The sequence below is a fragment of the Sphingobacterium sp. UDSM-2020 genome (assembly GCF_016132525.1).
In the GTDB taxonomy this organism is placed as follows: domain Bacteria; phylum Bacteroidota; class Bacteroidia; order Sphingobacteriales; family Sphingobacteriaceae; genus Sphingobacterium; species Sphingobacterium anhuiense.
In genome coordinates, this window is record NZ_CP066166.1 from 5,252,525 (window position 1) to 5,310,195 (window position 57,671).

49 protein-coding genes and 2 tRNA genes (2 of these 51 running past the window's edge) are annotated in these 57,671 nt (G+C 36.4%); 34 read left to right on the plus strand and 17 right to left on the minus strand.

All coding sequences use genetic code 11. The features are described from left to right. A protein-coding gene (locus tag JAZ75_RS22155) for an acyl-CoA carboxylase subunit beta (protein ID WP_208698602.1) crosses the window boundary here: on the plus strand, window positions 1-654 show its end. 954 nt of this gene lie to the left of the window's left edge; 654 of the gene's 1,608 nt are visible here — the last part of the coding sequence; its start codon lies beyond the left edge, outside the window; the stop codon is at window positions 652-654. Between the two features lie 105 nt (window positions 655-759). On the opposite strand, the gene JAZ75_RS22160 is transcribed toward JAZ75_RS22155, so the two are convergent. Beyond that, window positions 760-2,679, minus strand: a complete 1,920-nt coding sequence (locus tag JAZ75_RS22160; RefSeq protein ID WP_208698604.1) for an acetoacetate--CoA ligase — start codon at window positions 2,677-2,679, stop codon at window positions 760-762. Window positions 2,680-3,192: 513 nt separating this feature from the next. Then, window positions 3,193-4,239, minus strand: coding sequence for a ferredoxin--NADP reductase (locus JAZ75_RS22165; RefSeq protein ID WP_208698606.1), 1,047 nt, complete (start codon window positions 4,237-4,239; stop codon window positions 3,193-3,195). Window positions 4,240-4,514: 275 nt separating this feature from the next. Here JAZ75_RS22165 and JAZ75_RS22170 point away from each other — a divergent pair, with 275 nt between their 5' ends. Then, window positions 4,515-5,474: a helix-turn-helix transcriptional regulator gene (locus JAZ75_RS22170; RefSeq protein WP_021189896.1), complete on the plus strand. Its 960-nt coding sequence runs from the start codon at window positions 4,515-4,517 to the stop codon at window positions 5,472-5,474. 7 nt (window positions 5,475-5,481) lie between these two features. On the opposite strand, the gene JAZ75_RS22175 is transcribed toward JAZ75_RS22170, so the two are convergent. The 3 genes from JAZ75_RS22175 to JAZ75_RS22185 are packed head-to-tail and all read right to left on the minus strand — an operon-like array spanning window position 5,482 to window position 9,209. After that, a complete protein-coding gene (locus tag JAZ75_RS22175; protein ID WP_208698608.1) occupies window positions 5,482-7,311 on the minus strand; it encodes a heme ABC transporter ATP-binding protein in 1,830 nt (609 codons plus the stop codon). Between the two features lie 3 nt (window positions 7,312-7,314). Then, the gene (locus tag JAZ75_RS22180) at window positions 7,315-8,349 is read right to left on the minus strand and encodes a FecCD family ABC transporter permease (RefSeq protein WP_208698610.1); all 1,035 of its coding nucleotides are present in this window, start codon (window positions 8,347-8,349) and stop codon (window positions 7,315-7,317) included. 8 nt (window positions 8,350-8,357) lie between these two features. Next, window positions 8,358-9,209: a hemin ABC transporter substrate-binding protein gene (locus JAZ75_RS22185; protein WP_208698612.1), complete on the minus strand. Its 852-nt coding sequence runs from the start codon at window positions 9,207-9,209 to the stop codon at window positions 8,358-8,360. Window positions 9,210-9,499: 290 nt separating this feature from the next. Here JAZ75_RS22185 and JAZ75_RS22190 point away from each other — a divergent pair, with 290 nt between their 5' ends. From JAZ75_RS22190 to JAZ75_RS22215, 6 genes are all read left to right on the plus strand, one after another. Continuing rightward, window positions 9,500-11,869: a TonB-dependent receptor gene (locus JAZ75_RS22190; RefSeq protein ID WP_232789298.1), complete on the plus strand. Its 2,370-nt coding sequence runs from the start codon at window positions 9,500-9,502 to the stop codon at window positions 11,867-11,869. Between the two features lie 4 nt (window positions 11,870-11,873). After that, entirely contained in the window at window positions 11,874-12,593 is a 720-nt protein-coding gene (locus tag JAZ75_RS22195; protein ID WP_208698614.1) for an HmuY family protein, read from the plus strand. An 18-nt stretch (window positions 12,594-12,611) separates the two neighbouring features. Continuing rightward, window positions 12,612-13,172 carry a biliverdin-producing heme oxygenase gene (locus tag JAZ75_RS22200; RefSeq protein WP_132842269.1) on the plus strand — a complete coding sequence of 187 codons (561 nt, stop codon included), beginning with the start codon at window positions 12,612-12,614 and terminating at the stop codon, window positions 13,170-13,172. A gap of 18 nt (window positions 13,173-13,190) precedes the next feature. Next, complete coding sequence (locus tag JAZ75_RS22205) at window positions 13,191-14,282, plus strand: hypothetical protein (protein ID WP_208698616.1); 1,092 nt, start codon at window positions 13,191-13,193, stop codon at window positions 14,280-14,282. A gap of 422 nt (window positions 14,283-14,704) precedes the next feature. Further along, the gene (gene brnQ / locus JAZ75_RS22210) at window positions 14,705-15,997 is read left to right on the plus strand and encodes a branched-chain amino acid transport system II carrier protein (protein ID WP_208698618.1); all 1,293 of its coding nucleotides are present in this window, start codon (window positions 14,705-14,707) and stop codon (window positions 15,995-15,997) included. A 446-nt stretch (window positions 15,998-16,443) separates the two neighbouring features. Beyond that, window positions 16,444-17,160: a superoxide dismutase gene (locus JAZ75_RS22215; RefSeq protein WP_132842264.1), complete on the plus strand. Its 717-nt coding sequence runs from the start codon at window positions 16,444-16,446 to the stop codon at window positions 17,158-17,160. Between the two features lie 79 nt (window positions 17,161-17,239). Here JAZ75_RS22215 and JAZ75_RS22220 read toward each other — a convergent pair whose 3' ends face one another. Together JAZ75_RS22220 and pyrE are read right to left on the minus strand one after the other, a co-directional pair. Further along, complete coding sequence (locus tag JAZ75_RS22220; RefSeq protein WP_208698620.1) at window positions 17,240-17,638, minus strand: SRPBCC family protein; 399 nt, start codon at window positions 17,636-17,638, stop codon at window positions 17,240-17,242. A 19-nt stretch (window positions 17,639-17,657) separates the two neighbouring features. Continuing rightward, the gene (pyrE, locus tag JAZ75_RS22225) at window positions 17,658-18,305 is read right to left on the minus strand and encodes an orotate phosphoribosyltransferase (RefSeq protein WP_021190349.1); all 648 of its coding nucleotides are present in this window, start codon (window positions 18,303-18,305) and stop codon (window positions 17,658-17,660) included. On the opposite strand from pyrE, the gene JAZ75_RS22230 reads away from it, so the two are divergent. The 7 genes from JAZ75_RS22230 (at window position 18,304) to gap (ending at window position 24,217) form a co-directional block, all read left to right on the plus strand. After that, window positions 18,304-18,915 (plus strand): NUDIX domain-containing protein, encoded by a 612-nt coding sequence (locus JAZ75_RS22230; protein ID WP_021190350.1) that lies wholly within the window; start codon window positions 18,304-18,306, stop codon window positions 18,913-18,915. The genes pyrE and JAZ75_RS22230 overlap by 2 nt on opposite strands. 51 nt (window positions 18,916-18,966) lie before the next feature. After that, window positions 18,967-19,683 carry a 3-ketoacyl-ACP reductase gene (locus JAZ75_RS22235; protein ID WP_208698622.1) on the plus strand — a complete coding sequence of 239 codons (717 nt, stop codon included), beginning with the start codon at window positions 18,967-18,969 and terminating at the stop codon, window positions 19,681-19,683. A 54-nt stretch (window positions 19,684-19,737) separates the two neighbouring features. After that, on the plus strand, window positions 19,738-20,802 hold the full coding sequence (locus JAZ75_RS22240; protein ID WP_208698624.1) for an NADH:flavin oxidoreductase/NADH oxidase: 1,065 nt from the start codon (window positions 19,738-19,740) through the stop codon (window positions 20,800-20,802). A gap of 6 nt (window positions 20,803-20,808) precedes the next feature. Further along, on the plus strand, window positions 20,809-21,201 hold the full coding sequence (locus tag JAZ75_RS22245; protein ID WP_208698626.1) for a VOC family protein: 393 nt from the start codon (window positions 20,809-20,811) through the stop codon (window positions 21,199-21,201). 215 nt (window positions 21,202-21,416) lie between these two features. Further along, the gene (locus JAZ75_RS22250; protein WP_132773075.1) at window positions 21,417-22,502 is read left to right on the plus strand and encodes an AI-2E family transporter; all 1,086 of its coding nucleotides are present in this window, start codon (window positions 21,417-21,419) and stop codon (window positions 22,500-22,502) included. Between the two features lie 98 nt (window positions 22,503-22,600). After that, on the plus strand, window positions 22,601-23,209 hold the full coding sequence (locus JAZ75_RS22255; protein WP_132842258.1) for a TlpA family protein disulfide reductase: 609 nt from the start codon (window positions 22,601-22,603) through the stop codon (window positions 23,207-23,209). Window positions 23,210-23,218: 9 nt separating this feature from the next. Then, window positions 23,219-24,217 (plus strand): type I glyceraldehyde-3-phosphate dehydrogenase, encoded by a 999-nt coding sequence (gene gap / locus JAZ75_RS22260; protein WP_021190354.1) that lies wholly within the window; start codon window positions 23,219-23,221, stop codon window positions 24,215-24,217. An 82-nt stretch (window positions 24,218-24,299) separates the two neighbouring features. Here gap and JAZ75_RS22265 read toward each other — a convergent pair whose 3' ends face one another. Then, entirely contained in the window at window positions 24,300-26,828 is a 2,529-nt protein-coding gene (locus tag JAZ75_RS22265) for a TonB-dependent receptor (RefSeq protein WP_208698628.1), read from the minus strand. Window positions 26,829-27,153: 325 nt separating this feature from the next. On the opposite strand from JAZ75_RS22265, the gene JAZ75_RS22270 reads away from it, so the two are divergent. Then, window positions 27,154-28,296, plus strand: coding sequence for a serine hydrolase domain-containing protein (locus tag JAZ75_RS22270; RefSeq protein ID WP_208698630.1), 1,143 nt, complete (start codon window positions 27,154-27,156; stop codon window positions 28,294-28,296). 82 nt (window positions 28,297-28,378) lie between these two features. Next, entirely contained in the window at window positions 28,379-29,215 is an 837-nt protein-coding gene (locus JAZ75_RS22275) for an MBL fold metallo-hydrolase (protein WP_132773083.1), read from the plus strand. A 42-nt stretch (window positions 29,216-29,257) separates the two neighbouring features. On the opposite strand, the gene JAZ75_RS22280 is transcribed toward JAZ75_RS22275, so the two are convergent. The 4 genes from JAZ75_RS22280 to rpe all read right to left on the minus strand — a co-directional run bounded on the left by JAZ75_RS22280 (window position 29,258) and on the right by rpe (window position 36,434). After that, window positions 29,258-30,148: a hypothetical protein gene (locus JAZ75_RS22280; protein WP_208698632.1), complete on the minus strand. Its 891-nt coding sequence runs from the start codon at window positions 30,146-30,148 to the stop codon at window positions 29,258-29,260. 61 nt (window positions 30,149-30,209) lie between these two features. Then, window positions 30,210-32,477 (minus strand): aconitate hydratase, encoded by a 2,268-nt coding sequence (locus JAZ75_RS22285; protein ID WP_208698634.1) that lies wholly within the window; start codon window positions 32,475-32,477, stop codon window positions 30,210-30,212. Between the two features lie 59 nt (window positions 32,478-32,536). Then, window positions 32,537-35,299 carry a bifunctional aconitate hydratase 2/2-methylisocitrate dehydratase gene (locus JAZ75_RS22290; protein ID WP_132842248.1) on the minus strand — a complete coding sequence of 921 codons (2,763 nt, stop codon included), beginning with the start codon at window positions 35,297-35,299 and terminating at the stop codon, window positions 32,537-32,539. A 454-nt stretch (window positions 35,300-35,753) separates the two neighbouring features. Beyond that, window positions 35,754-36,434, minus strand: coding sequence for a ribulose-phosphate 3-epimerase (gene rpe / locus JAZ75_RS22295; RefSeq protein ID WP_208698636.1), 681 nt, complete (start codon window positions 36,432-36,434; stop codon window positions 35,754-35,756). Between the two features lie 170 nt (window positions 36,435-36,604). Here rpe and JAZ75_RS22300 point away from each other — a divergent pair, with 170 nt between their 5' ends. The 12 genes from JAZ75_RS22300 to JAZ75_RS22355 all read left to right on the plus strand — a co-directional run bounded on the left by JAZ75_RS22300 (window position 36,605) and on the right by JAZ75_RS22355 (window position 47,760). After that, window positions 36,605-38,719, plus strand: coding sequence for an HD family phosphohydrolase (locus JAZ75_RS22300; protein ID WP_208698638.1), 2,115 nt, complete (start codon window positions 36,605-36,607; stop codon window positions 38,717-38,719). A 132-nt stretch (window positions 38,720-38,851) separates the two neighbouring features. Beyond that, window positions 38,852-38,938: transfer RNA gene (locus JAZ75_RS22305), tRNA-Ser, on the plus strand. A 483-nt stretch (window positions 38,939-39,421) separates the two neighbouring features. Beyond that, window positions 39,422-39,511: transfer RNA gene (locus tag JAZ75_RS22310), tRNA-Ser, on the plus strand. A 594-nt stretch (window positions 39,512-40,105) separates the two neighbouring features. Next, entirely contained in the window at window positions 40,106-40,237 is a 132-nt protein-coding gene (locus JAZ75_RS22315; RefSeq protein WP_132842246.1) for an Arm DNA-binding domain-containing protein, read from the plus strand. A 152-nt stretch (window positions 40,238-40,389) separates the two neighbouring features. After that, on the plus strand, window positions 40,390-41,073 hold the full coding sequence (locus tag JAZ75_RS22320) for an ankyrin repeat domain-containing protein (protein WP_208698640.1): 684 nt from the start codon (window positions 40,390-40,392) through the stop codon (window positions 41,071-41,073). Window positions 41,074-41,294: 221 nt separating this feature from the next. Continuing rightward, a complete protein-coding gene (locus tag JAZ75_RS22325) occupies window positions 41,295-41,849 on the plus strand; it encodes an RNA 2'-phosphotransferase (protein WP_208698642.1) in 555 nt (184 codons plus the stop codon). A gap of 454 nt (window positions 41,850-42,303) precedes the next feature. Next, complete coding sequence (locus tag JAZ75_RS22330) at window positions 42,304-42,828, plus strand: hypothetical protein (protein ID WP_168126985.1); 525 nt, start codon at window positions 42,304-42,306, stop codon at window positions 42,826-42,828. Between the two features lie 171 nt (window positions 42,829-42,999). Next, window positions 43,000-44,109: a hypothetical protein gene (locus tag JAZ75_RS22335; RefSeq protein ID WP_208698644.1), complete on the plus strand. Its 1,110-nt coding sequence runs from the start codon at window positions 43,000-43,002 to the stop codon at window positions 44,107-44,109. 474 nt (window positions 44,110-44,583) lie between these two features. After that, window positions 44,584-45,225, plus strand: a complete 642-nt coding sequence (locus JAZ75_RS22340) for a DNA alkylation repair protein (RefSeq protein WP_183912090.1) — start codon at window positions 44,584-44,586, stop codon at window positions 45,223-45,225. 270 nt (window positions 45,226-45,495) lie between these two features. After that, window positions 45,496-45,828 (plus strand): PadR family transcriptional regulator, encoded by a 333-nt coding sequence (locus JAZ75_RS22345; RefSeq protein ID WP_021187958.1) that lies wholly within the window; start codon window positions 45,496-45,498, stop codon window positions 45,826-45,828. A 1-nt stretch (window position 45,829) separates the two neighbouring features. After that, the gene (locus JAZ75_RS26055; RefSeq protein WP_232789299.1) at window positions 45,830-46,054 is read left to right on the plus strand and encodes an HAAS signaling domain-containing protein; all 225 of its coding nucleotides are present in this window, start codon (window positions 45,830-45,832) and stop codon (window positions 46,052-46,054) included. 383 nt (window positions 46,055-46,437) lie between these two features. Beyond that, on the plus strand, window positions 46,438-47,760 hold the full coding sequence (locus JAZ75_RS22355; RefSeq protein WP_208698646.1) for a serine hydrolase domain-containing protein: 1,323 nt from the start codon (window positions 46,438-46,440) through the stop codon (window positions 47,758-47,760). Window positions 47,761-47,822: 62 nt separating this feature from the next. On the opposite strand, the gene JAZ75_RS22360 is transcribed toward JAZ75_RS22355, so the two are convergent. Then, window positions 47,823-48,044, minus strand: a complete 222-nt coding sequence (locus tag JAZ75_RS22360; protein WP_021187960.1) for a hypothetical protein — start codon at window positions 48,042-48,044, stop codon at window positions 47,823-47,825. 275 nt (window positions 48,045-48,319) lie between these two features. On the opposite strand from JAZ75_RS22360, the gene JAZ75_RS22365 reads away from it, so the two are divergent. Then, window positions 48,320-49,501 (plus strand): NAD(P)/FAD-dependent oxidoreductase, encoded by a 1,182-nt coding sequence (locus tag JAZ75_RS22365; protein WP_208698648.1) that lies wholly within the window; start codon window positions 48,320-48,322, stop codon window positions 49,499-49,501. Between the two features lie 188 nt (window positions 49,502-49,689). Here the strand turns inward: JAZ75_RS22365 and JAZ75_RS22370 are convergent, their stop codons facing one another. The 3 genes from JAZ75_RS22370 to recQ form a co-directional block, all read right to left on the minus strand. Beyond that, entirely contained in the window at window positions 49,690-50,781 is a 1,092-nt protein-coding gene (locus JAZ75_RS22370; protein WP_208698650.1) for an SGNH/GDSL hydrolase family protein, read from the minus strand. Window positions 50,782-50,956: 175 nt separating this feature from the next. Beyond that, window positions 50,957-51,772: a 3-deoxy-8-phosphooctulonate synthase gene (kdsA, locus tag JAZ75_RS22375; protein ID WP_132773126.1), complete on the minus strand. Its 816-nt coding sequence runs from the start codon at window positions 51,770-51,772 to the stop codon at window positions 50,957-50,959. A 15-nt stretch (window positions 51,773-51,787) separates the two neighbouring features. Further along, window positions 51,788-53,977 carry a DNA helicase RecQ gene (gene recQ / locus JAZ75_RS22380; RefSeq protein WP_132773128.1) on the minus strand — a complete coding sequence of 730 codons (2,190 nt, stop codon included), beginning with the start codon at window positions 53,975-53,977 and terminating at the stop codon, window positions 51,788-51,790. Between the two features lie 99 nt (window positions 53,978-54,076). Here recQ and JAZ75_RS22385 point away from each other — a divergent pair, with 99 nt between their 5' ends. From JAZ75_RS22385 to JAZ75_RS22400, 4 genes are all read left to right on the plus strand, one after another. Next, on the plus strand, window positions 54,077-55,042 hold the full coding sequence (locus tag JAZ75_RS22385) for an SIS domain-containing protein (RefSeq protein WP_208698652.1): 966 nt from the start codon (window positions 54,077-54,079) through the stop codon (window positions 55,040-55,042). A 126-nt stretch (window positions 55,043-55,168) separates the two neighbouring features. Then, entirely contained in the window at window positions 55,169-55,543 is a 375-nt protein-coding gene (locus JAZ75_RS22390) for a DUF1573 domain-containing protein (protein ID WP_021191797.1), read from the plus strand. Window positions 55,544-55,639: 96 nt separating this feature from the next. Then, the gene (locus JAZ75_RS22395; protein WP_183912084.1) at window positions 55,640-56,839 is read left to right on the plus strand and encodes a pyridoxal phosphate-dependent aminotransferase; all 1,200 of its coding nucleotides are present in this window, start codon (window positions 55,640-55,642) and stop codon (window positions 56,837-56,839) included. 116 nt (window positions 56,840-56,955) lie between these two features. Continuing rightward, window positions 56,956-57,249, plus strand: coding sequence for a hypothetical protein (locus JAZ75_RS22400; protein WP_021191795.1), 294 nt, complete (start codon window positions 56,956-56,958; stop codon window positions 57,247-57,249). 14 nt (window positions 57,250-57,263) lie between these two features. On the opposite strand, the gene cmk is transcribed toward JAZ75_RS22400, so the two are convergent. After that, window positions 57,264-57,671 carry the 3' portion of a (d)CMP kinase gene (gene cmk / locus JAZ75_RS22405; protein WP_132842228.1) on the minus strand. It continues 279 nt past the right edge of the window, so 408 of the gene's 687 nt are visible here — the last part of the coding sequence; its start codon lies off the right edge, out of view; the stop codon is at window positions 57,264-57,266.

A 57,671-nucleotide genomic window follows, 5' to 3' on the forward strand; every position in this document is an offset into this window, starting at 1 on the left:
GCAGTAGGAATCGTTGCAAACCAACGTGAAATTGTTAAAGCAAAGAAACCAGCTGGTGCTGTTGAAATGCAGATGGGTGGCGTAATATACAGTGATTCTGCAGATAAGGCTGCACGCTTTATCATGAACTGTAATCAACAATTAATTCCACTGGTATTTCTACAAGATGTAACAGGTTTCATGGTCGGTAGTCGCTCCGAACAGGGCGGAATCATCAAAGATGGAGCTAAGATGGTCAATGCGATGGCAAATTCAGTTGTGCCCAAGTTTACCTTTATCATCGGCAACAGTTACGGAGCTGGAAATTATGCGATGTGCGGTAAGGCATACGATCCTAGACTCATATATGCTTGGCCTACGGCGCAGATGGCTGTTATGAGCGGTGCTGCCGCCGGCAACACCCTCTTACAGATTCAAGAATCTGCTTTAAAAGCGAAAGGCATAGATATATCTGAAGAAGAAAAGAACACACTGCTAGATGATATCAAGAAACGTTACTTGGAACAGCTAAGCCCTTACTATGCTGCTGCCCGCATCTGGGTCGATGGCGTAATCAGACCCGATGAGACAAGAACTGTTATTAGCCTTGGTATAGAAGCTGCAAATCATAACCCAATTACAGAACGTTACAATGTCGGTGTGATCCAAACCTGATCCCCTACATCACATTTTGCAAAAGTAAAATAGCATAAATAATGCCCCGATTTTTGACCGGGGCATTATTTATTTACATACAGTAATTATTTACATTAATAATAACTACTTACTATCTAATAGTAATTTAACCCAAAAATCAAGAGAATTAGGATCTCTTAATACAGCGACGCTGACTACCTTCTCTAACGGAGTTCCCATCATAATTTTTTTCACAGGAATCTCCAGTTTCTTACCACTAAGCGTGTAAGGAATGATTGGTACTGCTACAATAGTATCGGGTACATGACGTGGACTATAGCTTTTTCTTAGCTTTAATTTGATGGCCGCTTTCAGCTCATCGGTCAAAGAGACTCCGTCCTCCATCTGCACATACAGGGGCATGGTAGACGTCCCGTCCGCATGATCAAGACAAATAATTAAACTATCGGCAACTTCCGGAAAAGTATTTAATATGTTATAAATTTCAGCAGTCCCGATACGTACCCCACCCCGATTCAAAGTAGCATCAGAACGACCGTAAACGATAATACCCTGATGTTCCGTAAATTTGATCCAGTCGCCATGACACCACACTCCTGGGTATTTTTCAAAATAGCTCTCCTGATACTTTTCATTATGAAGATCATTCCAAAAATATATGGGCATTGATGGCATAGGGAGCGTTATAACCAGTTCACCTACTTCATTTTTCACTGATTCTCCACTTTCATTATAGGCTTCAATCTTTGACCCTAAGGTTAAACACTGTATTTCACCGGCATAGACAGGTAATAAAGGATTTCCGGATAAAAATGCGCTACAGACATCTGTACCGCCACTCAGTGAAACAATCTGCGCTTGGGGAAATTGCTTTTGTAACCAGGAAAAGGTCTGCGGAGGCAATGGAGAGCCTGTTGAACCAATCGTTTTGGGTTGAAAACGAGGTTGCGTCAATTCAATATGCTGATTGGCGATATAATAGGCGGCGCCAGCCCCCACATGGTCAATCTCGTGCTGTCCAATAAAATTCCAAAAAGATAACTTTTCAGGATAGGCCAATGAACCCTCATAAATACAAAGGGTAGCCCCCAGTAATAAGGAAGAAAGCGCATAGTTCCACATCATCCACCCGGTGGTTGCATACCAGATAAATCGCTCCCCCTCTTGCACATTCTGGTGTAAAGCCAATGCTTTTAAATGCTCCAATAAAATACCACCACAGCTGTGCGTAATTGCCTTAGGCTTACCTGTCGTACCAGAAGAGTATAAAATCCAAATTGGATGGTCAAAAGGTACCGCTGTAAAACGCAACGGCACTCCTGTCTCTTGTGATACCGCATCTTTCCAGACCTGTTCATCCACAAAAACGACATCGTGTACCAGACTTTCCAGATTTGAAGATAGATCAATCATTGAAGCTTTAAGATCAAATAATTTGCCGTTATAGCTGTATGCAGCATCTGCGAACAAAAGCTTAGGTGTGACCTGAGAAAATCGTTCTACGATACTTGAAGCTCCAAAATCTGGCGAACAGCATGACCAGATAGCGCCAATACTGTTTGTCGCTAAAAAAAGAGCGATAGAAGCCGGACTGTTTCTCAACACACCCACAACACGATCTCCCTGCTCTATACCCTGCCCTATCAAGAACCGCTGCAATGAACTAACCATTCCTTCCAGTCCGTCCCAAGAAATGCTCTGAAGGGGCTTATTCTCTTCCTGGAACAAAATAGCCGGCCGTTCTGCAGTAGATTTTCGGAAAATATGTTCCGCATAATTTAAAGTGGCACCTTCAAACCATTTAGAACCAATAAATCCTTGTGGAGAAGCTTGAAAAATTTCTTGGTGAGGAGTATGAAAAATTACGTCAAAAAACGCGGCGATATCTTCCCAGAATTCCTCCAGATTTGAAACTGACCAATCCCAAAGTATAGGATAAGAATCCATCTTAAATTGTCGTTTCTGTTCTACAAATTGCTTAAACTTGTATAAAGAAGATTCCTGTTGATAAGCAACAGAAGGCTTCCAAAGTAAATTACTCATTATTCTGATTCATTTGGTTTGAATCAAATCTAACGAAAATAATGTAAAATAAATCAGCTCAAGAAATTGATTTGTAAACAATAGATGTATTGCTATAATCAGGTATTTAATCTAATAAAAATGCTAATCAGGGTTGTAGCCATTACGAGAAACATCAATAAATCTAAAAGATTCAAACATAGACATCAGCTTTTATACCCCGTTAAATTCGTGAAGAGAACTCTTTTAAAGTCCGTACAAGTCCATGAAAGTCCATACTCTATTCGACAACGGCTCTGCATTGATAGGTATTTACTAGGATACATGTTCGGTACTGGCTCGACTGCGCCTCGACTCCTATTCGACTGTGCTTCGACAAAAAGGCAAACAAATGCCAAACAACTACCGAACATGACCCGAACCAGTCTCCTAGCAGGTCCAAACCATTTTCGAACCACAACCAATGGATACCCGAACAAATGAAATTAAAATGCTGCTTTTTTAGATAAGCCCAGAATGGGGAAAGAGTTTAGATTAATACACATCGATGACCGTGTCGTCTTCAACAGGATGTCCAGTACACAGCAGTATCCGGCCATTTTCCACCTCCCGATCTGTCAGCACTTCGTTATAACTCATACGCACTTTTCCATGGGAGCAATTTGATATACATGTACTGCACATACCCGACTTGCAGGAATATGGAAGCTTAATCTTGTTTTCCAAACCCACATCTAGAATAGATTTATTATAAGGAATATCCAGATGATAGCTTTGACCTTGAAAGTTCAAGCGAATGGAGTACGTTGTTTTATCCACTTCTTTTTCCGTTTCATCATCATCGTCTTCTTCATTTTCAGGAAGCAAAAAGGTCTCCCGTTTGATTTGAGATTCATCAAACCCCATCCCCAACAAAGTGAAACGACACAAGTCCATATAGATCACTGGACCACAGGTGTAAAACAGAACATCCTGATGTGCAGTTGGCAAATGATTTTTCAAAATGGAAAGGATATAATCTCTATTCAATCGTGCTGTCATCAGATTTTTACTATTTGAATAAATCCAAATGATCTGAAGACGATCCGGATATTTTTTTGCCCATTGCTGTAATTCTTCTTTAAAAGGAGTTACCTCTGGAGAGCTATTGCTATAAGCCAGCACAATCTTCGACTTATTTTCCCGAACCAACGCAGTCTTCAAGATGGAGAATAAAGGAGTGATACCAATACCTGCGGCGAATAAAAATACGGTACGTTCGCTATCTTCAATAGGTTCATAAATAAACAGACCTTGTGGATCTAATGCATCCACAATATCTCCCTCCTGAACTTTATGATGTAAAAAACGGGAAATCTCACCGTTCTCAACCCGCTTAACCGTAATACTTAAGGGTTCATCGACATCTGGTGAACTACTAAAAGAATACGATCTCCTCAACTCCCGATTAGCAAATTCAAAAGATAAAGTCAAAAATTGACCAGCTTTATAAGTTGGAAACTCCCCTGATACTGGTTCGAAATTAATGGTTACATTGTGATTTTCACGCGGAATGATGTTCGTAATTCTGAGCTTGTGCATAACCAAAGATAGTATTCACATCGAGTTTTATCAAATCATTAATTGCAATAGGCTATAGGTTAAAAATATAATCTTACTAGCGCGGAAATAAGTAAAAAATAATTCATGCACATCTAACAAACTTTACAATAAAAAATTATTACTGTATTCATAAACATCTGTTTGCATTTCAATCAACCTGTTTTTTAAAATGGAATAATTGCTCGTCATTTAAAGGTCTCATTTCAATAAATTAATTTAGATCTATTACAAATAATGTATATTTGTAATAAGGTATGATTATAAAAGCAAAGATAAAACAACATAATGAATGGCTATTTTGGGAAGAGCTTCCTGAGATCAGCTCGATCAATACCATTTTATCCGAAAAGCATATTGCAATCAATAAAAGCCCGATAAATATCAGTACCTATCAGATCCTAAGCAGAGGATTGTTTGTGCTCTGCGCGGATATGCGTGTTTCAGCTCCCGTAGATATTATCTCGGAGATAGAAGGCGAAGCTGTCGTGAGCCAATTTATCCTCAGTAAATCAGAATCTGCGCATGGATTTACGTTCAGTAAACATAACATACGTTACATTCCTTCTCTTTACGAAGAGCATCCGATTCAGAGCAATCAGGACTTCCTGTATTTTATGGTCATCATGACACCTGAACTCTATCAGAATATGATCAGCATACATACGCCACTTCATTTGGAATTCAAAGAGAAGATGAAGGAAAAGAAAGTGATCTCCATTGTCGAAGAAGATCTTTTTGTTACCACAGAAATGAAGGGGATCATTGATAGTATTCGTACCACGACAAATAAAAATGAATTGAAGCAGATATTTGTCAATGCGCGCATTCTCGAACTCATCATGCTTCAGTTTGAACAGTTCAGTTTCATCAGCGATAAACTTACGGATCTTTTAAAGATCGAAGATGTTCAAAAACTGGAAGAGGCACAGCGGATTCTTCGCAATAATTTTGTCAATCCGCCAACACACAAACAATTATCGAAATTAGTACTATTAAATGAGTTTAAACTTCGTAATGGCTTTAAACAACATTTTGGTACTACCATTTACAACTACATCACACGTATCCGAATGGAGGAGGCAAAACGTCTGATTTTAAATGAAAACAAAAACATGTATGAGGTGAGTACGATCGTAGGTTTTAAACATCAGGCTAGCTTTACACATGCATTTAAAAAATATTACGGCTTACTCCCTTCAGAAATAAGCCGTTAATTTACTTTTATACCTTTTGACCTTGCAATAGCGAACGCCATGATTCTAATTCAGGAATACCCGGTTTTCGTTTCCCAAAAAGTTGAACAATTAGATTTCCCTGCTTGTCGTAAACTTCCAATGCGTTTACATCACCATCTGTAGAAGGTTTTCTAACCTGCCATATTTGGTCAATCGCATCCATATTAAGATGCAGATTAAACTGTGGATCTAGTACATTAAACCAATTTTCCATAGTTACAAGTTTCGTGATCAATCCCGAATGTATCTGTATACAGCCTTTATTGCTAACAAAAACCATGACAGGAACGTCCTGTTCTGAAGCCTGGTTTAAGATTTCTGTAAATCGCTCTAATGGCAATTGTTCTGCGAAACCAGAAGGTGCCAGACGCAATGCCTGTGTCCGCTGTAAGCTATATTTACGTAAAATACCAAAGAATTCATGGCTATCCTTCATATTGAGCCAATCTGACTGAAAACTATCGACAGCAATTTCCGTATCTGGAATGGAAATATCACTTAAAACTGCGGGAACATTGATTGTAAAATACGTCTGGTCTGCAGCACGATAAGAATTTACAAGTTCTTCATAAACAGCAATCGGATTAGAGTCTTTGGTCAAATAAACTTTATGAACAGCTAATCCCGCTGTATCAAAGAACTGGATACTCAAAAGATCTTTAACTTTTACAGCAAATGCATAGGCCCAATTCTGAATAAAAACGCGTAGGTCAATATCATCATTATGAAATAGTACGACATGCCCCTCATTGGAAGGTGTGGGATACGTTCCTTTTCTTTCATGAACACATGCATCATTACGTGTCAAAGCCATAACATGCCCTAAGCGTGGTAATTCCTGCAAAATAGCCCAAATATCATCCTTAAGTAACACCACATCATCTGACAATTGTGTCAATAGAAGCTGTGCTTCACTTACCTTAAGTGCTTTTGCACAGTCGTAAATCCTTGCCTTAGGATTATCTTTTTTATAATTTTCGTACTTTTCTTTTAATTCCATCGCCAGTTCATGTTTATAATTTGAATTAAATTTTGCTGCTGAATAATGTACTGTACAGGTTTGTACAGACGGTGTCAGCGTAGCCATATCAGTACTCACTTTTGTTTGTACACCAAATATAGCATATATATTTTCAGGCTTGAGCACTTCAATAGGAGCTCCCTCCCACCATTTCCTACCCGATTTGAGCATCAATACACGATCGGCATACTGTGCAACAAGATTCAGTTCATGTAATATGGCGACAACACTAAACCCAACAGCAGTCAAAGCTTTCGCAATGGCTAGTGTTTGATGTTGAAATTGGATATCCATACTCGCTACAGGCTCATCTAATAATAACAAAACGTCTTTCTGGTCCCACACCTGTGCCAATACCCTTGCAAAATGAACACGTTGCTGCTCTCCACCCGACAGTTGCTGTATTTTTCTATCGCCCACATGTTCGACTTCACAGATGCGCATACACTCTGCTATAGCCACGTTGTGTTGCTCCTGAGATGCTTTCAAATGATAGCGTCCCATACGGACGACCTCCTCGACAGTAAACGCCATAGCCATACTATTGGACTGGTGTAGGAAAGCTCTCGCATAAGCAAGTTCTTTCAATGAGTAAGAACGAAGTGGTTTGCCTTTAAACAATATTTCTCCCTTTGCAGGTTTCAGATCGGAAGCCAACATACGTAACAAAGATGTTTTTCCGGCTCCATTTGCTCCTACAATTGCGTAAAATTCGCCTTTTTGAATAGAGATATCAATATCCCTTAAAATGGGACGCCCTTTGATTTCGTATGATAGTGATTGTACTTGTAGCATAAACTAGATTTTATTCTTGTCTCTGATCAGGATAAATAAGAAAACTGGAGTACCCAATAATGCTGTAATAACCCCAATAGGAAGTTCCAATGGCTGAATAATTAAGCGCGAAAGCAGATCAGCAAGTGTGAGGACCAATGCTCCGGCAATACTTGATGCCACGAGCACGTAACGATTATCAACACCACCAATCAATCGGATTGCATGCGGCACTAATAAACCCACGAAGCTGATAACTCCGGAAAATGCAACAGCTGCTCCTACTGCCAATGTTGAAAACAAAATAACTACAATTTTCAACCGGCTTGTATTGACGCCCATCATTTCAGCTTGAGATTCTCCTAAAGCAAAAACATTCAATTGTTTCGCAAAAAGAGGTAGAATAACTAAAGAAATAAAGACACAGGGATACAATACTTTAATATTTTCCCATGATGCTCCCGCTAAACTGCCCAATGACCAAAAGGTGATGGAACGTAATTGTTGTTCAGTTGCTAAATAACTCAATAATCCCGTTAAGGCTCCTGCAAATGCATTCATAGCAACACCTGCTAAAAGCATGGTTGCAATATGAGATTTCCCATTGTTCATGGATATACGATAAACAATAAGCACTGTCAATGTTGCTCCTAAAAACGCGGCAAATGCCAGAACGTAATAACCCAGGCTTGCAGAAATCATGGGAAGTAACAAGCCTTCGAAAGAGATAACGAGTGCGGCAAAGAAAGAAGCGCCTGAAGAAATTCCCATTAAGCCAGGTTCCGCTAATGGATTTCGAAATATACCTTGGATAGCTGCTCCACTGATTCCTAAAGCTGCACCAACTGCAATTCCCATTAGAATTCTAGGTAATCGTATTTGCTCCAAAACATTCACAGTCAGCTCATCAATACCTGATGAAGCTTTAAGACCTATCTTATGTAACAGTATAGAGCAAACATCCCAAAAGGAAACCGAAATCGATCCCATCCCTAATGAAAATATGACTACGATAATAAGTAATATGCTGAGTAGCGTGTAAATTAAGGTATTTTTCATTACAGCAACTATTTTCCAAATAATTTTTCGTGCAACTGCTGTATCGCCTGTGGTAAACGCATACTGAAACCATTTAACAAGGATGCATCCATAGCAATTACTCTTTTATTTTTACCTGCTGTAGTTAAGTTAACACCTGGTAACTTCAAAATAGCTTCTTTTCCTCCTAAACTGGACATCCCAAAATCAAATAACAAAATAACTTCCGGATTGGCCTGAACTAAAGCTTCTGTATTATATGTTTTGTATCCTGTAAAACCTTTCATCACATTTTGAGCACCGGCTAACTTGATTACCGCATCAACGGCAGTTCCTGAACCAGATACACTCATTGCTCCTGCCCCACGTGCATATACAAACATCATTTTAGTTGCTTTACTCGATTTTCCCTTCGCAATTGCCGACTTTAGATCTTTCGATAATTGATCTGCAACCTGATTTCCCTTTGTAGTAACATTTAAAGATTGTCCTACTTTGCGAACCAATCCTATTAATCCTGCCTCAGAAAATTCCTGTTTAAACAAAACACATGAAATATTCAAGGTCTTAAATTGCGCCAATACAGCCGCACTGACCTCTCCTTCAAAACCTAGTACGATATCTGGACGAAATGAAGCAATTCCTTCAGCCGTAATTGATCTGTTTTTGCTCACTTTAGGAATCTCTTTCACATAACTTGGATAATCGCTTGTCACATCAACAGCCACTAGATTAGCACCTAGCCCTAATGCATCAACAATTTCCGTCAAACTTCCACTTAAGGAAACAATTCTTTTTGGCGTGTTGCCCTGTGCTATAGCTACTGTATAGCTAGACCATAAAATGATGATAAGCGCAAAATTATTTAATATTTTCTTCATATAATTTGTTCATTTATGAAGAACAAAAATGGGCTTATTTAAACTAATTACAAATAAAGAGTTCTGTTTGCAATACGCTTATACTAATACACAAGAATAGATATAAATAACATAAATACCCTGAATAACAATAAATTAACTAAACAAGAGGGATCATTATGTCATTTAAATAATATCATATTGCACAAAAATTAATACACTTTGCACAAATCAAAATACACAATGCATAAATAAACTTTGGCATTTTATGGAGATACTTGCATTATTATTTAGAATTATTACAAATAACTTTGAAGACAACACACTATCTATGCCTGCTATTTAATTTTCTTTTTCTGATCGGGAAAAGCAATTCAGTGCTTGCACAACAGAATGCGCAATTTCAGGGGCTTATTGTGGATGAATTACAAAGACCGTTGGCAGATGTTAGTATTTTAATCGAACCAGACCGATCTACGACAAAAACAGATAATCGGGGAAATTTCATAGTCAAAAAATTATATGCCGGAACATATACTTATACTTTAAGTGCAATTGGATATGAAACCTTAACTGGCTCTATTGAGTTGATCGCAAAAGACAAGCAGCTACATCGCTTCCAGCTTCATAAATCGAATCAAGTTTTAGATGAAGCATTGGTTACGCAAGAGATTCAAAACCGTCCAACATTAATTGATCCTAAGAACTCTGCTATGCCGGTTACTATTATCGACAGGAAGGCAATTGAACTTATGGGGAGTAGACGTTTGGACGAGGTCTTAAAAGAACAGACAGGTATTGCTATTGTTAACAATACTGCTGGCGGTAACCGTTCTGTAGGTGTGCAGCTGCAGGGATTCTCTAGTGAATACGTCATGATCCTTATTGACGGACAGCCGATGCTCGGCAGAAGTTCCGGTAACTTTGACTTATCACGTATTTCGGTAACAAATATAGAACGTATAGAGATTATCAAAGGGGCTTCTTCTTGTCTTTATGGGAGTGATGCACTGGGAGGAGCGATCAATATCATCACCCGTTTAGGAAAAGTAACTCCTCAAATGCATGCAAATATTAACTATGGAAGCTTCAACGTATTGGATGCAACTTTAGAAGGTGAGACTTCCTTTAATAAAAATAGAGGAACAGCTTTACTATCTACGAATTACTACCGTACGGATGGTTTTAATACAAACAAAAAATTTCAGTCAAGCGGAACCACAGTCCCACCCTACCAAACTTTTTCCATCCAGGGAAAAGTAAGACATCAATTGAAAGATAATCAGCATTTCATTGGCGCTTCAGGGCGTTATAACTATCGGCAATCCGATATGCAACGTGGTTACGGACAAGATTTCAGCACGCTAGATCAACAAAAAGAGACTGACATCAATGCTTCATTGTTCTACGATAGTCGTTGGAATGAACGCTGGAAATCGCTTTCTACCTATTACGTATCGCATTATCAATCCGATAATAAAGTAACAGCACAGCAAAACAATGCCAATTTAGCTTCAGACAATTTCACACAGATGGTCCATCGTCTGGAACAACAATTTGCTTATCAGTCAGAAGGCCTAAATGTGACTATGGGACTAGGTGGAGCTATAGAAGCTATGGATCTTGCTGAAAATTTTGACAACAAAAATCAGAAGAACTTCTTTTTATATTCCCAAGCGAATAAAACAATCGGAGAAAAAACCACTGTTGTTGCAGGATTGCGCTATGACCAGACAGACAATTACGGAGGGCGATTAAACCCAAGTTTAGGTGTGACCTATCAATTACTGCCTCAGCTTGCTTTGAAAACAGGTATAGGAACTGGATTTAAAGCTCCTGACTTCAAGACCCGTTATCAGGTGTTTTACAACCCTGCTGCCAATTACTACGTTATCGGCAATGAAGTTTTAAACAGTACTTTGGATGAAATGGATGCCGCAGGACAAATTTCTGAACGTCGCAATTACATCATCAATCAACTTGATGGTAACTTAAAAGCCGAGCACAACACCTCAATCAATGCAGGTTTGACCTGGAAGCCGTTAACAAATACAACAGTAGAAGTCAATGTATTTCGTCATCAGCTTAAAAATCAAATCAATAGTATACAGGTTGCTACAGGTATGCAAAACATGGCGATTTATTCGTATCAAAATTTACCAAAGTCAGTCAATAAAGGATTTGACATATCTTTTTCTACTCGGGTATTAGAAAAAATCACAATCAATGCAGGCTATCAATACCTGATTGCGAAAGATATGAGTGTTGTTGATAGTATAAAACAAGGGAATTGGCCATTTAATACCTTAAGAGATCCAAAGACCGGAGAGACATTTACGCCAACATCAAAAGACTACTGGGGCTTAGAAAACAGATCAAGACATCAATTCAACATAGGTGCAATTTATCAAGCTCCTTGGAATCTGACAATAAATGCACGTGCTAACTACAGAGGGAAGTATGCATTTTCAGATGCAAATGGCAATCATTTTATTGATCGTTTTGACACATTTGTCAATCAGCATATTCTCTATAATGCAACTATTGAAAAAAAGTTTGACAAACTTCCTTTAACTGTCCGGGTGACTGGAGAAAACCTCGGAAACTATATTAATTATTTAATTCCAGGCCAAATTGGTCGAAGTGTATCCTTTGGCCTATCCTACAGATTAATAAAGTAAAAAGATGAAATTATCCATAAAAATACTCTTTTATAGTTGCATAGCAACAGTGTTTACTTCATGTTTTAAACCCAACATTGAGCCAGACATCTTAGCCGACGGAAAAAGTACAATCATAAAAGATCTTGCTGGTGATGTAAATGCTTATGTCGGAGCTGGTGTCGGTGGCGGAAACCCCAAAGAAACAAGAGACTTTTATACTTTCCTATTTCGGTTTTCAGATCAAAACCAGACTTGGTTAAAAAATCATACCGATTCTGTAACGAACTTTGCAAAAACAGATTGGGATCTTGCCTTTACAGGACAATACAATGGAACACTTTTTATTAATGATGGAACGATGGAAAATAATCCCGCTTACGGAAATCCATCAAGACACCGCGTTGTACTGATTAAAAAGCCATATGACCAAGTCGATTCAGCTCCTGAGGATATTGAATTTGAAAACTCAAAAATAAATGCATTCGGTATTATTATGGATGCCGAGTCATCAGGCTGGTATGATTATAATATACAGCGTCATCTGGTACAGGCCATGCCTGACCGCACCTATGTCATCCGTTTAAGTAATGGAAAATATGTCAAGCTACAAATGATCAGTGTATATCAGGGTATTCACAATTTTACGCCTATTACTGACCTTTACTGGCCTGCCCCCTACTTTACTTTCCGATATTTCATACAAGAAGATGGAACAAAAAATTTAAAAACGAGTAATTTATAAAATTAATAAGCAAATATCATGTTAAACTTAAAAATCAAAGAAGCCACAAAAAATGGCCATCAAGAGTTAGAAAAAAATGTTATTTTTAAATTGAAGGCTATTGAAAATAACTTAGATTATGCAGACGTATTGAAATATTTCTATGCTTATTTTAATGCTGCAGAAGGAAACATTGAAGCGGCATTACCAGCAAGCTTAGCGTCTTACTATGCCACACGCAGAAATGCATCACATGTTGCCAAAGATATCATTGAACTAGGTGGTAGTTTAGAAAACTTACCTGAAGTTGTGTTACCGACGATCAGCACAAAAAACCAAGCTATCGGTGCTCTTTATGTACTAGAGGGATCTATCATGGGCGGACCACATATTGTCAAAATGCTTCAACATAGAGGTATCAATTCGGGATTTAACTTTTTTAATGGTTATGGTGACCAATCAATGGAAAAATGGGCGGAGTTTACTGCAATAATCAATGCAGAAGTTGCCGAAAATGACGAGCAAGAAGCTATCGATGCTGCATTAGCGACATTTGAAGCATTTACCAATACATTTAATTCAAAAGCAGTTATCTCGTAATTTTAAATCCGTGTAATCATGAAATCATCACACAAATTAAAAAGTATCCTGTGTGTTAGTGCTATTGCACTGACCTCTTTTCAATTTACAGCTTGTAAAAAAGATAAAGTTGAAGATCCAAAAGAAGAAGAAGTTTTCAAAACTGAAGGACTTAATGTTGCTGTACCAAGTGGTAAAACCATATTTTACGACTTAAAGAAACAAGAAGATGCGACAGAAAGCTCTTATACTTTTAAACTTTCAGGCATGTACGGGTCTCGTTTAGATTTGGGAAACCAAGGCTATCAAATGGGATATTTTGACTTGAAAAATACGAGTATCAAAGATATTAAGTTGACCAATACAGCAGACTTTAACCAATTGGATGTTAAAGAAACTAATTTTTTAACCATTGATGCATCCACTGCAGGAGAACCGGCAAACGGTCCAACTTGGATTATTTATGACTATAAAAATAATCATGCTGTATACCCGACTGCAGATCGTTATATTGTATTCTACAAAAAAGCAGACATCACAAGTGGTGCACAAACTGAAGTCATCATTATGCAAGCAGATAAAGTAACAGCCAAGGATGGAAATGCACGATACCAATTAAAATCGGAATCGCATAATATCAATATCCTCAAAGAAAAAGAGGTAAAAACAGGTACTGTTGCTGTTCCTTCTGGTAAAACAGCATTTTATGATGTGTTAAATGATAAAATTACAGAAACTGTCGAAACAAGTCTTGTTAATTTTTCTGGGTTGTCGGGTACTACGCTTAAGCCAAGTACAACAGCTTATAAATTTGGATATTTCGATTTAAAAGGAAAAAGCATTGAAGATATCAAAATCGCGAACTTAAAAGAACTTGATTTCAAAGAAGCAACATCATTAGGATTAGATGCGACTAGCATGGGGCAGCCGGTGACAGGCCCAATATGGGTGGTATACGCAGGTGCTCCTACACATGCTCTACATCCTACTGCTGATCGGTTTGTAGTATTATACAAAGGAACATCCTTATCTGAAAATCCAAATGAAGTCATCATCTTCAAAATAGATGAACTCGTTACTGCAGGGCGAGATGCAACCTTCAAATTGAAAATAAAACAGTTCATAAAATAGACCTAAAAGTCAATTTTATAATAGCATGAAGCATCTTGATTTGTATCAAGATGCTTTCTTATTTTTAGTACGATGTATGATATCTCCATGGTATTCGTTCTCTTTTTTGAGATCAACTGATTTCAGTATAACTTAGGGAAGATAAAAAAATCTTAGATCTGATCATTTTACGCGGCAATACAGACATTCAAACTACTGCAATCATATTGCTTATACTTCATTTTATTTCCGAACCCTAGTCAACAATATAAATAAGCTATTTAAAAACAGCGTTACTTATTTCTTGTTTAATTGGAAAGTCCTATTATATTTGCCGTTCGATAATACTATTTACATCTCAAAGATCTACAACGTGCAGCCTATGAACACTCTTGTGTTGATAAAAAGCTCAGACCTGTTTGAAAGAACATAATTAACTATTGATGAAAAAAATCAAAGATATTACGACACTAGGATTCGCCTTATTTGCTATGTTTTTTGGAGCTGGGAACTTACTGCTTCCTCCTTTTATTGGATTAAATGCGGCAGATCAATGGGACTGGGCAATAATAGGTTTTGGGCTTACAGGTATTTTACTTCCTCTGTTAGGCGTTTTATCGATCATCAATTCAGGTGAATCATTCAAAGATCTAGGCAATCGAACTCATCCTTATATAGCCACCATCCTGGGTATCATCATCATGCTGGGTATAGGGCCTCTAATTGCCATTCCGAGAACAGCCGCGACTACTTTTGAAGTAGGTTTATTGCCTGCATTTCCGAACTTATCTCCCATCTGGGGTTCAATACTATTTTTTGCGGTTACTTTTATCCTTTCTATCCGCCCTTCCAAAGTCGTGAATGTAATTGGAAATTTTCTGACACCGTTACTTTTGATCTTATTGATCGGTATGATCATCATGGGAATTTTGTTTCCTTTATCACCGAATATCGCACATCAGATGGAATCCATGCAAGCCTTTAAGCTTGGTTTCATAGAAGGGTATCAAACATTGGATGTGTTGGCTTCTGTCATTTTTAGCAGTATTATTATCGCTGCAGCAAAAGCCAAAGGATATGAAAAACTTAAAGATAAAAATAGAATCGTCACGAGTGCAGGTTGCCTAGCAACATTTTGTTTATTATTGATCTACGGTGGTTTAGTTTTTTTAGGGGCAAAATCTGGATATCCTTTATCTCCAGATGTAAAACGGGCAGAGTTACTCCTGTTTATTTCGCATAAAATCTTTGGAAGCTATGGGGTGCTTGCCATTTCAGTCAGTATTGCATTAGCGTGCCTAACTACTGCAATCGCCTTAACTTGTGCTGTAGGTACATTTTTTAGTCAGCTGTTTAATAATCGAATTACCTACGAGTGGATTGTCATTATTTGCTGTCTCTTTTCGGCAGTACTTGCCATAACCGGAGTGGAGTATATTATTCAAATTGCTTATCCATTTTTAGCATTCATTTATCCAATTGTAATTACCCTCGTACTCTATGTACTTATCTTTGGTCGTTTGAATAAATCTAGACTACCCTACATTGGAGCTTTAGCAGGAACAACACTTGTTTCTACAATTTATCTCTTAGCAGGATTTGATATACATATTAAAGGAGCTGAAAATATATTAGCATCAATTCCTTTGGCGACATATGAACTGTGGTGGGTTATTCCTTCAATTGTTGGATTTTTATTGTTTTTGCTCTTGGATAAGTTAAAAGTAAGTCGCTAGATATAATATCCTAAAATGGGTTGTTGTCATAGAGTATGATAACAACCTTTTCATAACCGCTATATACAAAACCAGATGTCCCGTCAGACCTATTGATGATGCAAGATAAATGTGGCTATCCTCATATATTTACAGCACAACAAGCAATTATAATTTCAAAAGAAGATCTTCGGCACACCGCGGTATTTCGACTAGAAGTTTAAATCCTGTCCTAAAAACGTTGAGCCACGAAGTCAACATTAAGAGTTAATACTTCGCCACTTTTTATACTTAATTTTAACTTTATTGAATTTAAAAGAAAATTTCAGCTACAACAGCATCTTAAAAAAATAGCAAAAGTCATGGTTTAGTAACATTCTCGTTCTATTCTAAAATTTCCCGTGTTAAAGAATAATAAAACAAAAAAAACGCGTTATATTACTACCATTAACTTAATAAATAAAAGAATGCAAACACGTAGAAACTTCCTTCACAACACCGCTAAAGCAACCTTGGCTGTCGCAGTATCGGGCAGTGTTTTAACTAATTTAGCCCAAGCTGAACCTGCACGTAATCAAGCCGCTCCTCTTTCTTTTAGTCAAATCAAACTTCCTTATACTTATTCCGACCTCGAACCCAATATTGATGCCTTAACAATGGAAATCCATTACACGAAGCATCATACTGCATATATTAAAGCGATCAATGAGGCGATAGTTGCAGAAAATATTACTGAAACTTCTGAAGAGCAGTTGTTGGCAAATATTTCTAAATATTCTGCTAAAGCACGCAATAACGCTGGCGGGGCTTGGAATCATAATTTTTTCTGGGAAAACCTATCTGGAAAACAAACGGGTCCTTCTGAAAAAGTGATGCAATTGATCATCTCATCTTTTGGATCAATGGACAAATTTAAAGAACAGTTTGCGGCTGCGGCGACTTCAAGATTTGGTTCAGGCTGGGCCTGGTTAATCTTGGACGATTCAGGTAAGCTAAAAATAACATCAACCGCTAATCAAGACAATCCATTAATGGATGTGGTCGATCAAAGAGGTATTCCTGTTTTAGCATTAGATGTATGGGAACATGCCTACTATTTACATTATCAAAATAAGAGGGCAGATTACATCAAAAACTGGTGGAATGTAGTGAATTGGAATAAAGTACACGAAAGACTTGCATAATATATAAAATGAAAATGTCTTCCAAATTGGAAGACATTTCTTTATAGACTGAAAATTTATAGGATAAAATAGGGATAGATTATCCTAAAATCTCTTTCAATTTATTCAGTTGAAAATCAGCTAATTTTTGAAGAGGTCCTGAAGCGATCATTTTCATCATCATATTCAAGTCAGCTTCAATCGTAAATGTTGCCACTGTTACGTTAGCCGAAACTGTTGACAAAGTCCATTTTAATGTAACATCAAAAGGAGCCTTTTCAGATGGAACTAGTTTTATTTCTTGATCTTCTATCCTTTCGTCTACTTTCAGGGCCAACTTAGCCATATTCTGAATTGTAAAACGTGCCTCATCGGCAGTTGACGACCAATTATAAATATTCTCAGGCATCAATTGCTCATGATTATTTAAGTCTTTCAAAAAAGCATAAACCTCCTGAACCGACTTTTCAATTGTTACATTGTTCTGAATAGTTGTCATAAAAATTCCTTTTTATAAATTAGACAATTGGTGACCAGGTTGAAGGATTTTTTCTCCAATCTTTTAATAACTCAACATCTTCTTCAAAAATAAAACCATTTTCTGCAGCCACTTGAATGAGTGAATTGTAATCACAAAGACTATGTAAAGTACATTTTGCATCAGCAAAATTCTTTGTTGCTTCATCCAGACCATATGTGAAAATAGACACTAGACCTACCACATTACATCCTGCCTCACGTAAAGCTTTTACCGCAATTAAACTACTTTTACCCGTTGAAACTAAATCTTCAACAACAACAACACGTTGACCGCTAACAATCTCACCTTCAATCATATTTTGACGACCGTGATCTTTAGCACTGCTTCTCACATAAGAAAATGGTAAGCCCAAATCTTGAGCAACTAGTACACCTTGTGGAATACCTGCAGTAGCTACACCAGAAATCATATCCACTGATCCAAATTCTTCTTGAATCAACTTTGAAAGCTTCTGACGAATATACGTACGGATTGCTGGATACGATAAAGTAATACGATTATCACAATAAATTGGAGACTTCCAACCCGATGCCCAAGTAAAAGGGTTTTTAGGTTGCAATTTTATTGCTTTAATTTGCAATAAGGATTCGGCAACTTTTTGTTCAACCTCATTTAAATTATTCATGTCGCAAATTTATAAAATTTATATGAACCAATCTGTGCTAATTTTGGCAGATTTTGTTCCCACGGGTATTAAAAACCCTCAAACTATTGATGTTCAAGATATTGAACTTGAAAAACTTTTTAAATTATCTGAACAAAATGACATTCCTAAATCATTTTTATATATTCATAAAGACTGTGAATTGATTTTCCATAAATTAAAGGAAAAGAATAAAATCATAAAAGCGGCCGGAGGCTTAGTGAAAAATGGCGATGGCGACTATTTATTCATCTTTAGATTAGGCAAATGGGACCTTCCGAAAGGGAAAGTAGAAAGTCATGAAAAGATGAAAGAAGCTGCTGTACGGGAAGTGGAAGAGGAATGTGGCATAAAAATAGATTACCTCGGAAAGAAAATACAGACATCATACCATACTTATTATTTGAGAAATGGTGATTTTATCCTGAAACAAACCAATTGGTATGAAATGGGTGTTAATAAAATCCCTAAACTCATACCTCAAACTGAAGAGGATATTACCAAAGCGGAATGGTTAGATAAACATAGTCTGAAGCAGGTAAAACAAAATACCTATCCGATCATCGCAAATATTTTAGAGGAAAACTTGTAATTATTAAATTTGATTGACATTAAACTGGACTTGAATCAGTAATTTTAAAACATGGAAAATATAGCTGGGAAAAAAGCACTCGTCACTGGTGGTGCTCGTGGATTAGGAAAAGCAACTGCTATCGCACTAGCGAAAGAAGGTGTTCATGTCGCTATCACAGGTCGTAACGAAGAACTTCTGAAAACTACGGTAAAGGAATTACAGGATATAGGCGTACAAGCTACTTATGAAGTTTTTGATGTTTCAGATTTAGCAGCTGTGCAGGAAGCAATAGCAAAATTGAATGCTTCATTTGGTCAGTTTGACATTATCATCAACAATGCAGGAATTGCAGCCTTTGGATCTTTATTGGATATGGATGCCGAAACTTGGACAAATATTATTAACACAAACGTATTGGGTAGTTACCACGTAACAAAAGCAGTACTTCCACAGTTGATTGAAAAAAATGAAGGTGACATTATTTTTGTTTCTTCTACCGCAGGGCTGAATGGAGCCGCAACGACTTCTGCTTATAGTGCATCTAAATTTGCCGTAATCGGTATGGCCGATTCGTTAATGCGCGAGGTCCGTAAATATAATATTCGCGTTTGCACGCTAATGCCAAGCACAATTGCTTCGGATATGTCCAAAGATCTCGGATTAACAGATGGAAATCCAGAATCAGTATTGCAACCTGAGGATTTTGCAGAATTGATTATTGCAAACTTAAAATTACCAAGAAGAGCGATGTTAAAATCTGCTTCGCTTTGGTCAACAAATCCATAATATAATTTAAAAGGAGCATCATGCTCCTTTTTTATTTCATTTAAATCATTTTATATGAGCATTCTATTTTCAAGCCTTAGCCTAAAAAACATAAGTTTAAAAAACAGACTAGTCGTTTCTCCGATGTGCCAATATTCGGCTGTAGATGGTTTTGCCAATAACTGGCACCTTGTTCATTTGGGACAGTTTGCAATGGGAGGCGCCGCCGCCATTATTCAGGAAGCAACAGCTGTTTCGCCCGAAGGAAGAATCAGTGCCGGAGATCTAGGGATTTGGAAAGATGAACAAATCGAAAAATTAAAAGAAATAACGACATTCATAAAAGAACAAAATTCAATACCTGGCATACAGTTAGCACATGCTGGACGCAAAGCAAGTTCAGGCAAACCTTGGGAAAATCATTATCAAATTGCACCGGATGCTGAAAATGGATGGCAAACAGTTGCACCTTCTGCTCTGGCATTCAGACCCGAGAAGGACATAGCCCCTCATGCCATGACCTTAGATGATATCAAAAAAACAATTACTGATTTTCAGCTAGCTACGAAAAGAGCTGTCACCGCTGGCTATGATATTATTGAAATTCATGCCGCTCACGGATATCTAATCCATCAGTTTCTATCTCCCCTATCGAATGACAGAACTGATCAATATGGTGGTTCTCTAGACAACAGAATGCGATTTTTAAAAGAAATCATTGAGACCGTTCAGCATGAACTTACAACACAATCGTTATGGGTCCGTATTTCTGCGACAGACTGGGCTACTGATGGCTGGGATCTGGAACAGTCTATTACTCTTGCCCAAGAATTGAAACAATTAGGTGTTGAAGTAATTGATGTTTCTACTGGTGGAACAGTTGCACATCAAAAAATTAGTCCTGCAAAAGATTACCAACTGCCTTTTGCTGCGGCAATAAAGAAAGAAACAGATCTTATCACAGCAACTGTTGGGCTTATCAAAGAAGCGTCGCACGCTGAACAAATCTTACAAGATAAAAAGGCAGACATCATCATGATAGCGCGTGCTTTTCTAAAAAATCCACATCTTCCACTCTATTTTGCAGAAACTTTAGGTGATCACATCGAATGGACCAATCAATACGCCCGTGCTAAATAATCTGGTATGAAATTAAATTTACAACAAGTACATCATATTGCTATTATTTGTAGCGATTATGAAAAATCCAAAAAGTTTTACACCGAGTTACTCGGATTTACCATTATACAGGAAGTGTATCGTGAAAACAGAAACTCGTACAAATTAGATTTAGCCTTAAATGGCAATTATATCATTGAGCTATTTTCATTTCCAAATCCTCCCAAACGACCTTCAAGACCTGAGGCCGTAGGGCTGAGACATCTTGCTTTTGCGGTACAGGACATCTCCAAAGAAGTCCAACTATTACAGCAGTCTGATATTTCAGTAGAGCCCATCCGGGTTGATGAACTTACAAATAAAAAATTTACATTTTTTGAAGATCCCGATGGATTACCCATTGAGCTTTATGAAATTTGATTTCAATAGCGCTAGCTGTACTTTAGTCCAACATTTTTTTATTTCATTCCGGAACTTGCTTAGTCCTATTTAATCAATTTCAAGTATAAAATAATTCTTGAAGGTAGCGCAGATATCGATAAATTTGTTTTATATTATGATACAATTAAATAAAACAAATTTATCTTAGTTTAGCTAAAAAATGCTTAGTATTTATTTATTCTGAGGATCCAGCCATGAAGTACAAACAAATAAACAATAACTCCATTAACCAAATCATGTTGATTACGATCATACTTTTGATCTGTATATTAATATTTACAAATTTATCATACTATCTACCGGGCTTTTTAGGAGCAATAACACTTTATATATTATTTAGAAATATTTACCATACCCTCACTGAAAAGAAAAAGTGGGGTAAATCTATTTCAAGTATATTCCTGATCAGTCTTTCTGTGATCTTTATTGTGTTTCCATTATGGGGATTGATTAACTACCTAATTCCCCAGTTAGAACAGCTTATTGTTAATCAAAAAGACCTATTGTCTAAATTTGATTCTGTAAAAGACTATATGCACAATAAGCCTGTATTAAAAAACATAGATTTATCCGATGCCGCAATTCTTAATTCTCTTCAAAAATTAGCAAAATACATACCCAATGTTTTAAATTCTGTTGCGGAAACTGTCGTCAATATCATCGTCGCTTTATTTGTACTTTATTTTATGCAATATTATAGCAAAGAGATGGAATCTACGATTCAGCATGCTATTCCTTTTTCGCAACAAAGTAAAAAGGAACTCTGGAACGAAATAAGCATGATGGTACGTTCAAATGCTATCGGTATTCCAATTCTTGGCATATGTCAGGGCGTTGTTGCCGGTATTGGCTATTGGATTTTTGGAGTTGACAGCCCTATTTTATTAGGAATAATAACGGCCGTTTCCACGATTATCCCGGTCTTGGGCACGATGACTGTTTACGTACCTACCGCAATTTATCTGTTAGCTATTGGCTCGACAGGAAATGCCATTGGTCTGGCTTTATATGGATTTATATTAATTGGTGGTATTGACAATGTACTTCGTTTTACGATATTGCGTAAACTTGGCGATGTACCGCCACTGATTACAGTATTTGGCGTATTACTGGGGTTAAATCTTTTTGGTATGCTAGGGCTTATTTTTGGACCATTGATCATCTCATCAGTTCGTGTATTATTAAAAGTATACAACAATGAATATGGAAAGGGAAAACCTGAAATCATAGAATCAACCTCCTTCACAAATTATGACAATGATAATAATATCATTACTTAACATCGTATGATTATACAGTACAGTGTCATTAATCAGCTTTTTTAAGGTTTAAATTCAATATTTTTTATAGTTTTGATAGATAATTGATACCCATTACCATGAATAAAAAATTAATATTAGGCATAACAGGAGTTGTCACAGCGTCCCTGTTATTCTCTTGCAATTCAAATACTAAAACGCAAGAAGCGGCAAAAACAGAAGCACATGATGAGCATGATGGTCACGACCATAGTGGGCATGATCATAGTGCACATACGGAAGCTCCTGCAGCTATGCAAAAAGAAGCTGCAAAAACACTTCCTGACTTCACTTTTTACCAATTAAGATCGGGTATTAAAGTTTCAAAATCAGATGTTTCCAAAGATAAAAACACAGTTTTTATACTTTTTGATCCAGGATGTAGCCACTGTCAACAAGAAGCAACTGCTTTAGAAAAAAACAGAGAGCGCTTGAAAGATGTTAACATCTACTATGTTTCAATGAATGATCCTGCTTTAATATTAGGCTTCTTTGACAATTTCGCTCCAAAATTATCAAAAATGGAGAATGTTGAAGTTTTAGTAGACAAAGGCCAAGAGTTTATTCAAAAAATACATGTTCCTGAGCAATTCCCTGCAAATTATGTTTACGGTGCCGACGGTCAATTAAAAGCACAATGGGAAGGTGATAAAAATATAAATGAAGCTATAGCTGAATTTCATAAATAACAATCAGTTATGCATATTGCAATCAATGGGTTTGGACGTATTGGCCGTAATACACTGCGCAATATTTTCATTAGGGATGCTGAACATCTAGAAGTCATTGCGATCAATGATCTAACAGATACAAAGACATTAGCACATCTATTCAAGTATGACTCTGTGCACGGTCCATTTTCTGGAACGGTTGACTTTGATGACAATCATCTCATCATCAATAACAAGCGTATTTTAGTCACGAATGAAAAGAATCCCGAAAATCTGCCCTGGAATACGCTTGACATTGATGTCGTTGTCGAGTCAACGGGTCATTTTACCAGTAAAGAGAAAGCAAATTTACATTTGATAGCGGGAGCAAAAAAAGTAATCATTTCTGCCCCCTCTTCAGATAAAGATATACCAACAATCGTATTAGGCATTAACGACAAGGATTTTGACTTAAATGTCCCTATTCTTTCTAATGCTTCTTGTACAACGAATAATGTTGCTCCTTTGGTCAAAATTTTAGATGAAAACTGGGGAATCAAAGACGGTTATATCACGACGGTACATTCCATGACAGGTGATCAGAATCTGCATGATGCTCCCCACCGTGATCTTCGCCGCGCACGTGCTGCGTCATCTTCCATTATTCCAACTACAACTGGTGCTGCCAAGGCAATTACCAATGTTTTTACTCATTTAGAGGGTAAACTAGGTGGTGCCGGTATCCGTGTTCCTGTTTTAAACGGTTCGTTAACAGATTTTACCTGTACATTAACACATCAACCAACAGTAGCAGAGATCAATGCAAAATTTAAAGAAGCTGCAGAAGGTGAATTGAAAAATGTACTTTACTATACAGAAGATCCAATTGTATCTGTTGACATCATCAACAATCCATATTCTTGTGTCTTTGATTCAGAACTTACCTCAATTGTAGGAGGTCTGGTAAAAGTTGTTGGCTGGTATGATAATGAGTTTGGATACTCAAATCGACTTGTTGATCTTCTTGATAAGATCAGTAAGCTATAAAAGACGAAATCACATGCTATTCAAGATAAAAAGGGCCTCCATGGAGGCCCTTTTAACATAAACTATAAGCAAACTAAACATTTTAAAATTTATACGTCAATGTTGTCATGAAACTTCTTGGAGGAATTGGATTCACACTGTAGTTTTCATGGATATAATAATTGAAAGCATTATTAACATTAGACATTTTAGCTAAAATGCTCCATTTTTTATATGTATAACCAGCAGAAATATCTACTGTTGTGAATGGGCTAACAGTAATTAAACGGTCAACACCATCTCTCACATTGATTTTTGTATTATTCCAACCGGCATTTCTTCTTCCAGTGTAAAATGCAGAAACCCCAAATTTCAGACCTTTAGCACCACCATTTTGCAAAGTATAGAAAATAGTTCCATTGGCTGTATGTGCTGTTGTTCCCACCAGACGCACATCTTCCTCATTACCAGAAACCTCCGTAACTTTAGAACTACCGTTGACAACAGTCGTGATCTTTGTGATCGGACTTGTCTCCGTATAGCGCATGTAGTTGTACGAGTATCCGGCCAAGATATCTAGTCCTGGTAAGATAGAACCAGTTACATCTACTTCAACACCATCTGAAGATGTTTTTCCAGAAAACTCCTTCATATTTGTATCTCCATTATCAGTGCCATCAGGTTTCACCAATAATTGCTGAGCAAAGCGATTGTTATTGATTCTGTAAACCGATGCATTCAGGGTTAAACGACCATTGAAGAAATCATTTTTAACACCTGCTTCGTACTGATCAATCGTTGAAGGCCCCATTGGCTTATAATCAACATCATAACCTGCGTTTGATGTGAAGTTATTCGCATAAGTTACATAAACACTAGAGCTCTTAATCGGTTGATAAATCAAACCAAATTTTGGCGACCATGCCTGATCAACTTTAGCACCCAGTTCATTTTTGTTTGCATCTAGGTTCTTTACTTCCTCTGTTTCACCAGTTGCATAGGTGTATTTATCTGCATATGGTGTTCTTTGGTAAGTATAACGTAAACCCGCTAATACTTTGAATTTTTCCGAAACTTCAATTAAATCTTGAAAAAATACACCATAACGGTAAATATTAGTCGTTGTTCTGGTCAAATACTCTGCACCAGGCATATCTGTGCGCAAACCTTTGCCAGAAGGTAAATGAACCGCCGTTTCACTCGGATTAAAGACATAAATAGAATCATAAACATTGACTTTTAATGCCCCTTGCTTATCATAATAATTAATACCGTCTATAAAGTATGCATATGCTTTTGTATTAGACTGATCAGCATCAGCTCCGATTAAGATCTTATGCTTGATAGCACCTGTTTTAACAGTTCCGGTTAAATTCAACTGCTGATTGAAAGTAAGTTCATCCGATTTTGAACGCGTCAAATTACGTGGTGCGATACCTTGTGCATTTGCTTGAACCCTATCCGATCCGTAGTAATCACGTCCATAACTTTGATAACTCGCAATTGCATTCAACTTCCAGTTATCATTAAACTGATGATTTAAGTTGATCTGCCCATTTGTGGTATTGGTTTTATTATATGCCCACAAGGTATTCATAAAAGTATTACGACCAACATCCTGATTCAATTTACCGTCTACCGATCCAATACCAAAATCTGGTGTGTAATCGCTTTTTAGGTAATCAAACATAAAGTTGATATCCGTACGGTCATTGATCTTATATAAAATAGAAGGATTGACATACAATCTTTTTGAGTCGACATGATCTCTAAAACTTCCAGATTTTTCATAAGTACTGATTACACGGAAAGCAACCTTATCTGAAATAGGCCCGTACACATCAACCGTTGGTTTGTAAAAATCATAACTTCCCACACGGAATGAAGCTTCACCTCCATATTCAAATTTAGGTTTCTTAGTTACTAAATTAACGACAGCACCCCCAGTTACACCACCATATAATAATGCGGCACTACCTTTCAATATTTCTACCGACTCTAATGTACTCGCTTCAATAGATCCACCGTTATTGGTACGTGCACCATTTTTGAAAATATTATTCGCACCAAGGCTGTATCCACGTGCATAAAAATTTTCATTTACACCACCTCTATTTGCGCCCATAGCAATACCATTGGCATTTTTCAAGGCATCACTCAATCGATTAACCTGTTGATCCCGGATCACCTGCTCATTAATGATCTGAACGCTTTGCGGTAAGTCTTTATCTATAATTCCGGCTTTTCCAACATTGACAGTCTGATTATTATGCGAGTTATATCCTCGGACATCTACCACATCCAATTTCGAATCACGGCTTTCTCCAACCAAATAAATAGGCTGAGAAGAACCGTTCACTACTTTTATCCTCTCTTCGTCTATAACATTACCTAAACTTTTAACAATTATGGTATAAGTTCCATCTGGTAAAGTTGAAAATGAAAACGATCCATTCCGATCTGTTGCAGTAGAAGTCCCCAATTCTTTAACTGTAACTGTAGCTGCTTCGATTGGAGCACCAGATTTGCTTTTTAGTTTCCCATGAATTCCATGATGTTGTGCAACCCCCTCAAGTTGTACCCCTCCAACTAATCCTAAGCTTAAAACTAAGCCGAGAAATGACTTTTTCATATGTGTATGAATAATTAGATTAATTTTATTTTGGATGCAAACTTACAATCTTTTTTTGATTCTATTTAGATTTATTTTAAATAAAAAGAGTTAATTTACAAATAAGTATAACAAGCTAAAACAGCATTTTAAATTATAAAAAAGTAGTTTAAACTATATTTTATAGCTATTATTAATAAAATCAGCTTTACTTTATATCGGTATCCATTTATTATTCCAAACCACTGAAAACCGAATAAATCAGCATAAAAATTGCATAAAAATGCAAGACAATATCATGATTCTTATTAATTATTTATACCTTTCCAATACTAATCCTTAAATCATGAAAAAGTACGTTCCTCTTCTTTTAATTTATTTGTTTCTGATAAGTCCAATAACGTGGGCACAAACCAACAATTTAGACAAAAAAATTACTGATATCATGGCTCAATATGAAGCTATTGGACTGTCGGTAGCTGTTATTAAAAATAACGAGTTGTTTTTCAATAAATCTTACGGATTGAAAAACAGAGAACAAGCACAACCTTTGGATCAGGATGACCTATTCAGAATTGCCTCTATATCAAAGTCCTTTTCAGCAACAGCTATTATGCAGTTAATAGAGCAAAAGAAATGTCATCTCGATGATGACTTTGGTGATCTAATAGGTTTTAAAGTTCAAAATCCAAAGTTTCCGAATAAGAAGATTACACTCAGAATGGTTCTCTCCCATACTTCCAGTATTAATGATAAAAATGGATATTTTGATCTTGATGTCATCAATCCATCAAAGTCAGATCAATATGCCTCTTCTTACAGCCCAAACGAACCTGGCACGACCTACGATTATTGCAACCTCAACTTTAATATGGTTGGCGCTGTGATTGAGCGCCTTTCAGGACAACGTTTTGACCAATATATTAAAGAACATATTTTAGATCCGCTGCAGTTGTATGCAGGATATTGCGTGGACTCTCTAGATCAAAACAAATTTGTAACCTTATATGAATACGATTCTGCTAAGCATGAGTTTTTTCCACAGCCCAGCGCTTATAATCCAAGATCGCTGGAAATAAAAAATTATACACTAGGGCATTCCACTCCTATTTTCTCACCTACGGGCGGGATGAAGATCTCAGCAGTCGATCTCGCTAAATACATGGGTATGTATATGAACTATGGTACAGGATTAAATGGAAAACAGATCATTAAGAAACGGAATTCTAAAATTATGCAGACGCCCATTACTGCTGAAGAAGGATATGGGCTAGCTTTAAGATCCATCAACACATTGATCCCTAACAAAGTATTAATTGGACATACAGGCTCCGCATATGGTCTCTACAGTGCTATGTTTTTCGATCCTAAAGAAAAATTCGGAATTGTTGTGATAACAAATGGTTGCCGTATACCTGAAAACGTAGACTTTAACCCACTATTAAAAGATTGCATACAGCTCATTTATAAAGAAATGATACAGCAATAACCACTATATTATCATATTATTAAGGTTTATTTTTTCCAAAACAAAACTAGTATATTCGTGTAAATAGTAAAAAGAGAATATCATGCAACTTTATACAATTGAAACGCAGAACTTCAAATTAGATGGAGGTGCCATGTTCGGTGTGGTTCCAAAATCCATATGGCACAAAACAAATCCTGCCGATGCAAATAATATGTGCACCTGGACCAATCGCCTATTACTTATAGAAGATGGCGCAAAATTAATTCTTATCGATACTGGACTCGGAGACAAACAGTCTGAGAAATTTTTTGGACATTATTATATACACGGAGACAACTCCATTGACAAGTCTTTAGCAAAATATGGATTTAATAGAGAAGACATCACCGATGTTATTTTAACACACTTGCATTTTGACCACTGTGGGGGTGCTATAGTCCGCGAAGGTGAAAAACTGAGGCCTTCTTTTACAAAGGCGAATTACTGGAGTAATGCCGAACATTGGAACTGGGCCACAAATCCAAATCCAAGAGAAAAAGCTTCTTTTCTAGAAGAAAATATAAAACCGATACAAGAAAGCGGACAACTCAAGTTTGTCGAAAAAGAAAAAAATCCGTTTGGACCAGATATCCAAATCAGATATGCCCATGGACATACAGAGTCAATGATGTTGCCCCAGATCAAATATAAAGACAAAACAATTCTTTATATGGCAGATTTACTTCCTTCTGTGGGACATATACCCCTTCCGTATGTGATGGGTTACGATGTAAGACCATTGACAACCATGGAAGAAAGGAAAAATTATTGGGAAGAGATTGTCGATCAAGAATATATACTTTTCTTAGAGCATGACGCCGTGAATGCTTGCTGTACCTTACAGCATACAGAAAAAGGAATACGGCTCAAAGACAGTTTTCAACTTTCTGATATTTAAACAAAAATGGGATGATTTTTAGATCATCCCATTTTTACTTTATTAGAATTTAAATCCAAGGACCCAATAGTTCTCGAAAAACCATATGGATTGACTTGCTTTATCTATATTATTTCTACCCGTTGTACGAATATTATTCAGGTCTGTCCAACCTGTTTTAAAACTCGTTTGAAGATATAATCCTCTAAAAAAATGATACTGCAAACCTACTTTTGCAGCAGCACCGTAGCCGGCAATGTTCCAATAGTTATTCTCTCCAACTCCAAACAGACGAACATCAGTTCTAGGAACCAATAAACCTAGTTCGGCACCTGTTTCCATCGACAAGTAAGACTTTCCGGTTCTGGAAACCCAGATATCATCATGTCTTTCTAAAGCGACAGAGGCAAAATTATAACCATCGGTATGCTCAAATTGCAATACCGAATCAACCAAAGTAACCTGTTCCCCATTATAGGTTCCAGCCATGCCATATGTTGGGATACCTGGTTCAGAGATCTCAGGACTAATATGTCCTTTAATTCTTACCGTCTGCGGAATATCAACAACATATTTCATGTGATCCCAACCTAGCGAAATCGAATAATTATCTTTTATAAAATAACCGAAGTGGAAATTAAACTGCGGAATCGAGATCGTTGCCGGGTTAATATAGGTCATAGACAGTTTAGTCGGTCTATCTGCCGCTTTTACATCCATTAATGTAAAATCATATCCGGTTCCTTTAAAACGGATATCACTCTTACCATAAGATGAAAAATTATAACCCCAGTGAAAATAAAACTTTCCCTTATTACTTTCTGTACGGGAATATTTCGGATTGAAAATACTCTTAGCAATTGGTTTTGCAGGAGATTCATTACTATTATCTTGCGCAAATAAAGAAGAAGCAGATAAAGTTAGCGCACTTAAGGCTAATAAAAATTTATTCATATTGTTGTCAAAAAAAACCCGGCACAAAAGTACCGGGTTATGCGTTGATAAGCAAATAAAATTATTTTGCTTGGTTTTTACGTATAATGTTCAAAGCACCACCTTCTTTAAACCACTCAATTTGTTGAGCGTTGTAAGTATGGTTAGCTAAGATCTGATCTTCCGTTCCATCTGCATGGTGAAGTACTAACGTTAGCGGTTGCCCTGGAGTAAATGTTGTCAATCCTAAGATGTCGATTGTATCGTCTTCTTGGATTTTATCGTAATCTTCTTTATTAGCAAAAGTTAAACCTAACATACCTTGTTTTTTCAAGTTTGTCTCGTGGATACGAGCAAAAGATTTAACCAACACTGCACGAACACCTAAATGACGAGGCTCCATGGCAGCATGCTCACGTGAAGAACCTTCACCATAGTTTTCATCACCAACAACGATAGATCCGATACCGGCAGCCTTATAAGCACGTTGCGTTGCAGGAACTGGTCCGTACTCACCTGTCAATTGATTTTTAACGGAATCTGTTTTCTCATTAAAGTAATTAACAGCACCAATCAACATATTGTTCGAGATGTTATCCAAGTGACCTCTGTATTTCAACCAAGGACCAGCCATAGAAATATGGTCAGTTGTACATTTACCTTTAGCTTTGATCAATAATTTCAAACCTTTCAAGTCTGTACCTTCCCAAGCCGCAAAAGGCTCTAATAATTGCAGACGATCAGAATTTGGATCCACATCAATCTTAACCGATGAACCATCCGCCGCAGGAGCTTGATAACCTGCATCCTCTACAGCAAAACCTTTTGAAGGTAATTCATCACCTGTAGGCGGGTCTAATTTAACCTGCTCACCCCTAGCATTTGTCAAGGTGTCTGTCAATGGATTGAAACCTAAATCACCCGAAATGGCAATTGCAGCAACGATTTCCGGTGAAGCTACAAAAGCAAATGTATTTGGGTTACCATCGGCACGTTTAGCAAAGTTACGGTTGAACGAGTGAACAATCGTATTTTTCTCTTGTTTTTCAGCACCAACACGGTCCCACATACCAATACATGGACCACAAGCATTTGTAAAGATCGTCGCATTCAGATCTTCGAAAGTTTTTAATAAACCATCACGAGCAGCAGTATAACGAACTTGCTCAGAACCCGGATTGATACCAAATTCTGCCTTCGTTACTAAACCTTTATCAACCGCTTGTTTAGCGATAGAAGCAGCACGTGACAAATCCTCATAAGAAGAGTTTGTACATGAACCGATCAATCCCCATTCTACTGTTGTAGGCCAGCCATTTTTAGCCGCTTCTTCACGCATGCGTGAAACTGGAGTATATAAATCTGGTGTAAAAGGACCGTTTAAAGAAGGTTCTAATTCAGATAAATTAATTTCAATAACTTGATCAAAATATAGCTCAGGATTTGCGTAAACCTCAGGATCCGCAGTTAAATGTTCTTTAACAGCATTCGCTGCATCCGCAACATCCGCACGGTCAGTTGCACGTAAATAACGTTCCATTGACTCATCATAACCGAAAGTAGATGTCGTAGCACCAATTTCAGCCCCCATGTTACAGATGGTACCTTTACCCGTACAAGACATAGATTGAGCCCCTTCACCGAAGTATTCTACAACAGCACCAGTACCGCCTTTAACGGTTAAGATACCTGCAACCTTCAAGATAACATCTTTAGGAGACGTCCATCCGCTTAGCTTACCTGTTAATTTAACACCGATCAATTTCGGGAATTTCAGTTCCCAAGGTAAACCAGCCATCACGTCACATGCATCAGCACCACCGACACCGATAGCCAACATACCCAAACCACCAGCATTAACAGTATGTGAATCTGTACCGATCATCATACCACCAGGGAAAGCATAGTTCTCCAAGACAACTTGGTGAATAATACCTGCTCCAGGCTTCCAGAATCCGATACCATACTTATTTGCAACAGAACCCAAGAAATTAAAAACCTCTTTTGATTCTGTATTTGCTCTTTGTAAATCCACTTGAGCTCCTTCTTTTGCCTGAATCAAGTGATCACAGTGCACAGTCGAAGGAACAGCCGCTTGAGGACGACCTGCTTGCATAAATTGCAATAAAGCCATTTGTGCAGTCGCATCTTGCATCGCTACACGGTCTGGAGCGAAGTCTACATAAGATACACCTCTATCGTATGTTTCAGTTGCATTACCATCCCATAAGTGAGTATATAAAATTTTCTCAGATAGGGTTAAAGGTTTATTAACCAGATTACGAGCAGCGTTTACACGCTCCTCATAACGGCTATAGACCTTTTTAATCATTTCTATATCAAAAGCCATATATTTCTAATTTATGATATTAATTTAGTTAATTACCAAAACTTCAATATTAGTTTTTTCTACTTTGTCGAGATAGGCGCAAACTTAGTTAAGTTGATACCTTCGACAGCAGCTTTGTACTCTTCAACGTTTGGAATTCTACCTAAGATAGCAGAAAGCACAACCACTGGAGTAGATGCTAATAAAGATTCTCCTTTTTTACCGTCTCTATCTTCAACAACACGACCTTGGAAAAGACGGGTTGAAGTAGCCATTACCGTATCACCTTTTGCCGCTTTTTCTTGGTTACCCATACAAAGGTTACAACCTGGACGCTCTAAATACATGATATTTTCGTACTCTGTACGTGCAGTACTTTTTGGCAAAGCATCACTGAATTCAAAACCCGAATATTTCTGTAAGTATTCCCAATCTCCTTCTGCTTTCAATTCATCAATGATGTTGTAAGTAGGCGCAGCGACAACTAAAGGTGCATTAAATTTAACAACACCAAGTTGTTTCTCCACATTCTTAAGCATTTGAGAAACGATTTTTAAATCGTCTTTATGTACCATACAAGAACCTACGAAACCTAAGTCTACTTTTTTGTCACCGCCGTAATAAGAAAGTTCTCTAATTGCGTCATGTGTATAACGTTTTGAAACGTCAACATTGTTAACATCAGGATCGGCAATCATCGGCTCATCAATAATATCAAGATCGATCACGACTTCAGCATAATATTTAGCATTTGCATCTGGAGATAAAGCTGGTTTTTCACCTGTTCTAATTTCCTCGATACGTTTATTAGCTTTATCGATCAATCCCTGTAATACTTGATTTTTATTCTCCATACCCTTATTGATCATGATCTGGATACGGCTCTTAGCGATTTCTAAAGACTGAATTAACGTTTCATCTTGGGAGATACAGATCGAAGCTTTTGCTTTCATCTCTGCAGTCCAGTCTGTAAAAGTAAAGGCCTGATCGGCAAGAAGTGTACCGATATGTACCTCGATAATTCTACCTTGGAACACATTCTCTCCACCAAATTGCTGTAACATTTGAGATTGTGTCGCATGAACCACATCACGGAAATCCATGTGCTGTTTCATACTGCCTTTGAAAGTTACTTTAACGGATTCAGGAATCGGCATAGACGCCTCACCCGTAGCTAATGCTAAGGCAACAGTTCCAGAGTCAGCTCCAAAAGCAACACCTTTAGACATACGTGTATGAGAATCGCCACCAATAATAATCGCCCACTCATCAATCGTAATATCGTTTAATACCTTGTGAATAACGTCAGTCATGGCATGGTATTCTCCTTTAGGATCACGTGCAGTGATTAATCCGAAGTCGTTCATAAACTTCATCAACTTAGGAATGTTAGCTTGCGCTTTCTTATCCCATACAGATGCTGTGTGACATCCTGATTGATACGCACCGTCAACTGTAGGAGAAATAACTTTAGCAGCCATGGCCTCTAACTCTTGAGCGGTCATTAAACCTGTTGTATCTTGAGATCCTACGATATTCACTTTAACACGAACATCAGAACCAGCATGTAACACTTTTCCTGGAGTTGAACCAACAGCATTTTTATTGAAGATTTTTTCAACAGCCGTTAAGCCCTGATTTTCAATAGAAATTTCTTTTGCAGGAGCAAAAACAGTCGGAATTGAAATCCCTAAAACTCCAGCTGCAAACGTTTGGATCTTTTTACCAAATACAATTGCATATGAGCCACCTGCTCTTATAAACTCTCTTTTTTGAGGAGTAAGCGCTTTAGAGATGTCGATCAATTCCTGATCTCCATTATATAATTTTTCAGTCTTCGTGTTGATTGTAAGAACTGTTCCTGTAGCAACAGAATAAACTTCTTCTAAAACAGGTTCATTATTTTCATTACGGACAACTTGACCATTTTCGTCTACTTTTTTCTTCCAGTTCTGAAGATCAATTCCAATACCACCGGTAACATCTACCGTTGTCAGAAAGATTGGAGAAATACCATTCGTACCACCAACAATTGGAGCAATATTTACAAATGGGATATAAGGACTTGCTTGTTTACCTGTCCATAACGCCACATTGTTTACACCTGACATCCTTGAAGATCCCACTCCCATTGTACCTTTTTCAGCAATAAGCATAACGCTTGCGTCTGGATATTGTACCTGTAAAGCTTTGATTTCTTGCTGCGCTTCTGGAGTGATCATACATTTTCCATGTAGCTCACGATCAGAACGCGAGTGCGCCTGGTTACCTGGAGACAGTAAATCCGTAGAGATATCACCTTCACCTGCAATATAAGTTACAACTTTTATTTCTTCTGGTAACTCTGGAAGTTTCGTGAAAAATTCAGCTTGGGCATAGCTTTCAAGAATCTCTTTCGCAATTGCATTACCGCTGTTAAATGCTTCTCTTAGACGCTCTGTATCGGCATCATAAAGGAAAACCTGTGTTTTAAGAACTTCAGCAGCTTGCTTAGCAATAGCTGCATCATTACCTAACGCCAAATCCAGAAGTACTTCAATAGAAGGACCGCCTTTCATATGAGATAACAACTCAAATGCGTAAGTAGGTGTAATTTCTGCAACAGTCTCTTGACCAAGAATAATTTCTTTTAAGAACTTTGCTTTTACACCAGCCGCACTAGTCGTACCAGATAAAGTGTTGTAAATAAATAACTTCAGAGACTCGACTCTATTTTCGTTATTCAAATCTTTAATTTGAGCAATAACTTCACTTAGTAATTCTGCTCCGTCAATTGGTTTAGGATTTAAACCTTCACCTTTTCGTTCTACAACCTCTTGTACGTAATCGTTGTAAATACTCATAGTATATAAATCTTTTATATGTTTAAAGGCAATACAAAAAATATCAAATATTATCTCCTGATACTACCACACGTTTAATAATTAAGCTAAAAAAACATCAGTAATGCACTGCAAGCCGGTGCTTAAATTTAACTCTACAATTCTTTCATTTTGACGATCTGTTTTCATTTAAAAAAACTTCTCATCTCGTACTACAAAAATACTAAAAATCAACGGTTAATACGTACCAATAAGACTTATTGCTTTAATTTGGAAATATTCTAAACAACATTTATTTTAAAATAAAATATCGAAACAACATGCTAAAATACAGACACTTGACTATTTAAATTTAAAATATTTAGGGTAAGAAATTAGTAAATTTTGACGCTAAGATTAAATATAATGTGGAAATAACCCACAAAAAAAGGGAAATCATATCCGATCTCCCTTTATAGCCAATATATTAGTTTAACTAAATATTTTTCAATTGAATATCAACAGCTTTCAAATCAGCTATTGACTGTGTTGGATTTGCTGCTGCAAACACAGAACTTCCCGCTACCAACACATCTGCGCCAGCTTGTAAAAGAGCGCCTGCATTACCTACTCCGACACCTCCATCGATTTCAATCAATAATCCATCATTCACACCTGCTGCCATAGCGCGCAATTGTTTTACTTTACTGTAGGTGTTTTGAATAAATTTCTGCCCGCCAAAACCTGGATTTACAGACATTAAACACACTAAATCTAAATCTGCAATCACATCTTCCAATAAAGAAACTGGTGTATGCGGATTCAAAGCGACCCCAGCTTTACAACCTAATTCCTTAATCGCTGCTAACGTACGATGTAAATGTGTACAAGCCTCATAATGCACGGTAATAACAGCAGCTCCAGAATCTTTACATAACTGTAAATAACGATCAGGATCTACAATCATTAAATGTACATCTAAAGGTTTTGTAGCATGTTTAGCGATTGCCTGCATTACTGGAAAACCAAAAGAAATATTTGGCACAAACACGCCATCCATAATATCAATATGAAACCAATCGGCTTCACTATTGTTTACCATTATAATATCATCGTACAATTTAGCGAAATCCGCTGCCAAAACTGAAGGTGCAATAAGATGCTTTTTACTTGACATGAGTCTTTGATTTGTTTTTGCAAAGATAATTAAGTCTTGCGGATAGCCCGAATTTAAATCAAAAAAATTAAACATAACCTGACCTCGTAATGACAATGAGCTTTATAATAGCGCATTTTTAAGTACATTTGTTTGAGTAATTTTTTATTATCCAACTACAATTCAACCCCGTGAGTAGATTAAAAATTAAATATAATCGTGAGTCCGACACTAATCTTAACCTTATTCGTAAGATAAGCTTAATATTGGCAACCATCATTCTTATTTGTATCTTCCTTCCAAAGCAGGCTCGCTTTCGCTATGAATTTCAGAAAGGAAAAGTCTGGGATCACGAAAACTTAATTTCTCCCTATAATTTTGCGATACTCAAAACACAGGAGGAACTAAATGAAGACAAGAAAAACATTCTTAAAACCATTCAACCTATCTATGACGTTAATTCGACCATCAGTAGGGAACAGATCGATCAATTTGAAACTGATCTAGCTGAAAAATGGCAAACCAATAAATTAGACACTACTCCTCAAAAAATACAGGATTACCGTGCCGTCGGAAATGCCATATTAACGCATCTCTACGACCGAGGCATCCTGTCTTTAAATAATCGTTTTCAAAACCGAAATGACGACAAGAGTCCTGCTGCAAAGCAATATAATTTTACCTTGATACAAGATAAAGTCGCCACTCAAAAAAATACGGCAGATTGTTATACAATCGAATCTTCTTATGAATACGCCAATTCAGTCTTAAGCAATTCGTCAAAGATCTTGTACAAGAAATGGCTCTTAGAGACATTAAAAAACTACATTACCCTAAATTATGTTTACAATGATCAACAGACAGAGCGACTGGAACAAAATGCTTTAGCAAATATCTCCTCTACTCGGGGAGTTGTGCAAAAGGGAGAATTAATTGCTGAAAAGGATAAAATTATCAGTAATGAAACCTATCAGAAACTAGAATCGTTACGCAAGATTTATGAGGACGAAGGAAAAATCTCTGGCAATCAGATTTACGTTACACTGGGGCAATTTTTGATTATCTCTCTTGCTTTATGTATTCTGATGGTATTTCTATATCTTTTCAGAAAAGACATCTATTACAACAATCGCCTGCTATCAATCATTATGATTGTGATCATCGGCATGCTTGCCGTCTTGTCGTGGGCCATTAAGATTAAAATTCCTAATTTATACTACATTCCATTCTGTTCAGTTCCGATCATTATTCGCATCTTATTTGATTCCCGGGTAGCTTTGAATATTCACCTACTCATGGTCCTACTGGCAGCGCTATTTGTTCCGAACTCGTATGAATTTGTATTTCTGCAATTCATGGCTGGAATCGTGGCGATTTACAGTATCAAAACATTAGTAAAGAGAGAACAATTCTTCATCTCGTCAGCCATTATACTCGCGACTTACTTGATTGCTTATTTTGGACTTTTACTCACACGTAACGGATCCTTAAGTACCATTAACGTCATGGACGTCATCCCTTTTGTGGTCAGTGTCATGATCACATTAATGGCGTACCCATTAGTATACGCATTTGAAAAACTATTTGGAATCGTATCTGATCTGACATTAATGGAATTGACCAACAGTAATTCAAAGCTTCTGCGTGAACTTTCATTTAAAGCCCCTGGTACTTTCCAGCACTCCTTACAAGTAGCCAATTTAGCTGAAGCGGCTATCTACCGAATTGGCGGAAATCCTCTCTTAGTACGGGCAGGTGCACTTTACCACGATATTGGTAAAATGACAAACCCGCAATTCTTTATTGAAAATCAAAAAACAGAAAAGAATCCGCATGATGAATTATCACCTGAACAGAGTGCACAAATTATTATTTCACACGTTATAAAGGGCGTTGAGATTGCAAAAAGAAATCAGCTTCCAGATGTTATAATCGATTTCATCAAAACGCATCACGGTACGACAAAAGTCGATTACTTCTATAATTTATTTATAAAGAATAATCCCGACAAACTAGTTGATGAATCTTTGTACCAATATCCTGGGCCTATTCCCTATTCGAAAGAAACAGCTGTACTAATGATGGCAGATTCCGTAGAAGCAGCATCTAGAGCTCTTAAAGAACATACGGAAGATTCTATTAATACGCTTGTCGATAAAATTATTGAGCATAAGCTGAAGCTGAATCAATTTGCAAATAGTAATATTACATTAAAGGAAATCACAGAATCTGCAACCATTTTCAAGGCAATGTTGAAGAGCATTTACCATGTTCGGGTCGATTACGATCTCAGCAAGAAAAAATAAGTGAAAATTATTCTGTAAGCAATAAATTGACATACAATCGCTTACTATAACCTTACGTATTTTTTGTATTTTTTTTATAAAATTGACTTTGCAGAATAGAATAATTGCCTTATGTTTGCAATGTCAAAACGAGGAAGGGTGCCTGAGTGGCCGAAAGGAACAGTTTGCTAAACTGTCGTACTGGAAACGGTACCGAGGGTTCGAATCCCTCCCCTTCCGCAAAGACAAAACAAAGCCCGACAATAGTCGGGTTTTGTTGTTTATGGACTTTTGTAAACGTTAGTTTTAACAAAAAGGATATAAACAACAAAAGTAATGAACAAAGTGAATGGCTTTGTTTTGTATTGAAGCCCCCCTTTTTTGGGATCATGAAAATAATCCCTCCCCTTCCGCAAAGACAAAATAAAAGCCGACTTATAGTCGGCTTTTGTTGTTTATATACGTTTGTAAAAATCGATTTTAAGAAAGTCGATGTACAGTAAAATAATGGGCGAAGAGGATCGTCAAATTTTATAGGAATAACAATCTCCATTCATGATGAAGTAAATAATCCCTTCATCAAGACAAAATAAAGCCTGCTGATAAGTGCGATTTTTGCTATTTATCGACTTTCATAAAAAAAAATCAATAAAAGGATAAAAAAGGCGTTTCTAGACTTTGCAAAAATAAAATAATTGCCTTATGTTTGCATTGTCAAAACGAGGAAGAGTGCCTGAGTGGCCGAAAGGAACAGTTTGCTAAACTGTCGTACTGGAAACGGTACCGAGGGTTCGAATCCCTCCTCTTCCGCCAAGACAAAACAAAGCCCGACTATTAGTCGGGTTTTGTTGTTTATGGACTTTTGTAAACGTAAGTTTTAAAAAAAAGTATATAAACAACAAAAGTGATGAACGGAGTGAATGGCTTTGTTTTGTCTTGAAGCCCCCCCTTTTTGGGATCATGAAAATAATGCCTCCTCTTCCGCCAAGACAAAATAAAGCCCGACTAATAGTAGGGCTTTGTTGTTTATGGACTTTTGTAAACGTAAGTTTTAAAAAAAAGTATATAAACAATAAAACTAATGAACGGAGTAAATGGCTTTGTTTTGTATTGAAGCCCCCCTTTTTGGGATCATGAAATAATCCCTCCTCTTCCGCATCCTGATAAAGAAAATATATCAAAACCCTATAAATTCAAGGATTTATAGGGTTTTTCTTTTTATACACCTATCGTTTTTTTCAATACTTCTCATTTCTAGCGAGACCCTAAAATTTGGCTAGCTAGGGTCTCGCTAAAATGAACCGCTAGATGAATACCGCACAAAGGCATGACATGACCAGATGCTGAACATCTTGACAGTTTATATCCAATAGAATAAATTGAATATTGAAATAAAACACCACCACAATGAGCAATCAAGTTACTATCTACATGTATACCCGTGCTGTAAAAGCTAACAAAGCAGGACTACATCCCATTTATGTCCGCATAACCATACAAGGTAAACGAACCGAATTCTCGACCAAAGAAAGCAAGTAAAAGAGCGTCTCTATATTGATGTTAGATTTTAGATATTTCATAAATTTAAAGTATATTAACAACTTAAAATAGGTTTAACAAAACAACATATGCATTGCGTCATTTTTTGAGTTATCTGCTAACATTTCCAAGCATAATCGATAGACTGGACGATGAAAAAATTATTTAGTGCAATAAGGAAAAAAGAAATTAACGAAATTTCTAAGATTCTCAACAAAAATCCCGAATTAGTAAATTGTATTGCAAAAGGAATATCGAAACGCGATGATGGAGAAATTCCTTTACAGACTGCAATTAAAACTGAAAACTTTGACATAGCTAAACTACTAATTGAACGTGGAGCTGATGTAAAATTTATGGAAACAGAAATTGAAGATGAAGATTGGAGAAAACCGGTTTTACATTTCGCAATTGAAGCAGTTATTGCCAATTCAAGAGATGAAATTTACATTCCTAAATATAGTCCTCAAAATAATTCTGGCTTTTTAGGATTATTCAAAAAAGACCAATGGACGGTTAAAAGTGAACCGACAAAAAAATATCGAGAGGCATTTGAAATTATGAAATTACTAATAGAAAAAGGTGCTGACATTCATTCATCTAATTCAACTAGTAATTATCAAATAAGTGCTAGCGAATTTATATGTAATCGTATTGCAAATTATCATTTTGACAATAAGAGACCACTTGTTAAACAAACATTAGATGATTTACATCCGATATTTGAACTATTCAAGATAACGAAAATTACTGAATTTGATTTACCAAGTGTTAGCAAAAGAGGAAATACGGTTTATGAAAGTTACAAAAATTTAATTGACCAAATTTTCGAATAAAATTATGCCTTCACATACAAGGGTTTTGCCGAATCGATAGTCGCAAGCGTATCGCGAATCTGCAAAATAACAAATGACCATTTTATTAAAATTTTAGATGCACTTTATGAATCAGGCGAAAGTTGTAAATTGGTGTTAATTGATTGGAACAATCTGGAGCTAATAGACCTAATTGACAGAAATAAAATTGAAAGAGTATTTCCTCATCTATACAAAATAATATGACAAGCGATAAACAACTGACACATATAAGCAAGTTTTTAAGTTTGGTACTAAGACACCAACCTAAAACAATTGGTATTCAACTTGACCAAAATGGTTGGACCGACGTTAAAGAATTAATTGAAAAGGCAAACGAAAATGGTATAAGTTTCGACCGAGATACACTTAACTATATTGTTGCGACAAATCCAAAAAAGAGATTTGCTTTTAATGAAACGCTTGACAAAATAAGAGCAAGTCAAGGACATTCAATAGAAATTGAATTAGGCTACGAGAGCCAAAAACCACCTGAAATTCTATATCATGGAACAAGCGAAAAATCAGTACAATCAATAATTGACAAAGGACTTGAAAAGCGGAGCAGACAGCACGTTCATTTGAGTAGCGACATTGAAACAGCAATTAAAGTTGGACGAAGACATGGAAAGCCTGTTGTACTTAAAGTCCTTGCTGAAAAAATGTACACCGACAATTTTCAGTTTTTCATTTCGGCCAATGGTGTTTGGCTGACTGACCATGTACCTGCAAGATATTTAAAGTCGAATGACGAATAAAATAATAAAAGTTGGTAACAAGCAATGGGGTATCACATCTTGTCTTTTTTTTGTTTTAATGATTACATCGCAGATGACAATAGTGGGCAGAATGTACATACTTCAAGTTTTGTGCTTTGGTAGAAATTTGTATTTGAGTTGAAAGTTTCGGCTCCGAAATCCGCCATTGCGTAAAGCACCGTAACGTTTTGCGTCAGCTTAAAAACAATCCCGTGCGAATAACAACAGTCCTCCTACTCGTTTTAATTATAAAGCTAGGGTTTGTAAGCGTTGTAAATTTCATCAACACTTTTGATACACTAACGTCGTTATATTGATGTTGGATTTTAGATATTTCATGAATTTACGGTATATTGATAACTAAAATAAGTCTAATAAAACAAAATATGCATTGCATCAATTTTTGAGTTAGAGGTAATTTTAAGAAACACCATAGAAGGGAAAAAGATAATAAATGGAAGTGAAAAGTTATTATTTATCTAATTTTAGGTCCATAACTATAGGAGTAATTTTTATAATTATGGGCATTGCCACAACATTTATTGGGTTTGATATAAAAAGGTCATTTTGGAATAACTTTCAAAGCATGATTATTGATTTCAGAGGCATAATGCATTTTATTGTCTCGATATTGTTATTGCTTTTCAGAGCTGGCTTCATCTTTTTTGGATATATTACTATAAAATATAGAAGTAAAATCATTAGAGCAAAAACTGATGACAAGGGATTATATTTTAAGGAAATTACAGGAGGTAATAAACTTGAAAGATTATCTTTTGACCTAAATCCATTGACACTTTTACATTATTCAAAAATTACTAATATATATTATGTAGAAGATTTCTGGAAAGGAAACTATTTAGAAATAGAAACAAGTTCAGGACGAAAAATATTGACCGCGCTAAATGTCTTGTCTAAGTCAGACAAAAATGAAATTTATAATACTGTTAAGAAGCAAATAAATAAAAAAAATTGCTAACATCGATTTAACTATAGTGGAGCTCAACTGCTAAATTTCAGCATGAGTAATTCTAGTAATCTTCAGTAATAATTTGAGCGGAATTGCGTACAATTCTCCACAATCGACAAGCTGTAAGACATTGGGCGACATTTCAATAAATAAAATAATAAAAGCTAAAAATAAGGTAAAATGAATTCGTCTTTTATAAAATTATCATTCACTATTTCAATTGTAAGTTTATTAATGTCTTGTAAAACAAGCAAAATATCAACTGATACAAGTAAAACTTTAAATGAGGTTGATATATATGTTGTAGGGTACGAATACAATGATAGCAAGTTTGAATCTTCAATAGAAGAAATTGCAGACGAGGTAGGCATGAAACACGTAGCAAAACTATGGAAAAATGGTAAAGACATTCACTTAGAAAACAGTGAACTATATTCAGATGCTAAATCCGTATTTGTAAACAACAATGATGTTTATATTGTAGGATCAATTATACTTGATAATGAATACGTTGCAACTATTTGGAAAAATGGAAAAATACAAAAATTAACAAACGGTAAAACTGCTGCTCATACCAGTTCTTTGTTTATAGATAAGAACAATATTTATATTCTTGGTGCTCAGTATAATACAAAAAATTATATGATTAAAGTATGGAAGAATGGTGTTTATACTGATATAACAAATGGAGAAAACCCAACAGATGATGCTTCGATTTTTGTATATAAAGGAGATGAATATATATGTGGACACGAACAAACCGGAAATAAAAGTAAACATTACAGAAATAATAGCGTAGCTAAAATCTGGAAAAACGGAAAACCACAAAATCTTAGTAATGGATTAAATGATGCTTATGCGCTCTCGTTATTTGTTGAAAATGGTACCATTTATGTTGTGGGATATGAGATAGAAAATGATAAATATATAGCCAAATTATGGAAAAATGGAAAATCTCAAAATTTGTCTGATGGCCTAAATGATTCATATGCAAGATCCATATATATTTGGAACAATAATACATATATAGTTGGTAGTGAAAATATTAATGGTGTTGAAGTGGCGAGATTATGGATAAATGGAAAAGTACAATCCATTACAGATGGAAAACATCACGCTGTTGCTAATTCAGTTTTTGTAAACAACAATAATATTTACATCGGAGGATATGAAAAAAATGATAACGACAGAGATGTGGCGAAATTATGGATAAACGGGGTTGCTAAAAACCTAACTGATGGTACAAAAAACGGATATGCACAATCTATTTTTGTTGAAATAAAAAAATAAAAAACGATCGACCAACAAGATTTGCCTTTTATACACCTATCGTTTTTTTTCAATACTTCTCATCTTTAAAGAGATCTAACGAGACCCTTAAATTTGGTCATCTAGGGTCTCGATGAAATGAACTACTTTGTGAATTGTTCTACTATTCCCCTTTGGGTTCATTTAAATAGTTTTTTCGTATTTCCACGCCCCACCTTTAGCTCCAAAAAAGCCTCCATCATGAGCAATCAACCGATGTCCTTGATTATAAAAAGGATTGATCAGGAATCCGTAGCCAAAGTTTTGTTGTTTATGGACGTTTTGTAAACGTAAGTTTTAAGAAAGCACATAAACAATGAAATAGCTTAATACCCTATTGCACTACAAATTGGTAAGAATCCATAATTATTGTCAAGGAATTCGTTAAAAAAGAGTAAATTGTTTTTGATAACTTAACGTTGAATTTCTAGGTATTCAATATTAAAAAGAATTGTCATGAAACTTTCGTCAAAAACAGCGCATATTCTAAGTCAGATCAGCACAACAACTAAGCTCGGAGACTTAAGAAAAATTGCGAAGGAGATCAAAAAAGATCACGAATTAGCACTGGAGTTATGGTCTACACCTGATTTTTTAGCAAGGCTATTGGCCATTCTGATTATGGATAATAAGCGCATTTCACAAGACACCGTCAATCAGCTCGATCAGGATATGCTTATGCATCCACCCGAAGAACGGAATCAGCTTATGGATTGGCTTATGGCAAACCAACTGACTAAAGACAAAAAAACGATTGCACTTATTGAATCCTGGCAAAATAGTGTATCACCGCTACAAAGGCGGATATTCTGGTACTACCAAGCCCGTTTAAGATGGACAGGACAAATACCTCCTCCTAACTCACTAGAATTATTAAATGAAATAGAAGCCAAAATTGCAAGAGAAGAACCGGAAGTACAATGGGCAATGAATTTCCTAGCAGGATGGATTGGCGTTTATGAAAAACAATACCGAGATCGGTGTATTGCAATCGGAGAAAAAACAGGCCTCTACAAAGGTGATATGGTATCAAAAGGCTGTACACCAAATTATTTACCAGAATTCATTGCTATAGAAAGCAACAAACGAAATTTATAATCCAGTTAACAATTTCAAATCCAAATTAGATCAATACAATGCGTTATGATAGGATCACTAATAATCTCCTATCCTAACGCTATTGCTATTTTTAGTGCTCACGACTAAAATCAACTATTGAATCACTCCATATCGCTGTAGAAATCGTACGCTGGTTACCCCAAAAATAGTTTACCTCTAAATCCTACATCAAATATCAATTCAAAAAAAAAATAAACAATTTTAAACCAAGTACTTTGTTATACTATGTATTTTCTTTAGCTTAGCTCCATGGATAATGACTTTGTAAATAAATGGACTTCACAGCTCAAAAAGGGAACCTTATCTTTTGTTGTTTTAAGGATCTTAATGGATAAGCGTGAATATTATGGCTATGATCTAATTAACGAAATAAAAAAAAGGACGGCCATTGAAATCGCGGAGGGCACATTATATCCGTTGATGAACAGACTTAAAGATGAAAAACTTGTTGACTATAAATGGGTAGAACAAAATTCAGGAATTCCCAGAAAATATTACAACATCACAAGTTTAGGTCAGGAAACAGCCGAAGAGATGAAAAAATACTGGATCACATTAAACGACACCATCAATTCAATCTAATATGAAGTTTAAAGAAATAGAATTTGAAAACAGGAATTGTACACGGATATACCGAGATTACCTTAAACGTGTCCGAAATACTGTTAAGGTATTAAATGAACAAAATCAACAGGAAATTTTACTGGAGATAAACAGTCATCTTTTCGAAGGCTTTTCAGATAATCCCAATGGTCGGGACGAAGTGGAACATTTATTAGATATTTTAGAAAAACTTGGACAACCGTAAGAATTTCTAAAACCTCTGGTAGCAAATAAGAAACTGGAGGAAGCAACACGTACTTTCAATCCTCTCGAAATAGTGAAAGCTTTAACATTAAATATTAGCAACGGAATTTCCTATATAATATTTGCAATACTATATCTATTTTTATTTGGATTTCTTTTTTTAATCATTGCTAAACTGATCGACCCGGATCACGTGGGACTCTTTTATCGTGCAAAGGACATCTTTATACTCGGGCAATATAATAATTCAGATGGTGTCAGTTATCTTCAATATGAGCGCTTAGGAAATTGGTTTATCCCTTTAATGGTTGTAGCCTCGATCACATTATATATACTATTAACCTTACTGTTAAAATTGAAAAAAAATATAAACCACAAACCGTTATGATTAAAAAATATCTCTTCTTGTTATCCTGTTTTTTTGTTTCGACATTGACAAATGCCCAACAATTTGACACGAACAAACTCGATTTGTATTTCAGCTCCCTGGAGAAAGCTAATAAATTTATGGGAACTGTTGCAGTGTCGAAAAATGAAAAAATTATCTACAGTAGATCCATAGGTTATTCCAATTATGAAAATAATACCAGATCTAATGCTAATACCAAATATAGAATCGGTTCAATCTCTAAAACGTTTACTGCAGTACTGATCATGAAAGCAGTTGAGGAAAAAAAACTGGACCTCGCTCAACATATTGATAAATTCTTTCCTTCCTTAACAAACGCATCTGCCATAACAATTGGTCATTTGCTTAGCCATAGAAGTGGTGTCCATGACTTTACGGATGATGAAAATTACATCAACTGGTGCTATACTCCCAAAAGCGAAAAGGAAATGATGGCATTTATTGAAAAGGGAGGTTCGGACTTTCAACCTGATACAAAATCGGAATATAGCAATTCAAACTATGTACTATTAACCTATATTCTTGAGAAAACTTACAAAACGCCCTATGCAACACTTTTGAAAAAATGTATTACTGATCCATTCTCGCTTAAAAATACTTATTTTGGAGGTTCAATTAATACTTCAAATAATGAGGCAAAATCATATACCTTTGAAGATAACTGGAAAGTTGCCAAAGAAACCGACACATCAATTCCTTTAGGAGCTGGAGGAATCGTTTCTAATCCGCTTGATCTGATAAAATTTAGCGACGCCCTTTTTTCAGGAAAGATATTAAAAGCCGAAAGTCTGGCATTAATGGAAAACATCCAAGATGGACATGGTCTGGGACTTTTTAAACAACCTTTTTACGACAAGCAAGGATTTGGTCATCGTGGCGGAATAGATAAGTTCACCGCAGTATTTTCTTACTTTCCGAGCGATCACATATCTTTTGCACTGACTTCAAACGGTTCCAATTATAACAATAATGAAGTAGCTGTGACTGTTTTGAATGCCATATTCGGTAAACCTTTTGAAATTCCCGAATTTTCAACATATCAAATAAATGCTGAGGAACTGGCAAAGTATAACGGAGTTTATGCATCCGCTCAAATACCCATAAAAATAACAATTACCAATGATGGCAAAAATTTAACTGCGCAAGCTGACGGACAAGCATCCATGCAACTTGAATGTACTGCGGAAAATATATTCAAATTTGATAAGGCTGGAATTGTACTCGAATTTAAACCTTCAGAGAACGTAATGATTCTTAAACAAGGTGGTGGACAATACATCTTTAATAAAGAAAAATAAGTTTCTATCCAGAGGACATCCTGAATAATAAAAACCCGACAATAGGTCGGGTTTTTCAGTTATTACAAATTGATCAATCTATCAACCTCTTCTGCCGTTTCAATAACATCAAAAGACGTCGTTCCGTGCGTTGACGAAACAATACAAAATATAGTAGTCAAGGATCTTCCCTGATATTCATTTTGAACAAAATGAACAATGTTTTCGGCTATAAAAAAGATGGGTCTTTCTACTACTTCATCACCTTTTTTAACCCTTTGAGTTAGTTTAATTGATTTAGCCATATGAAGATATATTTTTTAACTAAATATACAAAAATCAAATTCTTATTCCAATTCATAATTTTCCCCTATTCTCTTGAGAAAAATTGACACGAAAGCTTTCTTACTAGCTATGGTAATGTCGCACTAAACAACAGCTAAATTTAAAAATAGAAAATCCTACTATCATAACAGATGATCATAGATTTGCGGTAAACATCCACACTATATAGGCCCGTATTTATATTTCCGGTTCAATTTAGTTTATTCCTAGTCGTAAATGCCTATTTTTGCAGATCATGAACGAAGATCCTATTATCATCATTGGTGCTGGTCCAGCTGGACTGATGGCTGCGCAACAACTGGCAACAAGAGGTTATCAGGTACACATCTATGAAAAAAATAAAGCTGCGGCAAGAAAATTCTTAGTCGCTGGTCATGGCGGATTTAACCTAACGCATAGTGAGCAAATAGAAAACTTCGTTACTCAATATGATGCCGCGGAAATCCAAAAGATCATACGCCATTTTGATAATAATGCTACTGTGGAATGGCTTTCATCAATCGGAATTCCGACATATGTTGGCAGTTCTGGAAAAATATTTCCCGAAAAACATATAAAACCCATCCAAGTTTTACAAGCATGGCTAGATCATCTCAACCAACTGGGAGTCATCATTAACTATGAGTACAGTTTCGTGGATTTTGATCTAGATTCTGTCACATTGCTGCACAACAAAGAAGTTGTCCGCAAAAGTTATCGTCAGCTCATCTTGGCACTAGGTGGTGGCTCATGGAAAAAAACAGGATCAGATGCTTCATGGATTCCGATTCTGACAAATAAAAAGATAAACATTACCCCTTTACAAGCGGCCAATTCGGGATATAATACGACCAATGACCTGAGCGATCTAGAGGGACAGGTGTTAAAAAACATTCAGGTTGTATTTAACGGCACGAGTAAATTAGGAGAAATTGTATTTACAACCTATGGAATAGAAGGGAGTCCGCTCTATTATATGAACCGCTACAGCAGACCATACGAATTCCCGATCACACTTCATATTGATCTCAAGCCCAATGTGTCATTAGATGCAATTTTAAAGCAGATGCAATCTGGCGGAAATATAAGCTCACTATTAAAAAATAAACTTAAACTTTCATCCACTGCAGTTGCGCTATTAAAGAAATTGGATAAACAAACTTTCACAGATCCAATAGCGCTGGTACAGCAAATTAAAAACTACCCTATCCAAGTATCAGGATTAAGACCCTTAGATGAGGTGATCTCTACAGCTGGCGGTATACCCTTTAATGAACTGAATAAAGACCTTTCATTACATAAATTTCCTTTGGTATACTGTGCCGGCGAAATGCTAGACTGGGAAGCACCAACAGGCGGATATCTGCTACAAGCTTGTTTTAGTACAGGTGTTTGGGTTGCTACATCGATCAGTAAAAATCACCCTTTAACAATTTAAAGGTTTTGATTACCGCAAGGAGGACGAACTTATGCTCCAAGTCCCTTCTATGAATAGGATTCTAACTTGACGCACATAAAAAATGCTTAATTACAGCTATAACACAAACTGTAATTAAGCATCTAATGCTAGCAATTGGACGCTAATGAATCATGATAATGGCCCATTTGGTCGCAATAAAACTACGTTTACTTTTTAACAACCTTATTGATCAATTTTTGATAAGCATCGGCTATTTTTTTCATTCCGATATCATTTGGATGAGCAGAATCTACGGTTGAATTAATATCTAAACCAATTTCCCTATTTGTTAATAGATAGAGATTTTTATCTCCAGATTGTTTAATACGATTTACAAATTGGTTAGCGACAGCACTGCTCTTTTTATATTCTTCGTTAATATCTAAATTGAAGATGGCGTTATTAAATCCTGAGCTATGCTCGGTAACAATAATCGGTGTCTTCGGATGTTTTTTTCGAATTTCGACAACTGCATTAGACAGTAAAGAATCCAGTTGCTGTGCAGTTCTATCTTTCGTTAAAGCTAGATTTGGAATACAGTCCAATATAAAAACAGCTGCATCCACTTGATTGATATGATCGATAATAGGTTGTTCTAAACGACCATTGCCCGAAAAAGCAACATTGATGACTGGGTTTTTAATAGCTCTACCTAGCATATTACTCCAGGCTAATCCAGGTCTAGTAGCACATGCGCCTTGAGCGATTGAAGTTCCGTAAACAACAACTGGCTTACCTTCTTGAACAACAAATTTAAAACTCTTATCAGACCCTACTCCTATTTCCAACCATTCCACTGTATTGTATAAAGGGAGGTATAAGCGATACGTAAAATTTGAATTTTTGCCTAATGCTTTGTAATTATAAGTTACCGTATCAGCAAAATTATAGTTACCAAATGCCCAGTTCCAATTACCCCTATCATCTTGCGCATATAAATCGACACCACTAACACCAATCGTAGGCATATGTGGCATATTTAAAGATCCGCTTACTTTATAGCGTACTTTAATGGCTTCCGCATCGGTCTGAAAGTCAACATACAAACCGGCACTATTGGTACCTAAGCTCCATACAGGAGATCGCACCTGACTTTTCAGGCTCTCGGGCAAACGGTAATAATTCGGTAATTCTTCCGTATGGATACGTCCTTGAATCACCTTATTTTTAAGCGGATCATTCCAGTTGATCGATTGTTGAGCAAATGAACTAAAAGCAACAAATAGACTGGCAAAAGATAAAACTAAGTTTAATTTCATAATTTAGATTGAAAACCAAATCTACCAATTATCAGGATAAATAGAAATAATTCTTTTGTATCATTCGAATTACTTTAGTTGCCATAAAGAATTCATCGAGGCAACAAGAAATAAGTGCATAAAAAAAAGTCATCGTTTAGAACGATGACTTTTCTTTATGATAAAAGCTCTTTAATTAAAGAATAGCTTGTCTTACACGAACTAACTTTTCCATTAAGTCTTCTAAGTAATCTAAATGTAGCATATTAGCGCCATCAGATTTTGCTTGTGCTGGATTTGGATGAGTCTCAATAAATAAACCATCAGCTCCAACTGCTATTGCAGCTTTTGCGATCGTTTCTATCAATTCAGGTTTACCACCCGTTACGCCAGAAGTTTGATTTGGCTGTTGCAAAGAGTGTGTACAGTCCATAATAGTTGGTACACCAAAACCTCTCATCTCTGGAATTCCTCTGAAATCAACAATTAAATCCTGGTAACCAAATGTATTACCGCGATCTGTTAATAACACGTTCTTATTGCCCGAGTCAATAACTTTATCAACAGCAAACTTCATCGATGCTGCATTTAAAAATTGTCCTTTTTTAATGTTTACTACCTTTCCAGTCTGCGCTGCTGCAACAAGCAATTCTGTTTGGCGGCATAAAAAAGCTGGAATCTGTAGGACATCAACATATGCTGCAGCTAAAGCTGCTTCATGACTTTCATGAATATCTGTTACAGTGGGTACACCAAATGTTTTACCAACCTTCTCTAAAATACGCAAAGCTTTCTCATCACCTATTCCTGTAAAAGAATCAACACGCGAACGATTTGCTTTACGGTAAGATCCTTTAAATATATAAGGAATATTTAAGCGGTCTGTAATGGTTACGATTTTCTCTGCGATTCTTAAAGCGATTTCTTCTCCCTCTATCGCACATGGTCCTGCCATTAAAAAGAAATTCGTCGAATCTCCATTTTTAATTTGAGGTAGTACTGTATTTATCATTTAATATATGCGTTTCTAATTCCCTAATTCAGACATGAACTTTATTCGCATCAGTTGAATATCTTCATACGAATAATCATCTCCACCTAAATCTTTTAAAGCTTCATCAATAGAATCCGAATCTGCTTGCTTAAAATAATCGTAGACTTCATCTTGACGATCTTGATCGATCATCTCATCAACGAAATATCCGATATTAAGTTTGGTACCAGCATTTACAATTGTTTCTACTTCTTTCAACAATTCTTCATAGCTAATTCCTTTTGCGGCTGCGATATCATCTAAACCAATTTTACGGTCTATATTTTGAATAATCGCGACCTTAAGCGCTGATTTATTTGCTGTACCTTTTATAACTAAATCTACCGGGCGATCAATATCATTTTCTTCGACATACGCCTTGATCAATTCTACAAACTGAGCGCCAAATTTAACCGCTTTGCCGTTACCGACACCCTGTATCTGTTTCAGTTCGTCCAATGAGACGGGATAATGCGTACACATTTCATCCAATGATGGATCTTGAAAAATAACAAACGGAGGAAGTGACTTTGATTTCGCAATCTTTTTACGAAGATCTTTCAGCATTTTCAATAGCTCCGTATCTAAAGCGCCTGTTGAATGTCCAGCATCTTCAGATGATGAATCATCTGAAAAATCCAAAGGACGGTTCATCACAAATTTCAGTGCATACGGATTTTCCAGGTAATGACGACCAATGTCCGTCATCTTTAATAAGCCATAATGATCAATATCCTTTGCTAGAAAGTTATTGAGCACCGCTTGACGAACCAATGATTCCCAATACACTACTCCTTTATCTTTACCTTTTCCGAACAAAGGATGCTCATCATGTTTATAAGCAGAAACAGGTTGATTATTCTGACCCACCATGACATTGATCACGTGTAGATCGTCAAAGTTTTCACCTTGTTCTTTAATAAAAGAAAGAACTTCAAATAACGATTGTTCTGCTTCAAAATAAGTTTTTTGAGCACGACAATTATCACACATATTACTACATCCGGTTTCGTCAAAATTCTCACCAAAATAATGTAGAATTTGTTTACGACGACAGACTGCAGATTCTGAATAATCAATAACTTCTTTTAAAATTTGTGTTCCGATTTCCCTTTCAGCAACGGGCTTATCCTTCATGAATTTCGTTAATTTCTCAACGTCTTTCTCCGAATAAAAAGCTAAACATAGACCTTCTCCACCATCACGTCCAGCACGACCAGTTTCTTGGTAATAACCTTCCATAGATTTTGGAATGTCATGGTGAATCACAAAACGTACATCGGGCTTATCAATACCCATACCGAATGCTATCGTTGCTACGATAACTTCGACATCTTCCATCAAAAACTTATCCTGTGTATCGGCGCGTGTTTTCGCATCCAATCCAGCATGATAAGGAAGTGCTTTGATTCCATTGATATTAAGAACTTCACTAATTTCTTCAACCTTCTTACGGCTCAAGCAATAGATGATACCTGTTTTACCAGACTGTCCTTTTATAAAACGAACAATTTCTTTAACGACATTTTTCTTCGGCCTTACTTCGTAGAATAAGTTACCTCTGTTAAATGAAGATTTAAAGAGCATAGCATCATTCATTTGAAGATTCTTACGAATATCTGACTGCACCTTAGGTGTAGCTGTAGCTGTCAATGCAATAATGGGTATTTTTTCACCTATACCATTAATAACCTGACGAATCTTGCGGTATTCCGGACGGAAGTCATGTCCCCATTCGGAGATACAATGGGCTTCATCGACAGCAACAAAAGATACCGTAATCTGCTTCAGAAACTCGACATTCTCCAATTTCGAAAGCGATTCTGGTGCTACATAAAGTAATTTTGTTTTCCCTGCTGTAACATCCTGTTTGACACGCATGATATCACCTTTGTTCAATGAAGAATTTAAAAAGTGAGCAATACTATCCTCTCCGCCAAATGCGCGAAGCTGATCAACTTGGTTTTTCATCAAGGCAATTAACGGTGAAATGACAATCGCTGTCCCCTCACTCATCAATGCCGGTAACTGGTAACAGATGGATTTACCACCCCCAGTAGGCATTATGACAAATGTGTCCTTTCTCTGTAGTACATTTGTTATGATTGCTTCTTGATCCCCCTTAAAAGTATCAAAACCAAAAAAATCTTGTAAATTGTCGAAAAGTGATTTTTCTATTTCCATCGAGCCTCGGGCAAAAATAAGATAGATAAATGACCAAAAAATCTGTAAAATAACCTATTTTTGTATTCATTCTTTAATATAAAAGTAGATATTTTTTTTGTGAAAAGCAACATCGATATAAAAAATATAGCTATCCAAGCTATACAAGAAGAAGCTAAAGCGGTAGCTGATTTATCACAACGGATTGACGACGACTTTGTTAACGTGGTTAAACATATAATTAACTTACAAGGCCGTGTTATTGTCACTGGAATAGGAAAAAGTGCTATTATCGCACAAAAGATTGTTGCGACAATGAATTCGACTGGAACACCCTCCATTTTCATGCACGCAGCCGATGCCATTCATGGTGATTTAGGGATCATTCAAAACCAAGATTTAATCATCGCAATTTCAAAAAGTGGTACAACTCCTGAAATCAAAGTCCTGGTGCCTTTCTTGAAGCAGACCGGAAATACATTGGTCGCTCTGGTAGGAAATATCAATTCTTATCTGGCTGAACAAGCGGATTTCGTACTGGACACCACTGTTGAAAAAGAAGCATGCCCTAACAATCTTGCTCCTACCTCAAGTACCACTGCTCAGCTAGCAATGGGCGATGCACTGGCGGTATGTCTGCAGGAATGTCGCGATTTTTCAGATCAGGATTTTGCAAAATACCATCCAGGAGGTGCGCTAGGTAAAAAATTATACCTAAAAGTAGCGGATCTCTCCGATCAAAATGAAAAACCAAAAATCCCAAGTAATGCCACTATCAGAGAAATCATACTGACCATCACACAAAACAGATTAGGTGCTGTTGCAGTATTGCAAGATGAAAAGATTGTGGGCATCATTACCGATGGGGATATTCGCCGTATGCTTGAAAATCATGAAGATCTTACAGGATTAACTGCGTGCGATATTATGGGGACACATCCTAAAACGATCGACAAAACAGAGCTTGCTGTAAATGCGCTGCATATGATGCGTCAGAATAACGTGTCTCAATTAATTGTTTTACAAGGAAATATGTATGATGGCATCATACATATTCAAGATTTATTAAAAGAAGGAATAATCTAGTCATACATAATGTAATATTATTGTTATCGCGTTCTTTTCTAAGGCAATTACGTATTAAAATTTCTATTTTGGTACGTTGTTTGACATTATCAAAGAGCATAGTTAACAAATTAAGAAGAAGAAGATATGAAAAAGTTTTTAGCCGTATTAACTGTTATTATTGCATTTGTAGGATTTACTGCAATGCAAACAAGTCAGAGCGAATTTAAATTTGAAAAAGAAACACATGATTTTGGAAAGATCGCACAAGGAACTCCAGTATCATACAGTTTCAAATTTTCGAATGCAGGAAGTGAGCCTATCATTATTTCTGATGTTAAGCCTTCATGTGGATGTTCAGTAGCAGAATTTACAAAAACACCAATCAAACCCGGTGACACAGGAACAATTAAAGTTACTTTCAACGCTGCTTCAAAAGCACCTTTTACAAAAAGCTTTACAGTAACATCGAACACAAAAACACCTGTAAAAACTTTATACATCAAAGGAATTGTAGAATAATTACTTTGCGTACATAATTAAAGAAAAGCCACTTCAAGTAAAGTGGCTTTTTTAGTTTTAATTCAGTAGATTTGCTTCGCTAATTTATATAAAATAATGCCATCAATATCAGAAAAAGGGTATAACATGCCCGCATCCCCAATTAGAAAACTAACACCTTTCGCTGATCAAGCAAAAAAAGAAGGGAAAAAAATCTATCACTTAAATATCGGACAGCCGGACATTGAAACGCCAGAAGTAATGCTCAATGCATTAAAAAACATTGATTTCAAAGTTTGGGCCTATACGGCATCTGAAGGAACAGCATCTTACCGCAATAAACTGACGACATACTACAATAAATTAAACTACAATATCGAACCTACTGATATTTTAGTGACAAACGGTGGCTCTGAAGCGATTATGATTGCGATGCAGGCTTGTCTTAACCCGGGTGAAGAAGTAATCATTCCTGAGCCTTTCTATGCCAATTACAACGGCTTCGCATGCTCATCAGACATTGTGGTAAAACCGATCATGTCTTATATCGACAATGGATTCGCTTTACCTTCTATTGCGGAGTTTGAAAAAGTAATCACTGAAAAAACAAAAGCGATTGCGATCTGTAATCCGAACAACCCTACAGGTTATTTGTATTCTAGAGAAGAACTAGAAGCATTGCGTGAGCTTTGTTTAAAATATGATTTATACTTATTCTCTGATGAAGCCTACCGCGAATTCTGTTATGATGGGCGTGAATTCATTTCACCTATGCATCTGGAGGGATTGGAACAACATGTTGTTGTTTTTGATACCGTTTCAAAACGTTACTCAGCATGTGGTGCCAGAATAGGTTGCTTAATCACAAAGAATAAAGAACTGTACCAAGTCGCTCTAAAGTTTGCACAGGCGCGTTTAAGCCCTTCTTTGGAAGGACAAATTGCAGGTGAAGCAGCTGTAGATACACCAGATAGTTATTTTGAGGCAGTGTCTGAAGAGTATACTGCACGTCGTGATACTTTAGTCAACGGCTTAAATAAAATTGAAGGTGCATTTTCACCTAATCCAGGTGGCGCATTTTACGTTGTAGCAAAACTACCGATCGATAACGCAGATAAATTCTGTCAATGGATGTTAGAAGAGTTTGCATACGAAAATGAAACGGTTATGATGGCTCCTGCAACAGGCTTCTACAGCACTCCAGGTGCCGGAATCAACGAAGTTCGACTAGCATACGTTCTTAATCAGAACGATCTAAAAAAAGCATTGATCTGCTTAGAAAAAGGACTTGAAGTGTACCCAGGCCGTACACACTAATCAGTGAGTATAGACGATAAAAAAGGGTTGCTCAAATGAGCAACCCTTTTTTATTTAAAACATTTTGAACACTTTATACGTTATATATAGTAATTGATCACTAAATTTTATATAATATGGATAAATTGAAGAAATTTGAATTGATGGAAAAAATTGCGAGAGAATTAGAAGATGTTAGGAAAAGTCAGCAAGCCGTATTAGAAAAAATTGGGAAAATCGAGGTGGATAATATCGAACTTGGAGACCAAAATCTAGAAAAGATTCTACCGGATATTTTTCAACGTACAGCAGACAATTCAGATGCAATCCGTCAACTATTAGATTCTTTCCAAGAAAAAACAGAAGAATTTGGAGAGAAAAACAATGTTGCGAAACTAAAAGAACAACAACAAATCAATAGCATTAAATAAAAAAGAAGAGTTTCCTATTTGGAAGCTCTTCTTTTTGTGTATTCATCAATGACAAATGTCAATTGATCTTCTTGACTCATATAAGAATTATCCAGCACAATGGCATCTTCCGCTTTACGCAAAGGACTTTCTTCCCTTGTACTATCAATATGATCACGATGTGCCAGATTCTTAACAATTTCATCGATCGTCACCTGCTCTCCCTTATTGGTCAATTCTAAATAACGTCTGTTAGCACGTACTTGCGGATCCGCTGTCATGAAAATTTTCATATCTGCATCCGGAAATACAGTTGTGCCTATATCGCGACCATCCATCACGATATTGCGTCTCCGCCCTAATTTCTGCTGTTGTTTTACCATGGCTTGACGCACAGCTTTTATTGTACTCACTTCACTCACCATATCCGAAATATACATCTG

What these genes read in the sequence shown, in the direction of transcription:
- JAZ75_RS22160 (WP_208698604.1), bottom strand. Translation starts at nt 2,679, where the DNA reads ATGAGTAATTTACTTTGGAAGCCTTCTGTTGCTTATCAACAGGAATCT.
- JAZ75_RS22165 (WP_208698606.1), bottom strand. Translation starts at nt 4,239, where the DNA reads ATGCACAAGCTCAGAATTACGAACATCATTCCGCGTGAAAATCACAAT.
- JAZ75_RS22170 (WP_021189896.1), top strand. Translation starts at nt 4,515, where the DNA reads ATGATTATAAAAGCAAAGATAAAACAACATAATGAATGGCTATTTTGG.
- JAZ75_RS22175 (WP_208698608.1), bottom strand. Translation starts at nt 7,311, where the DNA reads ATGCTACAAGTACAATCACTATCATACGAAATCAAAGGGCGTCCCATT.
- JAZ75_RS22180 (WP_208698610.1), bottom strand. Translation starts at nt 8,349, where the DNA reads ATGAAAAATACCTTAATTTACACGCTACTCAGCATATTACTTATTATC.
- JAZ75_RS22185 (WP_208698612.1), bottom strand. Translation starts at nt 9,209, where the DNA reads ATGAAGAAAATATTAAATAATTTTGCGCTTATCATCATTTTATGGTCT.
- JAZ75_RS22195 (WP_208698614.1), top strand. Translation starts at nt 11,874, where the DNA reads ATGAAATTATCCATAAAAATACTCTTTTATAGTTGCATAGCAACAGTG.
- JAZ75_RS22200 (WP_132842269.1), top strand. Translation starts at nt 12,612, where the DNA reads ATGTTAAACTTAAAAATCAAAGAAGCCACAAAAAATGGCCATCAAGAG.
- JAZ75_RS22205 (WP_208698616.1), top strand. Translation starts at nt 13,191, where the DNA reads ATGAAATCATCACACAAATTAAAAAGTATCCTGTGTGTTAGTGCTATT.
- brnQ (WP_208698618.1), top strand. Translation starts at nt 14,705, where the DNA reads ATGAAAAAAATCAAAGATATTACGACACTAGGATTCGCCTTATTTGCT.
- JAZ75_RS22215 (WP_132842264.1), top strand. Translation starts at nt 16,444, where the DNA reads ATGCAAACACGTAGAAACTTCCTTCACAACACCGCTAAAGCAACCTTG.
- JAZ75_RS22220 (WP_208698620.1), bottom strand. Translation starts at nt 17,638, where the DNA reads ATGACAACTATTCAGAACAATGTAACAATTGAAAAGTCGGTTCAGGAG.
- JAZ75_RS22230 (WP_021190350.1), top strand. Translation starts at nt 18,304, where the DNA reads ATGTCGCAAATTTATAAAATTTATATGAACCAATCTGTGCTAATTTTG.
- pyrE (WP_021190349.1), bottom strand. Translation starts at nt 18,305, where the DNA reads ATGAATAATTTAAATGAGGTTGAACAAAAAGTTGCCGAATCCTTATTG.
- JAZ75_RS22235 (WP_208698622.1), top strand. Translation starts at nt 18,967, where the DNA reads ATGGAAAATATAGCTGGGAAAAAAGCACTCGTCACTGGTGGTGCTCGT.
- JAZ75_RS22240 (WP_208698624.1), top strand. Translation starts at nt 19,738, where the DNA reads ATGAGCATTCTATTTTCAAGCCTTAGCCTAAAAAACATAAGTTTAAAA.
- JAZ75_RS22245 (WP_208698626.1), top strand. Translation starts at nt 20,809, where the DNA reads ATGAAATTAAATTTACAACAAGTACATCATATTGCTATTATTTGTAGC.
- JAZ75_RS22250 (WP_132773075.1), top strand. Translation starts at nt 21,417, where the DNA reads ATGAAGTACAAACAAATAAACAATAACTCCATTAACCAAATCATGTTG.
- JAZ75_RS22255 (WP_132842258.1), top strand. Translation starts at nt 22,601, where the DNA reads ATGAATAAAAAATTAATATTAGGCATAACAGGAGTTGTCACAGCGTCC.
- gap (WP_021190354.1), top strand. Translation starts at nt 23,219, where the DNA reads ATGCATATTGCAATCAATGGGTTTGGACGTATTGGCCGTAATACACTG.
- JAZ75_RS22265 (WP_208698628.1), bottom strand. Translation starts at nt 26,828, where the DNA reads ATGAAAAAGTCATTTCTCGGCTTAGTTTTAAGCTTAGGATTAGTTGGA.
- JAZ75_RS22270 (WP_208698630.1), top strand. Translation starts at nt 27,154, where the DNA reads ATGAAAAAGTACGTTCCTCTTCTTTTAATTTATTTGTTTCTGATAAGT.
- JAZ75_RS22275 (WP_132773083.1), top strand. Translation starts at nt 28,379, where the DNA reads ATGCAACTTTATACAATTGAAACGCAGAACTTCAAATTAGATGGAGGT.
- JAZ75_RS22280 (WP_208698632.1), bottom strand. Translation starts at nt 30,148, where the DNA reads ATGAATAAATTTTTATTAGCCTTAAGTGCGCTAACTTTATCTGCTTCT.
- JAZ75_RS22285 (WP_208698634.1), bottom strand. Translation starts at nt 32,477, where the DNA reads ATGGCTTTTGATATAGAAATGATTAAAAAGGTCTATAGCCGTTATGAG.
- JAZ75_RS22290 (WP_132842248.1), bottom strand. Translation starts at nt 35,299, where the DNA reads ATGAGTATTTACAACGATTACGTACAAGAGGTTGTAGAACGAAAAGGT.
- rpe (WP_208698636.1), bottom strand. Translation starts at nt 36,434, where the DNA reads ATGTCAAGTAAAAAGCATCTTATTGCACCTTCAGTTTTGGCAGCGGAT.
- JAZ75_RS22315 (WP_132842246.1), top strand. Translation starts at nt 40,106, where the DNA reads ATGAGCAATCAAGTTACTATCTACATGTATACCCGTGCTGTAAAAGCT.
- JAZ75_RS22320 (WP_208698640.1), top strand. Translation starts at nt 40,390, where the DNA reads ATGAAAAAATTATTTAGTGCAATAAGGAAAAAAGAAATTAACGAAATT.
- JAZ75_RS22325 (WP_208698642.1), top strand. Translation starts at nt 41,295, where the DNA reads ATGACAAGCGATAAACAACTGACACATATAAGCAAGTTTTTAAGTTTG.
- JAZ75_RS22330 (WP_168126985.1), top strand. Translation starts at nt 42,304, where the DNA reads ATGGAAGTGAAAAGTTATTATTTATCTAATTTTAGGTCCATAACTATA.
- JAZ75_RS22335 (WP_208698644.1), top strand. Translation starts at nt 43,000, where the DNA reads ATGAATTCGTCTTTTATAAAATTATCATTCACTATTTCAATTGTAAGT.
- JAZ75_RS22340 (WP_183912090.1), top strand. Translation starts at nt 44,584, where the DNA reads ATGAAACTTTCGTCAAAAACAGCGCATATTCTAAGTCAGATCAGCACA.
- JAZ75_RS22345 (WP_021187958.1), top strand. Translation starts at nt 45,496, where the DNA reads ATGGATAATGACTTTGTAAATAAATGGACTTCACAGCTCAAAAAGGGA.
- JAZ75_RS26055 (WP_232789299.1), top strand. Translation starts at nt 45,830, where the DNA reads ATGAAGTTTAAAGAAATAGAATTTGAAAACAGGAATTGTACACGGATA.
- JAZ75_RS22355 (WP_208698646.1), top strand. Translation starts at nt 46,438, where the DNA reads ATGATTAAAAAATATCTCTTCTTGTTATCCTGTTTTTTTGTTTCGACA.
- JAZ75_RS22360 (WP_021187960.1), bottom strand. Translation starts at nt 48,044, where the DNA reads ATGGCTAAATCAATTAAACTAACTCAAAGGGTTAAAAAAGGTGATGAA.
- JAZ75_RS22365 (WP_208698648.1), top strand. Translation starts at nt 48,320, where the DNA reads ATGAACGAAGATCCTATTATCATCATTGGTGCTGGTCCAGCTGGACTG.
- JAZ75_RS22370 (WP_208698650.1), bottom strand. Translation starts at nt 50,781, where the DNA reads ATGAAATTAAACTTAGTTTTATCTTTTGCCAGTCTATTTGTTGCTTTT.
- kdsA (WP_132773126.1), bottom strand. Translation starts at nt 51,772, where the DNA reads ATGATAAATACAGTACTACCTCAAATTAAAAATGGAGATTCGACGAAT.
- recQ (WP_132773128.1), bottom strand. Translation starts at nt 53,977, where the DNA reads ATGGAAATAGAAAAATCACTTTTCGACAATTTACAAGATTTTTTTGGT.
- JAZ75_RS22390 (WP_021191797.1), top strand. Translation starts at nt 55,169, where the DNA reads ATGAAAAAGTTTTTAGCCGTATTAACTGTTATTATTGCATTTGTAGGA.
- JAZ75_RS22395 (WP_183912084.1), top strand. Translation starts at nt 55,640, where the DNA reads ATGCCATCAATATCAGAAAAAGGGTATAACATGCCCGCATCCCCAATT.
- JAZ75_RS22400 (WP_021191795.1), top strand. Translation starts at nt 56,956, where the DNA reads ATGGATAAATTGAAGAAATTTGAATTGATGGAAAAAATTGCGAGAGAA.